54 protein-coding genes and 1 pseudogene (2 of these 55 running past the window's edge) are annotated in these 55,367 nt (G+C 71.7%); 22 read left to right on the forward strand and 33 right to left on the reverse strand.

Annotation, left to right across the window (positions count from 1 at the left end):
• Both ACFZBB_RS19575 and ACFZBB_RS19580 read right to left on the reverse strand, forming a co-directional pair.
• A protein-coding gene (locus ACFZBB_RS19575) for an AMP-binding protein (RefSeq protein ID WP_391123805.1) crosses the window boundary here: on the reverse strand, positions 1-1,699 show its 5' portion. The gene continues 212 nt to the left of window position 1, outside the view; only the first 1,699 of its 1,911 coding nucleotides appear in the window; the start codon lies at positions 1,697-1,699; its stop codon lies off the left edge, out of view.
• 96 nt (positions 1,700-1,795) lie between these two features.
• Complete coding sequence (locus ACFZBB_RS19580) at positions 1,796-3,076, reverse strand: acetyl-CoA C-acetyltransferase (RefSeq protein WP_391123806.1); 1,281 nt, start codon at positions 3,074-3,076, stop codon at positions 1,796-1,798.
• 167 nt (positions 3,077-3,243) lie between these two features.
• Here ACFZBB_RS19580 and ACFZBB_RS19585 point away from each other — a divergent pair, with 167 nt between their 5' ends.
• Positions 3,244-4,518: a 3-oxoacyl-ACP reductase gene (locus ACFZBB_RS19585; protein WP_391123808.1), complete on the forward strand. Its 1,275-nt coding sequence runs from the start codon at positions 3,244-3,246 to the stop codon at positions 4,516-4,518.
• Positions 4,519-4,529: 11 nt separating this feature from the next.
• Positions 4,530-5,336 (forward strand): MaoC/PaaZ C-terminal domain-containing protein, encoded by an 807-nt coding sequence (locus tag ACFZBB_RS19590; RefSeq protein ID WP_391123810.1) that lies wholly within the window; start codon positions 4,530-4,532, stop codon positions 5,334-5,336.
• Here ACFZBB_RS19590 and ACFZBB_RS19595 read toward each other — a convergent pair.
• From ACFZBB_RS19595 to ACFZBB_RS19620, 6 genes are all read right to left on the reverse strand, one after another.
• Positions 5,323-5,931 (reverse strand): TetR family transcriptional regulator, encoded by a 609-nt coding sequence (locus ACFZBB_RS19595; RefSeq protein ID WP_391123979.1) that lies wholly within the window; start codon positions 5,929-5,931, stop codon positions 5,323-5,325. The genes ACFZBB_RS19590 and ACFZBB_RS19595 overlap by 14 nt on opposite strands.
• A gap of 126 nt (positions 5,932-6,057) precedes the next feature.
• The gene (locus ACFZBB_RS19600; RefSeq protein WP_391123812.1) at positions 6,058-6,384 is read right to left on the reverse strand and encodes a DUF4229 domain-containing protein; all 327 of its coding nucleotides are present in this window, start codon (positions 6,382-6,384) and stop codon (positions 6,058-6,060) included.
• An 88-nt stretch (positions 6,385-6,472) separates the two neighbouring features.
• Positions 6,473-6,994 (reverse strand): GNAT family N-acetyltransferase, encoded by a 522-nt coding sequence (locus tag ACFZBB_RS19605; RefSeq protein WP_391123814.1) that lies wholly within the window; start codon positions 6,992-6,994, stop codon positions 6,473-6,475.
• Positions 6,995-7,143: 149 nt separating this feature from the next.
• Positions 7,144-8,307 carry an aminofutalosine synthase MqnE gene (mqnE, locus tag ACFZBB_RS19610; RefSeq protein WP_391123817.1) on the reverse strand — a complete coding sequence of 388 codons (1,164 nt, stop codon included), beginning with the start codon at positions 8,305-8,307 and terminating at the stop codon, positions 7,144-7,146.
• A gap of 68 nt (positions 8,308-8,375) precedes the next feature.
• Positions 8,376-8,831, reverse strand: a complete 456-nt coding sequence (locus ACFZBB_RS19615; RefSeq protein ID WP_188281655.1) for an Lrp/AsnC family transcriptional regulator — start codon at positions 8,829-8,831, stop codon at positions 8,376-8,378.
• Between the two features lie 153 nt (positions 8,832-8,984).
• Positions 8,985-9,674, reverse strand: a complete 690-nt coding sequence (locus ACFZBB_RS19620; protein WP_391123819.1) for a UbiX family flavin prenyltransferase — start codon at positions 9,672-9,674, stop codon at positions 8,985-8,987.
• A 214-nt stretch (positions 9,675-9,888) separates the two neighbouring features.
• Here ACFZBB_RS19620 and ACFZBB_RS19625 point away from each other — a divergent pair, with 214 nt between their 5' ends.
• Together ACFZBB_RS19625 and ACFZBB_RS19630 are read left to right on the forward strand one after the other, a co-directional pair.
• On the forward strand, positions 9,889-10,422 hold the full coding sequence (locus ACFZBB_RS19625) for a rhomboid family intramembrane serine protease (RefSeq protein WP_355340731.1): 534 nt from the start codon (positions 9,889-9,891) through the stop codon (positions 10,420-10,422).
• A 274-nt stretch (positions 10,423-10,696) separates the two neighbouring features.
• Entirely contained in the window at positions 10,697-11,782 is a 1,086-nt protein-coding gene (locus ACFZBB_RS19630; RefSeq protein ID WP_391123821.1) for a hypothetical protein, read from the forward strand.
• Positions 11,783-11,919: 137 nt separating this feature from the next.
• Here ACFZBB_RS19630 and mqnP read toward each other — a convergent pair whose 3' ends face one another.
• Positions 11,920-12,837, reverse strand: a complete 918-nt coding sequence (gene mqnP / locus ACFZBB_RS19635; RefSeq protein ID WP_355340734.1) for a menaquinone biosynthesis prenyltransferase MqnP — start codon at positions 12,835-12,837, stop codon at positions 11,920-11,922.
• A 14-nt stretch (positions 12,838-12,851) separates the two neighbouring features.
• On the reverse strand, positions 12,852-14,303 hold the full coding sequence (locus tag ACFZBB_RS19640; protein WP_355340524.1) for a menaquinone biosynthesis decarboxylase: 1,452 nt from the start codon (positions 14,301-14,303) through the stop codon (positions 12,852-12,854).
• 87 nt (positions 14,304-14,390) lie between these two features.
• Here ACFZBB_RS19640 and ACFZBB_RS19645 point away from each other — a divergent pair, with 87 nt between their 5' ends.
• The gene (locus ACFZBB_RS19645) at positions 14,391-14,813 is read left to right on the forward strand and encodes a PLDc N-terminal domain-containing protein (RefSeq protein ID WP_391123824.1); all 423 of its coding nucleotides are present in this window, start codon (positions 14,391-14,393) and stop codon (positions 14,811-14,813) included.
• 40 nt (positions 14,814-14,853) lie between these two features.
• On the opposite strand, the gene ccsB is transcribed toward ACFZBB_RS19645, so the two are convergent.
• The 7 genes from ccsB to hemL all read right to left on the reverse strand — a co-directional run bounded on the left by ccsB (position 14,854) and on the right by hemL (position 22,894).
• Positions 14,854-15,975 carry a c-type cytochrome biogenesis protein CcsB gene (ccsB, locus tag ACFZBB_RS19650; protein ID WP_391123826.1) on the reverse strand — a complete coding sequence of 374 codons (1,122 nt, stop codon included), beginning with the start codon at positions 15,973-15,975 and terminating at the stop codon, positions 14,854-14,856.
• Positions 15,972-17,888: a cytochrome c biogenesis protein ResB gene (locus tag ACFZBB_RS19655; protein WP_391123828.1), complete on the reverse strand. Its 1,917-nt coding sequence runs from the start codon at positions 17,886-17,888 to the stop codon at positions 15,972-15,974. Before ACFZBB_RS19655 ends, ccsB begins: the two co-directional genes overlap by 4 nt.
• A gap of 3 nt (positions 17,889-17,891) precedes the next feature.
• Positions 17,892-18,578, reverse strand: a complete 687-nt coding sequence (locus ACFZBB_RS19660) for a cytochrome c biogenesis protein CcdA (RefSeq protein ID WP_391123981.1) — start codon at positions 18,576-18,578, stop codon at positions 17,892-17,894.
• Between the two features lie 103 nt (positions 18,579-18,681).
• Positions 18,682-19,290 (reverse strand): redoxin domain-containing protein, encoded by a 609-nt coding sequence (locus ACFZBB_RS19665; RefSeq protein ID WP_391051954.1) that lies wholly within the window; start codon positions 19,288-19,290, stop codon positions 18,682-18,684.
• Positions 19,291-19,373: 83 nt separating this feature from the next.
• Positions 19,374-20,711 (reverse strand): hypothetical protein, encoded by a 1,338-nt coding sequence (locus tag ACFZBB_RS19670; protein WP_391123830.1) that lies wholly within the window; start codon positions 20,709-20,711, stop codon positions 19,374-19,376.
• Between the two features lie 249 nt (positions 20,712-20,960).
• Complete coding sequence (locus tag ACFZBB_RS19675; RefSeq protein ID WP_391123832.1) at positions 20,961-21,590, reverse strand: histidine phosphatase family protein; 630 nt, start codon at positions 21,588-21,590, stop codon at positions 20,961-20,963.
• Positions 21,587-22,894: a glutamate-1-semialdehyde 2,1-aminomutase gene (hemL, locus tag ACFZBB_RS19680; protein ID WP_391123834.1), complete on the reverse strand. Its 1,308-nt coding sequence runs from the start codon at positions 22,892-22,894 to the stop codon at positions 21,587-21,589. Before hemL ends, ACFZBB_RS19675 begins: the two co-directional genes overlap by 4 nt.
• 106 nt (positions 22,895-23,000) lie before the next feature.
• Here hemL and ACFZBB_RS19685 point away from each other — a divergent pair, with 106 nt between their 5' ends.
• Positions 23,001-23,591 carry a hypothetical protein gene (locus ACFZBB_RS19685; RefSeq protein ID WP_391123836.1) on the forward strand — a complete coding sequence of 197 codons (591 nt, stop codon included), beginning with the start codon at positions 23,001-23,003 and terminating at the stop codon, positions 23,589-23,591.
• Between the two features lie 209 nt (positions 23,592-23,800).
• Here the strand turns inward: ACFZBB_RS19685 and ACFZBB_RS19690 are convergent, their stop codons facing one another.
• The 4 genes from ACFZBB_RS19690 to ACFZBB_RS19705 form a co-directional block, all read right to left on the reverse strand.
• Complete coding sequence (locus ACFZBB_RS19690) at positions 23,801-24,277, reverse strand: cupin domain-containing protein (RefSeq protein WP_391123838.1); 477 nt, start codon at positions 24,275-24,277, stop codon at positions 23,801-23,803.
• A gap of 175 nt (positions 24,278-24,452) precedes the next feature.
• Entirely contained in the window at positions 24,453-24,806 is a 354-nt protein-coding gene (locus tag ACFZBB_RS19695; protein ID WP_391123840.1) for a DoxX family protein, read from the reverse strand.
• Positions 24,807-24,852: 46 nt separating this feature from the next.
• Positions 24,853-25,389 carry a hemerythrin domain-containing protein gene (locus ACFZBB_RS19700; RefSeq protein WP_391123841.1) on the reverse strand — a complete coding sequence of 179 codons (537 nt, stop codon included), beginning with the start codon at positions 25,387-25,389 and terminating at the stop codon, positions 24,853-24,855.
• Positions 25,386-26,321 carry an LLM class flavin-dependent oxidoreductase gene (locus ACFZBB_RS19705; protein WP_391123843.1) on the reverse strand — a complete coding sequence of 312 codons (936 nt, stop codon included), beginning with the start codon at positions 26,319-26,321 and terminating at the stop codon, positions 25,386-25,388. Before ACFZBB_RS19705 ends, ACFZBB_RS19700 begins: the two co-directional genes overlap by 4 nt.
• A 143-nt stretch (positions 26,322-26,464) precedes the next feature.
• Between ACFZBB_RS19705 and ACFZBB_RS19710 the strand changes: the two genes are divergently transcribed.
• Positions 26,465-27,406 (forward strand): LysR substrate-binding domain-containing protein, encoded by a 942-nt coding sequence (locus ACFZBB_RS19710; protein ID WP_391123845.1) that lies wholly within the window; start codon positions 26,465-26,467, stop codon positions 27,404-27,406.
• A gap of 461 nt (positions 27,407-27,867) precedes the next feature.
• Here the strand turns inward: ACFZBB_RS19710 and ACFZBB_RS19715 are convergent, their stop codons facing one another.
• Genes ACFZBB_RS19715 through ACFZBB_RS19735 form a run of 5 tightly spaced genes read right to left on the reverse strand, consistent with a single transcriptional unit; the run spans position 27,868 to position 34,118 of the window.
• Entirely contained in the window at positions 27,868-28,902 is a 1,035-nt protein-coding gene (locus ACFZBB_RS19715; protein WP_391123848.1) for a methyltransferase, read from the reverse strand.
• Between the two features lie 52 nt (positions 28,903-28,954).
• Positions 28,955-29,893 (reverse strand): prephenate dehydratase, encoded by a 939-nt coding sequence (gene pheA / locus ACFZBB_RS19720; RefSeq protein WP_391123849.1) that lies wholly within the window; start codon positions 29,891-29,893, stop codon positions 28,955-28,957.
• A gap of 13 nt (positions 29,894-29,906) precedes the next feature.
• Positions 29,907-30,308, reverse strand: coding sequence for a nuclear transport factor 2 family protein (locus ACFZBB_RS19725; RefSeq protein ID WP_391123851.1), 402 nt, complete (start codon positions 30,306-30,308; stop codon positions 29,907-29,909).
• Entirely contained in the window at positions 30,295-31,254 is a 960-nt protein-coding gene (locus ACFZBB_RS19730; RefSeq protein WP_391123853.1) for an NAD-dependent epimerase/dehydratase family protein, read from the reverse strand. The genes ACFZBB_RS19725 and ACFZBB_RS19730 overlap by 14 nt, the downstream gene beginning before the upstream one ends.
• On the reverse strand, positions 31,251-34,118 hold the full coding sequence (locus ACFZBB_RS19735; protein ID WP_391123854.1) for an alpha/beta fold hydrolase: 2,868 nt from the start codon (positions 34,116-34,118) through the stop codon (positions 31,251-31,253). Before ACFZBB_RS19735 ends, ACFZBB_RS19730 begins: the two co-directional genes overlap by 4 nt.
• Before the next feature lie 668 nt (positions 34,119-34,786).
• Here ACFZBB_RS19735 and ACFZBB_RS19740 point away from each other — a divergent pair.
• Both ACFZBB_RS19740 and ACFZBB_RS19745 read left to right on the forward strand, forming a co-directional pair.
• Complete coding sequence (locus ACFZBB_RS19740; RefSeq protein WP_391123856.1) at positions 34,787-35,557, forward strand: SDR family NAD(P)-dependent oxidoreductase; 771 nt, start codon at positions 34,787-34,789, stop codon at positions 35,555-35,557.
• Positions 35,554-36,408: a hypothetical protein gene (locus ACFZBB_RS19745; RefSeq protein ID WP_391123858.1), complete on the forward strand. Its 855-nt coding sequence runs from the start codon at positions 35,554-35,556 to the stop codon at positions 36,406-36,408. The genes ACFZBB_RS19740 and ACFZBB_RS19745 overlap by 4 nt, the downstream gene beginning before the upstream one ends.
• Here ACFZBB_RS19745 and ACFZBB_RS19750 read toward each other — a convergent pair.
• Entirely contained in the window at positions 36,386-37,327 is a 942-nt protein-coding gene (locus tag ACFZBB_RS19750) for an EamA family transporter (RefSeq protein WP_391123860.1), read from the reverse strand. The genes ACFZBB_RS19745 and ACFZBB_RS19750 overlap by 23 nt on opposite strands.
• A 40-nt stretch (positions 37,328-37,367) precedes the next feature.
• On the opposite strand from ACFZBB_RS19750, the gene ACFZBB_RS19755 reads away from it, so the two are divergent.
• A complete protein-coding gene (locus ACFZBB_RS19755) occupies positions 37,368-37,898 on the forward strand; it encodes a MarR family transcriptional regulator (protein ID WP_391123862.1) in 531 nt (176 codons plus the stop codon).
• A gap of 21 nt (positions 37,899-37,919) precedes the next feature.
• Here the strand turns inward: ACFZBB_RS19755 and ACFZBB_RS19760 are convergent, their stop codons facing one another.
• Positions 37,920-38,327, reverse strand: coding sequence for a nitroreductase/quinone reductase family protein (locus tag ACFZBB_RS19760; protein ID WP_391123864.1), 408 nt, complete (start codon positions 38,325-38,327; stop codon positions 37,920-37,922).
• Positions 38,328-39,015: 688 nt separating this feature from the next.
• Here ACFZBB_RS19760 and ACFZBB_RS19765 point away from each other — a divergent pair.
• The gene (locus ACFZBB_RS19765) at positions 39,016-39,786 is read left to right on the forward strand and encodes a GDSL-type esterase/lipase family protein (RefSeq protein WP_391123983.1); all 771 of its coding nucleotides are present in this window, start codon (positions 39,016-39,018) and stop codon (positions 39,784-39,786) included.
• A gap of 130 nt (positions 39,787-39,916) precedes the next feature.
• Here the strand turns inward: ACFZBB_RS19765 and ACFZBB_RS19770 are convergent.
• Positions 39,917-40,036: pseudogene (locus ACFZBB_RS19770) on the reverse strand (cysteine hydrolase); the annotation flags it as partial.
• 740 nt (positions 40,037-40,776) lie between these two features.
• Between ACFZBB_RS19770 and ACFZBB_RS19775 the strand changes: the two are divergent.
• Both ACFZBB_RS19775 and ACFZBB_RS19780 read left to right on the forward strand, forming a co-directional pair.
• Positions 40,777-41,061 (forward strand): methyltransferase, encoded by a 285-nt coding sequence (locus tag ACFZBB_RS19775; RefSeq protein WP_391123866.1) that lies wholly within the window; start codon positions 40,777-40,779, stop codon positions 41,059-41,061.
• Positions 41,058-41,282: a methyltransferase gene (locus ACFZBB_RS19780; RefSeq protein ID WP_391123868.1), complete on the forward strand. Its 225-nt coding sequence runs from the start codon at positions 41,058-41,060 to the stop codon at positions 41,280-41,282. The genes ACFZBB_RS19775 and ACFZBB_RS19780 overlap by 4 nt, the downstream gene beginning before the upstream one ends.
• Positions 41,283-41,407: 125 nt before the next feature.
• Here the strand turns inward: ACFZBB_RS19780 and ACFZBB_RS19785 are convergent, their stop codons facing one another.
• Positions 41,408-42,601, reverse strand: a complete 1,194-nt coding sequence (locus tag ACFZBB_RS19785; protein WP_391123870.1) for an RtcB family protein — start codon at positions 42,599-42,601, stop codon at positions 41,408-41,410.
• Positions 42,602-42,829: 228 nt separating this feature from the next.
• Here ACFZBB_RS19785 and ACFZBB_RS19790 point away from each other — a divergent pair, with 228 nt between their 5' ends.
• The 3 genes from ACFZBB_RS19790 (at position 42,830) to ACFZBB_RS19800 (ending at position 46,284) form a co-directional block, all read left to right on the forward strand.
• Entirely contained in the window at positions 42,830-43,681 is an 852-nt protein-coding gene (locus ACFZBB_RS19790) for a hypothetical protein (protein ID WP_391123872.1), read from the forward strand.
• Between the two features lie 37 nt (positions 43,682-43,718).
• Positions 43,719-44,426: a DUF3558 domain-containing protein gene (locus tag ACFZBB_RS19795; protein WP_391123874.1), complete on the forward strand. Its 708-nt coding sequence runs from the start codon at positions 43,719-43,721 to the stop codon at positions 44,424-44,426.
• A 163-nt stretch (positions 44,427-44,589) separates the two neighbouring features.
• Entirely contained in the window at positions 44,590-46,284 is a 1,695-nt protein-coding gene (locus ACFZBB_RS19800; protein WP_391123875.1) for a DUF2637 domain-containing protein, read from the forward strand.
• Between the two features lie 97 nt (positions 46,285-46,381).
• Here the strand turns inward: ACFZBB_RS19800 and lysS are convergent, their stop codons facing one another.
• Positions 46,382-48,109, reverse strand: coding sequence for a lysine--tRNA ligase (lysS, locus tag ACFZBB_RS19805; RefSeq protein ID WP_391123877.1), 1,728 nt, complete (start codon positions 48,107-48,109; stop codon positions 46,382-46,384).
• A 226-nt stretch (positions 48,110-48,335) separates the two neighbouring features.
• Here lysS and argS point away from each other — a divergent pair, with 226 nt between their 5' ends.
• Positions 48,336-50,120: an arginine--tRNA ligase gene (argS, locus tag ACFZBB_RS19810; protein WP_391123879.1), complete on the forward strand. Its 1,785-nt coding sequence runs from the start codon at positions 48,336-48,338 to the stop codon at positions 50,118-50,120.
• Here argS and ACFZBB_RS19815 read toward each other — a convergent pair.
• Both ACFZBB_RS19815 and ACFZBB_RS19820 read right to left on the reverse strand, forming a co-directional pair.
• Positions 50,117-51,001 (reverse strand): ANTAR domain-containing protein, encoded by an 885-nt coding sequence (locus tag ACFZBB_RS19815; RefSeq protein ID WP_391123881.1) that lies wholly within the window; start codon positions 50,999-51,001, stop codon positions 50,117-50,119. The two genes, argS and ACFZBB_RS19815, sit on opposite strands and share 4 nt — an antisense overlap.
• 5 nt (positions 51,002-51,006) lie before the next feature.
• Positions 51,007-51,723, reverse strand: a complete 717-nt coding sequence (locus ACFZBB_RS19820; RefSeq protein ID WP_391123883.1) for a GAF and ANTAR domain-containing protein — start codon at positions 51,721-51,723, stop codon at positions 51,007-51,009.
• A 287-nt stretch (positions 51,724-52,010) separates the two neighbouring features.
• On the opposite strand from ACFZBB_RS19820, the gene ACFZBB_RS19825 reads away from it, so the two are divergent.
• The 5 genes from ACFZBB_RS19825 to ACFZBB_RS19845 all read left to right on the forward strand — a co-directional run.
• Positions 52,011-52,721, forward strand: coding sequence for an SDR family oxidoreductase (locus tag ACFZBB_RS19825; protein WP_391123885.1), 711 nt, complete (start codon positions 52,011-52,013; stop codon positions 52,719-52,721).
• Complete coding sequence (locus ACFZBB_RS19830) at positions 52,715-53,263, forward strand: MarR family transcriptional regulator (protein ID WP_391123887.1); 549 nt, start codon at positions 52,715-52,717, stop codon at positions 53,261-53,263. Before ACFZBB_RS19825 ends, ACFZBB_RS19830 begins: the two co-directional genes overlap by 7 nt.
• Before the next feature lie 120 nt (positions 53,264-53,383).
• On the forward strand, positions 53,384-54,157 hold the full coding sequence (locus ACFZBB_RS19835) for a DUF899 family protein (RefSeq protein ID WP_391123889.1): 774 nt from the start codon (positions 53,384-53,386) through the stop codon (positions 54,155-54,157).
• A gap of 145 nt (positions 54,158-54,302) precedes the next feature.
• On the forward strand, positions 54,303-54,743 hold the full coding sequence (locus tag ACFZBB_RS19840; RefSeq protein ID WP_391123891.1) for a MarR family transcriptional regulator: 441 nt from the start codon (positions 54,303-54,305) through the stop codon (positions 54,741-54,743).
• A 60-nt stretch (positions 54,744-54,803) separates the two neighbouring features.
• Positions 54,804-55,367: the 5' end (the start) of an MFS transporter gene (locus ACFZBB_RS19845; RefSeq protein ID WP_391123893.1), read on the forward strand. The gene runs 1,158 nt beyond the window's last position; only the first 564 of its 1,722 coding nucleotides appear in the window; the start codon lies at positions 54,804-54,806; its stop codon lies beyond the right edge, outside the window.

Genomic DNA, 55,367 nt, shown 5'->3' on the forward strand with positions numbered 1-55,367 from the left:
CGTCGACGAGCTGGGCGGGCCGCAGCCCCTCCTTGTGGTGCATCCGCTGCCAGTGCCCGAGGCCGTCCGCCTCCAGGGTCAGCAGCGCCGCCACGAAGGACCGGTTGTCGCCGACGACCATGCACTGGCCGACCAGCGGATGCGCCCGCAGCCGGTCCTCCAGCGGTGCCGGGGCGACGTTCTTGCCACCCGCCGTGATCAGGATCTCCTTCTTCCGGCCGGTGATCGTCAGATAACCGGCCTCGTCCAGCGCCCCGATGTCCCCGGTAGGGAACCAGCCGTCCCCGGAGTCCTGTCCGGGAGGTGCCACGGCCACCCCCGGTACGCCGCCGGGCGCGTTCCAGTACCCGGCGAAGATCTGGCCGCCGCGCAGCAGCACCTCGCCGTCCGGCGCGATCCGTACCGCCGTACCGGGCAGCGGCCAGCCGACCGTGCCGAGCCGGGGGCGCAGCGGCGGTGTCACGGTGGCCGCCGCGGTCGTCTCCGTCAGGCCGTACCCCTCGAAGACCATCACGCCCGCGCCCGCGTAGAAGGCGGCGAGCCGCTTGCCCAGCGGTGAGCCGCCGCAGATCGCGTACCGCACCTTGCCGCCGAGCGCGGCGCGGATGCGCCGGTAGACCAGCGGGTCGTACAGCGCGTGCGCCAGCCGCAGTCCGAGCGAGGGGCCGCCGCCCGCACCGGCCTGCTGGGCGACGACGGCCTCCCCGTACCGCTGCGCGATCCCGGCGGCCCGGTCGAAGGACGCCGCCCGGCCGATCTTCTCCGCGGTGGCGCGGCCGGTGTTGTAGACCTTCTCCAGGACGTACGGGATCGCCAGCAGGAACGTCGGACGGAACCCGGCCAGGTCGGCGAGCAGGTCCTCGGTCGCGATGCTCGGCGCGTGTCCGAGGCGTACCCGGGCGCGCAGGCAGCCGATCGCGACCATCCGCCCGAAGACGTGCGAGAGCGGCAGGAACAGCAGCGTCGAGGCAGGCTCCTCGCTCACCGACCTGAACACCGGGTGCAGCAGCTCGATCGCGTTGTCGACCTCGGCGAAGAAGTTGCCGTGCGTCAGGACGCAGCCCTTCGGGCGGCCGGTGGTGCCCGAGGTGTAGATCAGGGTCGCCACCGACCCGGGCGTCAGGGTCGCCCGCCGCCCCTCCACCAGCGCGTCCGGCAGCGTCCGGCCCTCCGCCGTGAGCTGCGCCAGCCCGCCCGCGTCGAGCTGCCACAGATGCAGCAGGTCCGGCAGCCCGCGCCGCTCCCCGCTCACCAGGCGGCTCTGCTCCACGTTCTCCACGACGCACGCCGCCGCGCCCGAGTCCGCCAGAATCCATGCCGTCTGGGACGCGGACGACGTCGGATAGATCGGCACCGTGATCAGGCCCGCCGCCCAGGCAGCGAAGTCCGTCAACGTCCACTCGTACGTCGTCCGCGCCATGATCGCCAGCCGGTCGCCCGGCTTCAGCCCCGCCGCGATCAGGCCCTTCGCGACGGCCACCACCTCGTCCCTGAACTCCCGTGCCGTGACGTCGTGCCACTGGGCCCGGACGTCCTTCCTGCTCAGCACGGGGTCGTGCGGGGCCTCCGCCGCGTTCGTGAACGGGATGTCCGCCAGGCTCCCCTTCTCCGGGGGCGGGACGAGGGGCGGGACCCCGGCCTGGACGACTCGGTCGCCGTCCTTGAGGGTTTCGGGTTCCCCGCTGGTACGTATCGGCATGCTGCGGCTCCAGACGTGGTGAGGGTTTCCCCCTGCCGGGGGGGGGTGAGCAAGACGCTGTGGCGGCGGAACCGTCTTCCGTCAGCGGACCGCGGCTCAGGGGCGCTCCAGGACGGCCGTCACGCCCTGGCCGCCGGCGGCGCAGATGGAGATGAGGCCGCGGCCCGTCCCCCCGCGCTCCGCGAGGAGCCCGGCGAGGGTGGCGACGATCCGGGCGCCGGTGGCGGCGAAGGGGTGCCCGGTGGCGAGGGAGGACCCGGCGACGTTGAGGCGGGCGCGGTCGACGGCGCCGAGGGGGCCGTCGAGTCCGAGCCGCTCCGCGCAGTAGGCCTTGTCCTCCCAGGCGGCGAGCGTGGCGAGGACCTGGGAGGCGAAGGCCTCGTGGATCTCGTAGAAGTCGAAGTCGGCGAGGCCGAGCCCGGCGCGGGCGAGCATGCGGGGCACGGCGTAGGCGGGGGCCATCAGCAGCCCCTCCTCGCCGCCGACGTAATCGACGGCCGCGGTCTCGTACGCGGTGAGGTAGGCGAGCGGTTCGAGCCCGCGCTCGCGCGCCCACTCCTCGGTGGCGAGCAGGACGACGGCCGCGCCGTCGGTGAGGGGCGTGGAGTTGCCCGCGGTCATGGTGCCGTCCGGGCCGCCGTACACCGGGCGGAGCCTGGCCAGTTTCTCGACGGTGGAGTCGGGCCTGAGGTTCTGGTCGCGGTCCAGCCCGCGGTACGGGGTGACGTACGGATCGAGGAAGCCGCGGTCGTACGCGGCGGCGAGGTTGCGGTGGCTGGCGGCGGCCAGTTCGTCCTGCGCCTGGCGGGTGATGCCCCAGCGCTCGGCGGTGAGCGCGGCGTGGTCGCCCATGGACAGGCCGGTGCGGGGTTCGGCGTTGCGCGGGACGTCGGGCGCGAGGTGCCGGGGCCGTACGGCGGTCAGCGCACGGGCCCTGGCGCCGGTGGACTTGGCGCGGCGGGCGGCGAGCAGGATGCGGCGCAGGTCGTCGTTGACGCCGAGCGGCGCGTCGCTGGTGGTGTCGGCGCCGCCCGCGATGCCGGAGTCGACGACGCCGAGGGCGATCTTGGCCGCGACCGCGAAGACGGCCTGGAGGCCGGTGCCGCACGCCTGCTGGATGTCGTACGCGGGGGTCGTCGGGTCGAGGACGCTGCCGAGCACGGTCTCGCGCGCGAGGTTGAAGTCGCGGCTGTGCTTGAGGACGGCGCCCGCGGCGAACTCGCCGACGCGTTCGCCGCGCAGGCCGGTGCGGTCGGCGAGGCCGTCGAGGGCGGCCGTGAGCATGTCCTGGTTGGAGGCGGTGGCGTACGGGCCGTCTGAGCGCGCGAAGGGGACGCGGTTGCCCGCGACGACGGCGACACGGCGGAGGGTCTGCATGCGATCTCCCAGGGCTCCCCGAGGGCGGCTCGGGGCTCTTTGCCGAAGCCCCGGGCTCCTTGCCGGAACCCAGGGCTCTGTGCTGGACCTCAGAACTCTTTGCTGGAACGGTGACTCACCAGTAGCCTTACCGCCGGTAAACTTACTCCAGAGTAAGGAGAAGGCCAATGGCCGATCGCTACCTTCGTCTGACCGGCACGGCCCCCGGCCGCTTCCTCACCCGCCGCCTCGGCCTGCCACAGCCGACCCCGCTGCTGCGCTGGTCCGCCGAGCACCCCCGACTCGACGGTCCCGTGCTGCGGTTGACGGCGGGCGAGGCCGTACCCGCTCCGGCTCCCGCGTCCGACGCTCCGTACGCCGCCGTCGTCCTCGACGCCACCGGGATCGCCGAGCCGGCCGGGCTCGGCGCCGTGCACGCCGCCCTGCACCCGCTCGTACGGTCGCTCGCCGCCTGCGGTCGGATCGTCGTACTCGGCGCGCGTATCGACCCCGCCGACCCGCACCAGGCCGCCGCCCAGCAGGCGCTCGAAGGCTTCACCCGCTCCCTCGGCAAGGAGGTCGGCCGCGGCAGGACCGTACAGCTCGTACGACTGGCGCCCGGTGCCGACGCCGAGGCCGCGCTGGGGTTCCTGCTGTCGCCGAAGTCGGCGTACGTCAGCGGGCAGGTCATCGAGGTCGGCCCGGCGGCGTCCGGGACGCAGGCCGCTCCGCGCGAGGGCGCGCGCGTCGCGCTCGTCACCGGCGCGGCCCGCGGCATCGGGGAACAGGTCGCCGCGACGCTGGCCAGGGACGGCGCGCACGTCGTCTGCCTCGACGTACCGCAGGCCGCGGACGCGCTGGCCGCCGTCGCCGCCCGGCTCGGCGGCAGCGCGCTGCCGCTGGACATCACGGCGCCGGACGCGGGCGAACGGATCGCCGCCGCGGCCCCCGACGGCCTCGACGTACTCGTCCACAACGCGGGCATCACCCGTGACCGCAAGCTCGCCAACATGGGCGCCGACCGCTGGGACCCGGTCCTGGACGTCAACCTCGGCAGCGTGCTGCGCACCACCGACCACCTGCTGAAGTCCGGCGCGCTCAACGCCCACGGCCGGATCGTCGCCACCGCCTCCATCAGCGGCATCGCGGGCAACGCGGGCCAGACCAACTACGCCGCGTCCAAGGCGGGCGTCATCGGCTTCGTCCGCGCCCTGGCCGCCGTCCCCGAGGTGCGCGAGCGCGGCATCACCGTCAACGCCGTCGCCCCCGGCTTCATCGAGACGCGGATGACCGCCGCCGTTCCCCTCGTCATCCGCGAGGCGGGCCGCCGGATGAACTCCCTCGGCCAGGGCGGCCTCCCCGTGGACGTCGCCGAGACCGTCGCCTGGCTCTCGGCCGCGGCCTCCGGGGGGATCACCGGGCAGGTCGTCCGCGTCTGCGGGCAGTCCCTGCTGGGGGCCTGACCATGGCCCTCATGCTGACCCTCGGCCGCGGCGTGGTGACCGGCATCGGCAAGCGGCCCTCCGCGACCGCCGCCGTGCCGCCGGTCCGGCTCACCGCCCCGGCCGTACGCATCGACCCGGCGCGGCTCGCCGCCTACGCCTCGGTCTGCGGCTTCCCCGCCTCCGGCGCGGGCCCGCTCCCGCTCACGTACCCGCACGTCCTCGGCTTTCCGCTGGCCGCGCGGATCATGGCCTCCCGCGCCTTTCCGCTGCCGATGCTGGGCCTCGTCCACACCTCGATCTCGCTGGTCTCCCGCGCGCCGCTGACCGCCGCCGACCGGCCCGACATCACGGCCTACGCGGCCGGGCTGCGCGGGCACCGGCGGGGTACGGAGGTGGAGCTGGTGACGGAGGCGCGGGTGGACGGGGAGGTGGTGTGGGAGGACCGCAGCACGTATTTGGCCCGGCACGGGGGTGGGGCGGGGGGCGGTTCGGCTTCCGGGGGCGGGGGCGGCGATCGGGCGCCGTTGCCCGTGGTGGGTGAGTGGCGGTTGGCCGCCGATCTTGGGCGGCGGCACGCCAGGGTGTCGCGGGACTACAACCCGATTCACCTTTATCCGCTGACGGCGCGGATGCTGGGGTTTCCGCGGGCTATCGCGCATGGCATGTGGACGGTTGCGCGGTGTGCTGCCGAGGTTCCGGAGGCGGGGGGGCTTGAGGCCGTCTTTCACTCTCCGGTGCTGTTGCCCACGACTGTCACGTACGGAGCTGCCGCCGGGGCCTTCGAGCTCCGCTCGCCTGGGCGTCTCCATCTCACCGGGACCGTCACTGGCCCGTAGGGCCAGGAACCCAGCGCCGCCCAGCCATGAGATTGGACAGCCCGGCCCAGGCGAAATTCATCAGCGTGGCAGCGGACTCCTTACCCGAGGCACCACCCCGATGCGCCGCACCCCACCCCGCCAACGACTCGGCCGCGCCGACCAGCGCGTGCGCCAGACCCGCGACCTCCCGGTCGGCAAGAGCCTCGTCACAGGACGCCCCACCGTCCCGCGCCGCGGCAGCGATCAGCTCGGTGACGAAGGCGACGATCTCCGCCCGCATGACGGCCACTTCGGCCGCGAAGGGCTCACCGACCGTACGGGCCTGGCTGTAGAGGACGGTCCAGCCGTCCGGATGGGCCTCGGTGTGCTCGAAGAAACCGAGCAGACCGCTCCAGAGCTGCCGGTCGGCGGCGGCGCCGGGCTCCACGGCGGCGCGCACGGCCGCCTTCAGGGCCTCGGCCTCGCGGCGGATGCAGGCCGTGAAGAGGTCGTCCTTGGAGTTGAGGTAGAGGTACACGAGCGGCTTGCTGACCCCGGCCGCCTCGGCGATCTCGTCCATGGACGCGGCGCGGTATCCGCGCCGCGCGAAGGTCGCCACCGCCGCGTCCAGCATCTGCTGCTCGCGTACGGCTCGCGGCACCCTCTTGCCCCGCACAGCCACCGGCCCCACCTCTCCCCTTTGACTCCCCCCGGGGGGACACCCCGAGGGCCACCCCGGGGCAAGCCTAAGGGGCAGGCGTCAGGCGGTGTGCGGCTCGGCGTCGCGGGCGGTCTCGCGGGTGGAGTCACGCGCGGCGTCGTCCGCCTCGTCCTCCATGGTGATGTTCGCGGCGAGGTTCAGCCGCGTGCGCTCCACCCGGTCGGACACCTGACGGGCCGCCTGCTCGCGGGCTCCGCGCAGGAGCACCCAGCTCAGGGGCGCCGACACGATCAGCGCGAGCAGGACCACCCACAGGTAGTTCGAGTCCCCCAGCCCCGCTGGCAGGACATGCAGCCGGACCAGCCCCCAGATGACGCCGAAGGAGGCGACCATGAGGCCGAAGCGCAGTGCGGTGTAACGGAACATGCCTTCAGTGAAGCACGCCGCCTCCGCGCCGGAGGAAGAGGGTGTGCGACCCGGAACACCGGCCGCCCCTCGGAGCGTCGCGCCGACGTCACAGCGTCAGGAGCATCACGATGTCGTCGCGGTCGTCACCGGGAGCGACCCGGATGGCGGCGGGAATGCGGCCGACCTCCTTGTAGCCGCAGGCGGCGTAGAAGTGGTCGACGCCGGTGCCGCCGCGGCAGGTGAGGCGGACGGCCTCGATGCCGTGGAAGCCGCGGGCCGCTTCCTCGACGGCGGCCATGAGCGTACGGCCGTGGCCGCGGCCCTGGTGGGAGGGGTGGACCATGAGCGTGTAGAGCCAGATCCAGTGCGTCATGAGCCGGTGGCTGTTGTACGCGAGGAAGGCGGTGGCGGCGACGCGACCGTCCTCGTCGCGGCCGACGAGCAGGCGGCGTTCGCCGGAGCGGACGGCGGCCAGTGACCGGTCCATGTCGGGACGGACGTCGTCCGGGGTGACGGGAGGCACGAAACCGACGGCACCCCCCGCGTTGGACACATCGGTCCACAGGGCGAGGATGCCGTCGGTCAGTTCGTCGTCAATGAGCGGATCAAGCTCACAGGTAAGACCCATAAGGGCAGCGTAGCCATTACCGGCGCGGGACGCTGTCACCGGCGTCACACCCGGCCCAAAGCGCCGCGCCCGCCGGCCGTGCGCCGCCGGGCACCCGCGTCCACCAGCCGCGGGGCCGACAGGCACCCGCGCCCGTCGGCCCCGCGGCGTCACACCCGCATCGGCTGCGGCGACTCCCGGCGCGACTCGTCGGGGCCCGGGTACTCCCGGATGATCTCGTAGCGGGTGTTCCGCTCGACCGGCCGGAACCCCGCGTCGCGGATGAGGTCCAGGATGTCGTCCCGCGTGAGCTTGTTGGGCGTGCCGTAGTCGTCGGCGTCGTGCGTGATCTTGTACTCGACGACGGAGCCGTCCATGTCGTCCGCGCCGTGGTTGAGGGCGAGCTGCGCGGTGGACAGGCCGTGCATGACCCAGAAGACCTTGACGTGCGGCACGTTGTCGAAGAGCAGCCGGGAGACCGCGAAGGTCTTGAGCGCTTCCGCGCCGGAGGCCATCGTCGTACGGGCCTGGAGGGTGTTGCGGACCTTGCCGTCCTTCATGTCCACGAAGTCGTGCTGGTAGCGCAGCGGGATGAAGACCTGGAAGCCGCCGGTCTCGTCCTGGAGTTCACGCAGCCGCAGGACGTGGTCGACGCGGTGCTTCGGCTCCTCGATGTGGCCGTAGAGCATGGTCGAGGGGGTCTTGAGGCCCTTGGAGTGCGCGAGGCGGTGGATCCGGGACCAGTCCTCCCAGTGGGTGCGGTGGTCCACGATGTGCTGGCGGATCTCCCAGTCGAAGATCTCGGCGCCGCCGCCGGTCAGCGACTCCAGGCCCGCGTCGATGAGCTCGTCCAGGATGTCGGAGGCCGACATGCCGGAGATCGTCTCGAAGTGGTGGATCTCCGTCGCGGTGAACGCCTTGAGCGACACCTGCGGCAGCGCTTCCTTGAGCGCCTTCAGCGAGCGCGGGTAGTAGCGCCACGGCAGCGACGGGTGCAGGCCGTTGACGATGTGCAGCTCGGTGAGGTTGTCGCCCTCCATCGCCTTGGCGAGCTTGACCGCCTCCTCGATCCGCATCGTGTACGCGTCCTTCTCCCCCGGCTTGCGCTGGAAGGAGCAGTACGCGCACGACGCGGTGCACACGTTCGTCATGTTGAGGTGCCGGTTGACGTTGAAGTGGACGACGTCACCGTTCTTCCGCGTGCGCACGTGGTGGGCGAGGCCGCCCAGCCACGCGAGGTCGTCGGACGCGTAGAGCGCGATGCCGTCCTCGCGGGTCAGCCGCTCACCGGCGTAGACCTTCTCCTCCAGCTCGCGCTTGAGCCCAGCGTCCATCTGCTCCTCCTACCAAGTCGACCTCACCGAGGCTACTCCCCCGGCCATCGGCCGGAAGGCACCCCCGTTCACGCCTCTTCGGGAAGCGCCCCGACGCGGTTCTCCCACTTGGTGGACAGCACGATCGTGGTACGCGTCCTGGCCACGCCCTTGGTGCCGGACAGCCGCCGGATGGTGCGCTCCAGGCCGTCGACGTCGCCGACCCTGACCTTGAGCATGTACGAGTCGTCGCCCGCGATGAACCAGCAGTCCTCGATCTCGTCCAGGTCGCGCAGCCGCGTGGCGACCTCTTCGTGGTCGGCGGCGTCACTCAACTGGAGGCCGACGAGCGCGGTCACGCCGAGGCCGAGCGCGGTGGGCGCGACGGTGGCGCGGTAGCCGGTGATCACCCCTGCCTGTTCGAGGCGGTTGATGCGGTCGGTGACGCTCGGACCGGAGAGACCCACGAGTCGGCCCAGCTCCGCGTACGACGCCCGGCCGTTCTCGCGCAACGCCTGGATGAGCTGCCTGTCCACCGCGTCCATCAGAATGGACCCTCCCGTTCGTGCCGCGACTGCGCTGTCCGGACAAGAATCTAAGGCATCAACGGGTGCGCGCCCTGCGCATCTGCTCTTCCGATGCCCGAATCACCCAGGTCCGGACCATCTGGCCCGCAGGAATCGCGCGCGCCGCGCGGCTCAGCCGCCCGATCCCTCGCTCAGGCCCCCGCCCAGCTCGCCGCGCCAGCGGCGGTACAGCTTGTGCGGCACCCCCGCCGCGTCCAGCGCCCGCCCCGCCACGAAGTCCACCAGGTCCTGGATGTGCGTGGCGCCCGCGTAGAAGGCGGGCGAGGCCGGGAGCACCACGGCTCCCGCGTCGTCCAGCGCCACCAGGTGACGGAGCGTCTGGCCGCCGAGCGGCGTCTCGCGGACGGCGACCACCAGCGGACGCCGCTCCTTGAGCGTGACGCTCGCCGCGCGCTGGAGCAGGTCCTTGGAAAGACCGAGCGCCACCCCGGCCACGCACGCGGTGCTCGCGGGCACGATCAGCATCCCCTTGGCCGGGTACGAGCCGGAGGAGGGACCGGCCGCCAGGTCGCCCGCGGGCCAGTACCGTACGGCCGACAGGTCCGCGACGCCGGTGTCGCGGGTGATGTCGGTGGTGCCGTCGGCGCCGCGGGCCAGCCAGCGGGCCAGGTCCTCGCGCCAGTGCGCGTCCCTGAACGGCTCGCCGGTCTCGTCCAGCAGCGTCAGCCGGGCGGCCCGGCTGACCACCAGGTCCACCGCCTCGCCCGCCGACAGCAGCGCGCGCAGCACGGCCGCGGCGTACGGCGTCCCGGAGGCCCCGGACACGCCCACCACCCACGGCCTGCGCTCGGTGTCGTCCATACGGCCGACCCTAACGACCTCGCGATCGACCCGCGCGAGCGGGAACCCGGGAGGCGTGCGCGGACGTTGTGCACACTGGAGAGCACTGGACCTGAGGGGGGCTTCGGTGACGTACGGACAGACCGCGGGACGATCAGCCGGTACGGGAGGGCGCGCCGACTCGCTGCTCGCGCCGCTGCGCGCGGGCGGCCGGGTGACGGCCGCCGGCGTCCTCATGCTGGGCTGGGTCGGGCTGCTGTGGGTGATCGAGGCGGTCGACGTGATCGCCGGGCACCGTCTCGACTCGCTCGGCATCGTGCCCCGCAAGCCCGCCGAGCTGATCGATGTCGTCCCGTCCGCCTTCATCCACTTCGGCTTCGGGCACGTGGCCTCCAACAGCCTGCCGCTGCTCGTCCTGGGCTTCATCGCCGCGCTGCGCGGCATCGGCCGCTATCTGGCCGTCGCCTTCACCGTCATCGTGATCGGCGGCCTCGGCGTGTGGCTGATAGCCCCGGCCCACACCAACACCGCAGGCGCCTCCGGGCTGGTCTTCGGGCTGTTCAGCTATCTGCTGGTGCGCGGCTTCGTGGACCGCAGGGCGCTGGACATCGTGGTCGGCGTCGTCGTCGGCGCGGTCTACGGCTCGATCCTGTGGGGGGTGCTGCCGACCGCGAGCGGAGTCTCCTGGCAGGGGCACCTGTTCGGGCTGATCGGCGGCGTGGTGGCCGCGTTCCTGTTCCGCGAACGGACGGTGGCCGTCACGGCGTGACGTCCACGGGGCACGACGGCCGCGTCGGGACGGGACGGTGTCACACCGTCACACCGTCAGACCGCGTCACTGGGTCACTGGGTCACTGGGTCACTGGGTCACTGCGACACCGTGACACCCGCGACCCCGTGGCCGCGACCACGCGCTGAAGTGCGCCGATCCCCCGCCAACAGCCCCGTGCCGGGCGGAAACTCCCGCGAGTCACAGCCTCCGCACAGTTATCCTTCTAGTCACACTTTCTTCCGTCACGTCCAAGGAGTCCGTCATCATCACCATGCGCAAGGGCCTTGCCGCCGCCGGAGTCGTGGCCATGATCGCCGCCGGTTCCGCAGCCTGCGGGACGGCCGCGGCCTCCAGCCCGGACACGAAGGTCAAGAACGCTTTCGAGAAGCTCAACGGCGAGAAGTCGCTGACCCTCGGGGTGCGCTTCGACGCCTCGGCGGACCAGATCTACACCGCGCTCCAGGGTGAGGAGGACTTCACCAAGGAGACGGCCAAGACGCTGGCCGACCTGCGGGTCGCCGTCGCCCTCAGCGCCGACAAGGCGTTCAAGGACCTCAAGGACGGCGACAAGAGCTCCTTCGCCTTCCAGCTCGGCGCCGACGGCTCCGGCAAGAAGAGCCTGGTCGACGTCCGGGCCGTGAACGACAAGGTGTACCTGCGCCTGGACCTCAAGGGCTTCGAGACGCTGATCGGCTCCTCCAGCAAGGACGCCACGCAGCTCAACGAGTTCCTCGGCATGGCCGACGAACTGCCCGCCTCGCTCGCCTCGGTGAAGTCCGCCCTCAAGGGCGACTGGATCAGTCTGGACCTGAAGTCCTTCGAGTCCTTCGCCAAGTCCATGTCGAAGGACGGCGACTCGCCGCTCGGCGCGCTCCCCGACACCAGCAAGGGCCTGGACGCCAAGACGCAGCAGCAGGTCGTGGACGCGCTGCGCAAGGCGCTGGTGAACAACGCCAAGTTCAAGGAGCTGGGCAACCACGACGGCGCCGACCACGTCGAGGTCACCGTGCCCGCGCGGCAGCTCGCCAAGGAGCTGGAAGGCAGCCTCGGTTCGCTGACCAAGCAGATCCCCGACTTCAAGCCGTCGGACCTGGAGAAGGTGCCGAACAAGACGGTGGCCGTGGACGTCGCCGTCAAGGGCGGCAAGCTCGCCGGGATCAGCCTGGACGTCGCCCAGTTCGACACCAAGGCCAAGGGCAAGCTGCCCCTGGTGGTCGACATCAACAGCGGCGCCGACCCGGTCAGCGCCCCCTCCGGCGCCAAGGTCCTCAACCCGCAGGACCTGATGGGCCTGTTCATGTTCGCCTTCGGCCACGGCGACGACAGCTCGGCGGACGACTCCGGCCTGGAGTCGTAAGCACCCGCGCGGAGCCGTGAACACCCGCGCGGAGCCGTAAGCACGGGCCCCGAGCCGTAAGCACCGGCCCGGGGCCGTACGACCTGCGGCCCCGGGAATCGCCTCACGTGCGCGGCCCGGTCACCAGGACGGCGGTTCTACAAACCGAGGCCGCGCACGCTCAGGTCGAGCAGCGCGCACACGAAGAGCGCGATTCCGATGAAACCGTTCACCTGGAAGAACGCCCGGTTGAGGCGGCTCAGGTCGTGCGGCCGGACGATCGAGTGCTCGTAGAGGAACGCCGCGCCGACGACCGCCAGGCCGATCCACCAGAAGACGCCCGCGTGGGTGGCGAGTCCGTACCAGACCAGCAGGCCCGTGGTCACGGCGTGGCAGACGCGCGCGCCGTACAGCGCGGCCGGGATGCCGAAGCGGGCGGGGACGGACTTCACGCCCTCGGCGCGGTCGGCCGCCACGTCCTGGCAGCCGAAGATCAGGTCGAAGCCGCCGATCCAGACGCCCACCGCGAGCCCCAGGATCACCGCGTCCCACGACCAGGCGCCGGTCACCGCGAGCCAGGCGCCGATCGGACCCATCGCCTGCGCGACACCCAGGATGGCGTGCGGGAAGTTGGTGAACCGTTTCCCGTACGGGTAGACCACCATCGGCACCACCGCGATCGGCGCGAGCGCCAGGCACAGCGGGTTGAGCAGCGCGGCGGCGCCGAGGAAGACCGCGACGGCGATCAGCGCGCCGGTCCACGCGGACCGTACGGAGACCGCGCCGGTGACCAGTTCGCGCCCGGCGGTCCGCGGATTGCGCGCGTCGATCTCGCGGTCGATGATCCGGTTGCACGCCATGGCGAAGGTCCGCAGGCCCACCATCGCGACGGTGACCAGCAGCAGCTCCAGCCAGTGCACCGAGCCGTCGTCGAGGAACATCGCGGTCAGCGCCGCGGTGTAGGCGAAGGGCAGCGCGAAGACCGAGTGCTCGATCATCACCAGCCGCAGGAAGGCCCGCACCGGTTCGCCGCCGCTCGCGCGGGGAGGCCCGGCCTTCGCGCTGCCTCCGTCCAGGATCGCCTCGCCGCTCACAGCCCGTACTCCTTCCAGCGCTTGGTCACCCGTTCCGCGGTCTCCGGGTCGGAGAGCACCATTTCCGGCCAGCCGCCGTCCCGGGTGTAGCCCTCCTCCGGCAGCTTACGGGTCGCGTCGATACCCGCCTTGCCGCCCCAGAACTGCTGGTACGAGGAGTGGTCGAGGTGGTCGACCGGGCCCTCGACGACGGTGAGGTCACGGGCGTAGTCGGTGTTGCCGAGCGCCCGCCAGGCGACTTCGTGCAGGTCGTGGACGTCACAGTCGGCGTCCACGACGATCACGAGCTTGGTGAGGGACATCATGTGCGCGCCCCACACGGCGTGCATCGTCTTCTGCGCGTGCTTCGGGTACTTCTTGTCGATCGAGACGATCGCGCAGTTGTGGAAGCCGCCCGCCTCCGGCAGGTGGTAGTCCACGATGTCCGGAATGATGACCTTCAGCAGCGGCAGGAAGAACCGCTCGGTGGCGCGGCCCAGCGGTCCGTCCTCGGTCGGCGGACGGCCGACGACGATGGACTGGAACAGCGGGCGCTTGCGCATGGTGACGCAGTCGACGGTCAGCGCGGGGAACGGTTCCTGCGGGGTGTAGAAGCCGGTGTGGTCGCCGAACGGCCCCTCCGGCAGCGTCTTCCCCGGCTCCAGCCAGCCCTCCAGCACGACCTCGGCGTGCGCGGGCACCTGGAGCGGAACCGTCTTGCAGTCGACCATCTCCACCCGCTTGTTCTGCACGAAGCCCGCGAACAGGTACTCGTCGATGTCGCCGGGGAGCGGCGCGGTGGAGGCGTACGTGACGGCGGGCGGGCAGCCGAAGGCGATGGCGACCGGGAGGCGTTCGCCGCGGCGCTGGGCGACCTGGTAGTGGTTGCGGCTGTCCTTGTGGATCTGCCAGTGCATGCCGATGGTGCGCCGGTCGTGCCGCTGGAGCCGGTAGAGGCCGAGGTTGCGGACGCCGGACTCGGGGTCCTTGGTGTGCGTCAGGCCGAGGTTGAAGAAGGAGCCGCCGTCCTGCGGCCAGGTGAACAGGGCGGGCAGCGCGTCGAGGTCGACGTCGTCGCCGGTGAGGACGACTTCCTGTACGGGGCCGTCCTTGATCTTCTTCGGCGGCACGTGCGTCATCCCGGCGAGCTTGCCGAACGCCTCCCGCATCCCGACGAAGCCCTGCGGCAGTTCCGGCTTGAGCAGCCCGGCGATCTTGTCGCTGATGTCGGAGTACGCGCTCAGGCCGAGCGCCTTCAGCAGCCGCCGGTCGGTGCCGTACACGTTCATCGCCAGCGGGGCGACCGAGCCGCGGACGTTCTCGAAGAGCAGCGCCGGACCGCCCGCCTTGTTGACCCGGTCGGTGATCTCGCCGACCTCCAGATACGGGTCGACCTCGGCCTTGATCCGCCGGAGGTCGCCGTCCTTCTCCAGGGCCCGCAGGAACGAGCGGAGATCGTCGTAAGCCATGGGCCCCAGTCTTCCATCCCGCTCCGGCGTCGGACGCGCCGCCTCGTTAGGCTGGGCGTCCTGAGCAATGTTCCGTGGGGGGCCTCTGTGCTGAAGTACCTGCCGTACCTGATGGTGATCGCGCTGTGGATCTATGCCTTCGTGGACTGCCTCGGCACTCCCGAGCGGGAGGTGCGCGGGCTGCCGAAGCTGGTGTGGGTGCTGATCATCCTGTTCTTCGGCGAGGTGCTGATCGGACCGGTGGCCTGGCTGCTGATCGGCCGGCGGCGGGGCCCGGTCCGGGTGCGCACCTCCGAGGGCGCCACGCCCTCGGAGTGGCACCGGGACCACGAAGGGACCCGCGGGCGGCACGAGGACCCGCGCGAGGTCGACGAGCCGCGGCCGCGTACCCGCCAGGTGTGGGTCGCCCCGGACGACAATCCGGAGTTCCTGCGCTCGCTCAGCGAACTGAACAAGCAGAACAGAGAAGGCAAGGACGGCGGCGCGGCCCCGTCCGAGGGCGACCAGTAGGACTCCGCGGGCGACCGGTGAGGAATCCGGCCCCGGGGAATCAGACCCCGGCGTACGAGTGCTTGCCGGTGACGAAGATGTTCACGCCGTAGTAGTTGAACAGGAAGCACGCGAAGGCGATCAGCGCCAGATACGCGGCCTTGCGGCCCTTCCACCCGGCGGTGGCGCGCGCGTGCAGGTAGCAGGCGTACGCGACCCAGGTGATGAACGCCCAGGTCTCCTTCGGGTCCCAGCCCCAGTAGCGGCCCCAGGCGGCCTGCGCCCAGATCGCGCCCGCGATGATGGTGAACGTCCACAGCGGGAAGACCAGCGCGTTCATGCGGTACGCGAACTTGTCGAGGCTCGCCGCCGCTGGCAGCCGGGACATGACGTCGGCCCAGCGGCTGTTCTGCGTGCGGTTGGCGGCCAGCGCCGTCTCGTAGCGGTCGCGGAACAGGTAGAGCAGCGTGCCGACCGCGGCGAGGTAGAAGATCGCGCCGGAGATGATCGCGCACGACACGTGGATCCACAGCCAGTACGAGTGCAGCGCGGGCACGAGCTGGTCGCTGGAGGTGTAGAGCACCGACAGGGCCAGGCCCAGGTCGAGCAGGACCGTCGTGGTGAGGAACAGACCGATCCAGCGGACGTTCTTCTTCAGCACGAGCAGCAGCAGGTACGCGCCGACGGCGACCATGCCGAAGGTGGTGGAGAACTCGTACATATTGCCCCACGGGGGGCGCTGTACGGAGATGGCGCGGAAGAGGACGCCGCCGAAGTGCAGCAGCCAGGCGAGGGCGGTGAAGGCCACCGCGATCCGCCCGTAGAGGTCGCCCTTCTCGTCCTCGCCCGCGGCGCCGGGGCCGTCGGCGATGCCGCGGTCGCTGGCGGAGGCGCGGGTGATGACCTTGGGGACGGTCCGCGGGCGCGGGCGCTCCAGGGTGGTGGTGGCGCCGCCGCGCTGGGCGACCTTGACGGTGACCGCGGGGGCCGCCGCCTTGGCCGCCTCGGCCTCGCGCGTCTCCGCGGCGAGGGCCGCGGACTGCACGGCGACCTTGCTGCGGCTGCCGAAGACCCACTCCGCGAGGTGCGCGAGGAAGGCCAGCGCGTACACGAACATCGCCGAGCGAATCAGGTAGTTGCTGTAGTTCGCGAAGTTCTCGTTGACCGCGGACGCGATATTCACGCGCGGGCTCCTTCGTCGTCTGTCCGGGGGGTTGACTCTACGGTGACCGGATTGTCCGGTTGATCGGTGCCCTCGCCGGGGCTCTCGACCGTGTTCTCAGCGACCTCGGCGGTCTCGGCGGTCTCAGCGGTCTCGGCGGTCTCGGCGGTCAGGTCAGAACTCCCGACCGGGTCCTCGTCCTCGTCCTCGTCCTCGTCCTCGTCCGGGAGGGCCGGGGCCTCCGGCTGGAGCTGGAGCGCGATGTCGCCGATCTCCTCGGCGATCCGCACCGACTCGCTGCGGCCGAGGCCGCCCATCTCGACCACGGTGGTGCCGTCGGGGCCCGGCACGGCGCGCACCCAGATCCTGCGGCGCTGGATGAACAGCGAGCCCATCAGGCCGAGGATCGCGGCGACACCGCTGATCAGCGCGGTCTCGTTGCCCGACTGGTGGGAGACCTGGAAGCTGGCCCAGGTCTTGACCCCGGTGAAGGTGAGGCTGCCCGCGCCGTCCGGCAGGGTGATGGCCTCGCCGGGCTTGAGCGCGACGGCGTTGATGCCGGGCGTCGAGGTCTCCAGCTTGAACTGCTTCATCTTCGTCGTGTCGAGCTGGTAGACGTTCTTGGAGACGCCCCCGTCGATGCCGAGGTCGCCGTGGTAGGCGTTGAGGAACAGCAGCGGGCTCTCCAGGCCGGGGAAGAACGAGCGCGGGCCCTGGCCCGCGTCACCGGTCGGCGTGAAGTAGCCGGTGAAGGCGAGCTGCTGCGGCTTGCCGTCCTTGCCGACCGCGTCGGGCACCTTGATCGTGCCGGTGGACGTGATGTTGCTGTCCTGCGGCAGGAACGGCACCGGGCCCCGGAAGGCCACATTGCCCTTGGCGTCCTTGACGGTGACGATCGGCGCGTAGCCGTGGCCGATCAGATAGACCTTCTCGCCGCCGATGCTCAGCGGGTGGTTGGTGTCGATCGTGCCCTTGACGGGCTTGCCGTCGGCGCCGTCCCAGTAGTGGATGTTGGCCTTGAAGACCCGCGGGCTGCCGATGTCGGGGCCGCTGGTCTCGTACGCGGAGTCGAAGCTGTCGAGCTTGAAGCCGAACGGCTTGAGATCGTCCGCGGTGTAGAGGGTGGACGGCGAGAAGTCGTCGTACTGCGTGAGGTTGTTGGTGAAGCCGTCGCCCTCGACGATCAGCTTGCCGCCCTCGGCCTTGTTCAGCGAGGTGACGGCGAAGGAGATCAGCAGGCCGAAGAGCGCGATGTGGAAGAGCAGATTGCCGGTCTCGCGCAGGTAGCCCTTCTCCGCGGCGACCGAACCGCCGCCGCCCTTGCCGTCCTTGCCGGTGCCGTCGCTCAGCGCGGTACGGAACCGGCGTCCGCGCAGCGCCTTGTGCGCGGCGTGCAGCACCTGCTCGGGCTCGGCGTCGGTGCGCCAGGTCGAGTACGCGGGCAGCCGCGTGAGGTGGCGCGGCGCGGCCGGCGGCCGGGCCCGGAGCTGGCCGACGAACTGCCAGGTGCGCGGGACGATGCAGCCCGCGAGGGAGACGAACAGCAGGATGTAGATCGCCGCGAACCACGGCGAGCTGTAGACGTGGAACATCCCGAGCCGGTCGTACAGCGGGCTGATGCCGGGGTGGGTCTTCTTGAACGCCTCGACCTTGAGCGCGTCGGAGTGCTGCGGGATCAGCGAGCCGGGGATGGCGGCCAGCGACAGCAGGAAGAGCAGGACCAGGGCGATCCGCATCGAGGTGAGCTGCCGCCACATCCAGCGCAGCAGGGCGAGGGTGCCGATCGCGGGCGCGCTGCGCAGGGTGTCGACGGGCTGGGTGCTGAGCTGCGCGCCCGCGGCGCCCAGCCCCTCGCGCTCCTGAGGCGCTTCGCCGCCCGTGCCCTTGTCGTTGCCCTCGCGCGGCTCGCGCTCGGTTTTCTCCGTGACGCTCATGGGTCAGACCCCTGGGGTGAAGCTGCTCGACCAGATCTGCATCTGGTAGGTGATGTGGTCCCAGACGCCGGTGACGAGGAGGACGCCGACCGCGACGAGCATCGCGCCGCCGGCGCGCATCACCCACACGTAGTGGCGTTTGACCCACGCGAACGCGCCGAGCGTACGACGGAAAGCTAGGGCGGCCACGATGAACGGCACACCGAGGCCCGCGCAGTAGAACGCCATCAGCAGCGCCCCGCGGCCCGCGCTGGCGTCGTTGAAGGCCAGCGCGTTGACGGCGCCGAGGGTGGGGCCGACGCAGGGCGCCCAGCCGAGGCCGAAGAGCAGGCCGAGCACCGGCGCCCCGGCCAGGCCCAGCGCGGGCCGGTAGTGGAAGCGGAATTCGCGCTGGGTCAGGCCGCCGACGATGCCCATGAAGGCCAGGCCGAGGACGATGGTGAGGCCGCCGAAGATCTTGGAGAGGATCTGCCGGTGCACGAGCAGTTCCGCGCCGAAGTTGCCGAACAGGGCGCCGCCGGAGACGAACAGGGCGCTGAAGCCGAGCACGAACAGCGACGAGCCCAGCAGCATCCGGCCCCGCTTGGCCTCGGCGAGGTCGGTGCCGGTGACGCCGGTCACGTACGACAGATAGCCGGGGACCAGCGGCAGGACGCAGGGCGAGAAGAAGGAGATCAGCCCGGCGAACATGGCGATCGGGATGGCGGCCAGCAGCGCCCCGGTGAGCACCGTCTGGTTGGGGTCGGTCGCGGCGCTCAGGGTGACGACCGCGGCGGCGGCGCTTGCCTGCACGTCACTTCTCCGCGATGAGCGGGTCGATGATCCGGTGCAGGTCCTCGACGCTGAGCGGCTTCAGCGCGCGGACGGCGAGCTTGCCCTGCCGGTCGATGACGAGCGTGGCGGGCAGGCTCTGCGGGTTGAGGCTGCCCTTGGGGAAGCGCAGGATCAGCGAGCCGTAGGGGTCGTACAGGCTGGGGTACGGGATCTCGAAGCGCTTGTCGAAGCGTTCGGCGTTGGAGACGTCCAGGTCCCGGGTGTTGATGCCGAGGAACTGCACGCCCTTGTCCTTGTCGGCGTTGGCGACCTCGGCGAGGTTCGGCGCCTCCGCGCGGCAGGGCGCGCACCACGAGCCCCAGATGTTGACGACGACGACCTTGCCCTTGTACGCGGCCAGGCTGTCCGTGCCGCCGGTGACCGTCTTGCCCGAGATGTCGGGGGCGGGTTTGCGGTCGGCGGCCTTGAGGACGTTGATCTCGCCGGTGCCGCCCATGAAGTTGGTGTTGTCGGTCCCCGAGGTCGAGGTCGACGAGCAGGCGGCCGTCGTCATCGCGAGCGCGGCGGCCCCGACGAGTGCCGCGGCACTGCGGGGAAAGCGGCGTCGGAGGGCGCGCGTAGGACTCATGTGAAAAGTTTCGCATGGGCCTTCGCGCGATCTTCCACGCCCCCGACGCCAACCCCAAAAACGGCAATTGCCCCAAGTAAGGATCAGGTAGTCGCGGTTCCGGCGCCGACCGGCGCCTTGCCCGAACTGCTGGTCCCGCCGCTGCTCACGGCGGGGGCGGCGAGGAATTCCCGCCAGCCGCCGGCGGGCGACTGCCCGACCTCCAGCGTCCTGAGCTTGTCCAGGACGGCCGGGTCCTGCGCGTCCAGCCAGTCCACGTACTGCCGGAAGGACACCATGCGGATGTCGCCGTTGTTCGCCTTGTCGCGGGCCGCGGCGACGTGCTTGAACGCTTCTTCAACGGCGTCCATGTAGATCCCGCCGTTCCACTGCTCGAAGTGGTTGCCGATGTAGAACGGCGCGCGGTTGGTCGAGTACGCCCGCTCGAAGCCCGCGATGTACGAGGCGGTGGCCTGCCGGCGCCAGCCCGGGTAGTTGGCCGGGTCGGACTTGGTGGCCGCGTGCGACTGGTTGGCGAGCATGTTGTAGTCCATGGACAGCACCTCGAAGGAGTGTCCGGGGAACGGGATGAGCTGGAGCGGCAGGTCCCACAGGCCGCCGCGCTTGGAGGGCCACACCTGGTTGCCGCCCGGCGAGCTGGCGTCGTACCGCCAGCCGAGCGCCTTCGCGGTCGGCAGCAGATTGTCCTGGCCGAGCAGGCACGGGGTCCGGCCGCCGACCAGCTCCTTCTCGTAGTCGAAGGGCAGCGGGTCCTGGTCGTGCCAGCCCGTGCTGGTCTTCCAGCTCTTCACGAACGACTTGGCCTGATCGATCTCGCTCTTCCAGTCGGTCGACGTCCAGCGGCCGACGGTGCCGCTGCCGCCGCAGAAGTGACCGTTGAAGTGCGTGCCGATCTCGTGGCCGTCCAGCCACGCCTGCCGGATGTTGTCCAGCGTCATCCGGACGTGCTGGTCGGTGAGGTAGCCGATGTCCGAGGCGCCCTGCCGGTTGTTCGGCGGCGCGTACTGGAGCTTCTTGCCCTCCGGCAGCAGGTAGAGCCCGGACAGGAAGAAGGTCATGGACGCGCCGTGGTTCTCGGCGAGCTTGCGGAAGCGGGGGAAGAGGCCGTTGCCGACCTCGCCCGCGCCGTCCCACGAGAAGATCACGAACTGCGGCGGCGCCTGGCCGGGCTCCAGCCGCTCGGGCCTGGGCTGGTTGGGCTGCGCCCCGGTGTACGCCGTCGATCCGTCGCCGATGAGGGTCACGGTCTTCTTCGGGGCCTGGCGGCCGCTCGCCCCCGACTTCTCGCCGGTCTTGCTCGCCACCGGCGTCGCTCCGCCACCGCTCACCCCCTTCCCCGTACCGCAGCCGGCGACGCCGAGCCCGGCCGCCGCCGCCCCGGCGCTAGTGGTCAACAGGGTCCTGCGGCTCATGGCGCACATCGTGGAACGGTCCCGTCTCTCGGCTTCTCCGGCCTGACGGCCGAGTGGGCAGAAAAGTGGTCACCCACCATGACGTTCACAAGTTCCTCGCGGTTACCTGGCATGCGGCAAAACTTGCCGAGGTTCCCTCGGGTGGCTCCTACATATCACTGAGGCGGTGGAGGCGCACTGACGCGCGGCCAGGCTCTTCGGGGTGCCGCTAGAGGAGCCGGGTGGGGACCAGGTCACGCGCGGCTCTTCGGGGTGCCGCTAGAGGAGCCGGGTGGGGACCAGGTCACGCGCGGGCTCGCTGTAGCCGACGGAGACGATGCGGTCACCGTCGTAGGTGAAGGAGGTCAGGGACGCCAGCGTGCACTGACGGCGGCGCGGGTCGTGCCACAGGCGGCGCCGCTCGGCGTAGCTGCGGGCGATCCAGATGGGGAGCTGGTGGGAGACGCAGACAGCCTCGTGCCCACGGGCGGCGTCGCGGGCGGCGGCCAGCGCGGCCGTCATCCGGACGACCTGGTCGACGTACGGCTCGCCCCAGCTCGGCCGGAAGGGATTGGTGAGGTACTTCCAGTTCGCGGGCTTGCGCAGCGCCCCGTCGCCGACGCCGAAGGTCTTCCCCGCGAAGACGTTCGCCGCCTCGATCAGCCGCTCGTCGGTGCCGACCTCCAGCTCGTGGGCGGCGGCGATGGGCGCGGCGGTCTCCTGGGCGCGCTCCAGCGGGGAGGCCACGACGTAGGTGATGTCGCGCGAGGCCAGGTGCTCGGCGACCCGGTCGGCCATCTTGCGGCCCAGCTCGGACAGGTGGAAGCCGGGGGCGCGCCCGTACAGGATGCCGTCGGGGTTGTGCACCTCGCCGTGCCGCATCACGTGGACAACGGTCATCTCGCTCATGCGTGGGCCTCCGCGGCGGCGCGTGCGGCGGCGGGCAGCGCGGCGGCGATCCGCTCCACTGCCCGCTCGTCGTGGGTGGTCGACACGAACCAGGACTCGAAGGCGGAGGGCGGCAGATAGACGCCCTGCGCCAGCATCGAGTGGAAGAAGCCGGTGAAGCGGAAGGCTTCCTGCTTCTTCGCGTCCTCGAAGTCACGGACCTCGTCGTCCGTGAAGAAGACGGAGAACATGCTGCCCGCGGTCTGCACGCGGTGCGCGACCCCCTCCTTGGTCAGCGCGGCGCCGACCAGCTCCCGGATCTCCACCGACACCGCGTCGACGCGCGCGTACGCCGCCTCGTCGAGCAGCCTGAGCTGCGCGAGGCCCGCGGCGGTCGCGACCGGGTTCCCGGAGAGCGTGCCCGCCTGGTAGACGGGGCCCGCGGGCGCGAGGCGGCTCATCACGTCGGCCCGGCCGCCGAAGGCCGCGGCCGGGAAGCCGCCGCCCATGACCTTGCCGAAGGTCATCAGGTCGGGGCGCACCCCGTCGAGCCCGTACCAGCCGGAGCGGCTGACGCGGAAGCCGGTCATCACCTCGTCGGAGATGTAGAGCGCGCCGTCGTCGGCGCAGAGCTGCTTGAGTCCGGCGTTGAAGCCGGGCAGCGGCGGGACGACGCCCATGTTGCCGGGCGACGCCTCGGTGATCACGCAGGCGATCTCGCCGGGGTGCGCGGCGAAGGCGGCGCGTACGGCGTCCAGGTCGTTGTACGGCAGCACGATGGTGTCCCCGGCCTGCGCGCCGGTCACCCCGGGGGTGTCGGGCAGGCCGAAGGTGGCCACGCCGGATCCCGCGGCGGCCAGCAGCGCGTCCACATGGCCGTGGTAGCAGCCCGCGAATTTGACGATCTTCGCCCGGCCGGTGAAGCCGCGCGCGAGCCGGATCGCCGACATCGTGGCCTCGGTGCCGGACGACACCAGCCGTACCTGCTCCAACGGTTCGACCCGCGCGACCATCTCCTCGCCGAGCGCGACCTCGCCCTCACCGGGTGTGCCGAAGGACGTACCGCGCGTGACCGCGGCCTGTACGGCGGCGATCACCTCGGGGTGCGCGTGGCCGAGAATCATCGGTCCCCACGAGCAGACGAGGTCGACGTACTCGCGGCCGTCGGCGTCGGTGAGATAGGGGCCCGTGCCGGACACCATGAACCGGGGCGTGCCGCCCACGGCGCGGAAGGCCCGCACCGGGGAGTTCACACCGCCTGGTGTCACGGCCGCCGCGCGGTCGAAGAGTTCCTGGGACACTGGTGCTTCGTACGGATAGCTCACATGCACATGCTCTCAAATGCCTGGCGTTGCGCGGCAACGTCTCAACCCTGCATCTGAGACGATGATCGGGTTGCGTGGTTGGGTCTGCGGATGGTCGGGTAGTGGAATGCAGCAGGGCGGTGGCGGACCGAGCGAAGGACCGGGCGAGCACGAGCCCGAACGCGCCCGTCCCACCGGCAGGCGACGCCGTCCCGCGAACCCCGCCGACCGTGTACCGGAAAACCGTTCAACCGCGAGCGAGGGCAGGAGCAGGGGTGGCCGAGTGGGGGTGACCTACAAGTACTTCGGTGCGCCCGACGGCGCCACCGCCGCACGCGTCCCGATCTCCATGCGCCCCGAGGAACTCGGCGGCGACGAACTCGGCCACGGCATGTACACCAAGGTCAAGCCGGAGACGATGGCCGCGATGGTCCTCACCGGCATCGAGGGCATACCCCCCGCCAAGGTCCCGCCGCTCGAACTGGTGGTGCTGCACCCGGACTACGCGGTGGTACGGCTGCCGCACTCGGTCGTCGAGCCGCTGCGCACCGCCAACGAGGAATCGCTGGGCGCCGCCGCCTTCATATGGTCCACCGTGCCGGACCGACGCGGTCCGAGAGACGCGTTCGTGATCTACCAGATGCTCCATGAATGGCAGGATTTCGCCCGCCGCTGCGAGGAGTCCGGTCACCAGCTCTACTGTCTCGTCTGGCCCTGACCGGCCGCCCCTTCCTCTCGCGTCTTCCTCGTTCTTCCCCGCCTTCGCGGACCTACGCCGCACACTCGCGCCCGACCGCGCGCCACCGCGCGCCTTCTCCGGGCCGCCCGGATTGCGCGTTTCCGGCCAACTGGTGACTGGCGGATCACCGCAACGGCCTGCATGCGCCAAATACCCCCCGCAATACGGGATATCGCACCCTCAAGCGCTCAATTTCCCGCGCGCGCCACCGACTCCTCGTACAGCTCGATGTCGGCGAGGCCCGAGCCGGGCGTCACCAGACAGCTCACGAGAACCTCGTGCTTCTGCGCGGGCTCGGCGCACTGCCAGGTGCCCGCGGGGACGAGCATCTGGAGATGGGTGACGGGATAGTCATGTCCCGGCCCCAGCAAGGTCGTTGAAGCCTTCGCCGAGCCGTTCTCCACCGGGGCCCCGCCGGTGCCGCCCTGCCGCAGCCGGAGCTGGCCGCCACGCCGCCACAGCCACAGCTCGTCCGAGCTCACCCGGTGCCAGGACGACCGCTCACCCGGGCTGAGCAGGTAGTGGATCAGCACGGCGGTCGGCCGGACACCGTCGAGACCCGGCACGGGCACCTCGACCGGTGAGGTGTAGACCCGGCCGTACCAGCCGCCTCCGGGATGGGGCTCAAGGCTCAGTTCATGCGCGGTACGCGGACGTAGACCCATATGACACCTCCTGCGCCACTACGGCTGCGCCCGCGGAGGCGGACGCCGTACCGTCGCGGCGACCGTACCCCGCGGGGGCGGCGGCACCGTAATCAGGCCGTCTTCAGCGCCTTGATCACGCCGTCTTCGGCCACGCCGTCTCCGGCCACGCCGTCTCCGGCCACGCCGTCTCCGGTCACGCCGTCTTGAGGCGAAGGATCAGGGTGATCACCGACAGCACCGCGAGGAAGGCGGGGAAGGCGGCGACCTGTGCCGGGTCGTGGACCTTGAGGTGGGTGCCGGTGGCGCCGATCAGCAGCAGGACGGCGCCGGCCGCGGCGGCGACGCCGAGCGGGGCCCAGGCCAGACCGATCAACAGGCCACCGCAGGCGGCGATTTCGAGCAGGCCGATGGCGCGGGAGAGGGACGGGGACAGGCCCAGGTGCTCCGCGGTCTCGGCCGCCTTCGGGTGGTTGATCACCTTGAAGGTGCCGAGCGCGGCGAAGACCAGCGCCAGGACGAGGGACAGCACGACGGTGACGGCGAACATCGGGGCTCCGGGGTAAGGGGAAGGCTTACGGGGACGCGTACGGCCGTCAGATCCAGCTCGACAGCCGGCCGAGCTGGGGGATGATGTGCGCTTCCTCGAGGTCCAGGTGGGCCGCGAGGTGGTCGGCGAGCGCCTGGACGGCGTCCTGCGCCGTGGCCCAGTCGGCGTCGGGCAGCGCGCCGACCGACGTGATCATCGCGTCGAGCAGCGAGCCGAGCGCCAGGTGGTCCGCGGTGAGCCTGTCGACCACCGGGCGCAGTTCGGGGGCGATGCGCAGCACGGCGGGGAAGATCCGGAAGTCCTCGATGGAGTGGTGCGCGTGCACCGTCTGGCAGTACATGTCGCAGAACGACTTGAGCTGCCAGGCCGCTTGACGCAGCGTCAGGTCGTCCATGCGGGCGTGGACTTCGCCGAGCGCGGCCGGGTCCTTCGCGGCGAGCAGCCGCAGGGCCTGGCCGAGCGAGTCCAGGTCGCGGCGCAGGGCGGCGTGCGCGCCGAGCAGCGTACTGACCATGGCGCGGCCCGCGGGCGTGGTGGCCGTACCGCCGCCGCTGCCCGTCGCCGGGGTCTGGGGCGTGCTCATCGGTTCGCGCCTTCCTTGCTCACCGCTTCGCGGACCGCCGGGACGACCTCGGCGTGGAAGGTCTCGATCTGCCGGGCGTGGTCGGCCATCGGGGTCAGGACGAAGGCGCTGACGCCGCCGTCGAGGACCAGTTCGGTGAGCCGTTCCGTCCACGCGGCGCTGCCCTCGTTGAAGGGCGCGCCGCCGTTTCCGTCGATCCGGCCGATGATGTTGTAGAGCCGCCGGACGTCGGACGGGGCGCGGCCCGCGGCCGAAGCGGCCTCGTCCATGCGGTGGTTGAGCGCGATGACCGCGGCCGGGTCGAGGTAGGGGAAGCTCGGCAGCCAGCCGTCGCCGAGCCGCGCGGTGACCTCCAGCATCCGGGGCCGGTACGCGCCGAGCCAGATGCCGATCGGGTGGGCGGGCGCGGGTCCGGGGACGACGCCCTCCAGGCGGTAGTGCTCGCCTTCGTACGCGGCGGGGGCGTCCCCGGCCGCCCACACCCGGCGGATGACCGCGACGGCCTCCTCCAGGGCGTCGATGGCGACCTTGGGCGAGCGGCGCGGGCCGCCCATGCCGCCTCCGCCGTGGTCGGCCGCGGCTCCGGCGCCGAGGCCGAGTTCCACCCGGCCGCCGCTGATCAGGTCGAGCGAGGCGGCGGCCTTGGCGAGCATGGCCGGCGGGCGCAGCGGGAGGTTCGCCACGTCGGGGAAGAGCCGGATGCGCTCGGTGCGGGCGGCGAGCACGGACAGCAGCGTCCACGCCTCCAGGGCGGCGCCCATGTAGGGGTGGTCCATGAGGCCGAGTAATTCGAAGCCGCGGCTGTCGGCGAGTTCGGCGAGCCGGATCAGTTCGTCGATCCGGGCGGCCTCCGGGTTCAGCGCGATGCCGAATTCCAGCGGGTGGACGCGCTCGGCAGTCGTGGGGGCGGGTGCGGTCACGGGCTCGGACATGAGTGGTCTCTCCGGGAGTTCGGCGTGAAGTCGTTGTCATTAAAGCCGTCGGCCGCGGGCCCCCGCTGTACCGTTGGCGTGACGGTAATTGACGCTGGGCGTCAGGAAAACTGACGGTGCCCCGGGGCGGGAGGGACTGCGGCGTGCTGGACGTACGGAAACTGCTGCTGCTGCGCGAGGTGGAGGCCCGGGGCTCGATCGCCGGGGCCGCGCAGGCGCTCAACTACACGCGGTCGGCGGTCTCCCAGCACCTGTCGGCGCTCGAAGCGGAGACCGGGGTGCCGCTGCTCGACCGGACGAACGGCAAGGCGACGCTGACCGCCGTCGGCCGGTTGCTGGTCAGGCACGGCGAGGACATCCTGTCCCAACTGGAGACCGCCGAATCGGAGTTGCTGGAATTCAGCGGACAGGTCTACGGCGACCTGCGGGTCGGGATGCCCTTCCACGAGGGCCCGGCGCTGCTCGTGCCGGTGCTGGCCGGGCTGCGGCGCGACCATCCCAACCTCCGGATCACCTTGCACGACGTCCGCAGGAGCGAGGCCCGGCAGGCCGTGCGGCTCAATCAGCTCGACCTGGTCGTCGCCTCCCGCTACGACCAGATCCCCGAGCCGGACGTGCCGGGGCTGACCGAGGAGCCGGTCGCGGGTGACCGCATCCGGCTCGCGGTGCCGCCGGGCCACCCGCTCGCGGAAGAGGGCGGGGCCGGGAAGCCTCTGCCGCTGGCCGACTTCGCCCGCGACCCCTGGATCTACGACGAGGGCTCGGCGCTCGGCCGGCTGACCCTGCACGCCTGCCACGGCGCCGGGTTCGCCCCGGACGCCGTGGCCGAGACCGACGACATGCAGGCCGTCCTCGGCCTGGTCTCCCACGGCTGGGGCGTCGCCCTCGTCCCCGACCTGGTCCCCGACCGCCCCGGCTTCCCCGTCGTCCGCGTCACCCCCGCCGCCCTCACCCTCACCCGCCACGTCACCCTCGTGGCCCGCACCGGCACGATCGCCTGCCCCTCGATCTCCGCCGTCCTCACTGCCGTGAGGTCCCTGGTCAACACCCGCCCCCCGACCCCCGCAGCCCCCACCCCCCACTGACCGCGGCCCCCGGCCGGCGAGACCGAGCCCGGCGCCTCGACGCGCCCCGCAGGCCGCACGTGCCCGGCACGGTCGGTCGTGCGCGCCGAGGCCGGACTGGCCGGGGCGGGCCCAACGCGTCGCCCTCCCGGGGAAAACCCGGGCCGGCGCCTCAGCGCACTCCCGCTGACCGCAAGGCCCACGCGACCGTGGGACCGGCGCGGTCGACCGAGCCGTGTCGGCCTGGCCGCCGCACCGGCACTGCCTGCCGCGCCTCGGCCGAGGTCCCGCTGGCCGCCGCGCGCCGACGCATCGGCGAACGCTCCCGGCCGGGGCGGCCGGGGCGGCCAGCGAGGCCGGTGCCTCGGCGCACCCGCACGAGCGGCGCGGCCCGCAGGGGCCCGCTGAGACCGGACGCGGGCCGCGCGCGGCGCGGGGGGCGATTCGGCTGCGGGCCAGGAATCGTAGACCCGCCCGGAGGGCTATTTGTGGCCGGTTACCAGGGCGACGGGGCCGTCGAGGGGTTGGGCGGAGCAGGAGGTGAAGCCGGTTTCTTCCAGCCAGCGGACGCAGTCGGCGCCGGTGTAGTCGAAGCCGCCGGGGCTTTCGAGGAGCATGTGGAGGCTGGTGAGGAGGCCGAAGGCGTTGACGCGGCGGTCGTCGTCGATCATCGACTCGTAGACGACGACGGAGCCGCCGTCCGGCAGGGCCTCGTACGCCTTCTTCAGGAGCATCCGCTTGGTGTCGAGGTCCCAGTCGTGCAGGACGCGGCCGAAGACGACGACGTCGGCGGTGGGCAGGGCGTCGGTGAGGAAGCTGCCGGGCTCGAAGCGGAGCCGGTCGCCGAGCCCGGCGCGCCGTACCGTCTCGTGGAAGGTGGGCGCGACGGCCGGGAGGTCGAAACCGGTGCCGCGCAGGTGCGGGTGCGCGGTCAGTACGGTGTTGAGCAGGATGCCCTCGGAACAGCCGATGTCGACGACGCTCGTGACGTCCGCCCAGGCGAAGGCGGCGGCCAGCGCCTGCGAGGCGGCGAGCGAACCGCCGGTCATCGCCTTCTGGAAGCGGCTGGTCAACTCCGGGTCGGCGTACAGGACATCGAAGGGATTGCCGTCCGCTCCCCCGACGTTGTTCTGCGGCTCACCGGTCCGCAGCGCCTCGGTCAAGTGCCCCCAGGACTGGTACCACTGCTCCTGCGCCATCTCCAACAGGCCCCCGATGTACGTGTCCTGGGCGCGGTCGAGGAAGGCCGCCGTGTCGGGCGTGTTCGCGTACACCCCGTCCGTCCGCTCCAGCAGGCCGAGCGCGACCTGGCTGTCGAAGAAGTCGCGGGCGCCGCGCGGGTGCAGACCGAGGCGGGCGGCGAGCGCGAAGGCGTCGGCCGGGCCGTGGGCGGCGAGGTCCGAGTACACCCCCAGCTCCACGGCGGTCAGCAGCACCTTGGACTGCCAGAATCCGAGGCCGAGTTGGACCAGTCGGTCCTGGGCGTTGCCGACGGGCGGGCGGGACGCAGTGCTCACGGCGTGTCCTTCCTGGGGTGGGGTACGGGGCGCGGGCGGGTGGGTCACGGGGTCACAGCACGACGGCGGGGAAGGGCGGTGACGGCAGCGGCACCCGGCGTCTGAAGACCGTGGCAGCCGTGGCGGCCGTGGCGCGAGCCCCCGCGCGCGGGTAGCTGCCGAGGAAGCTGGCTCGCGCCCCGACGTCGGACAGCGCGGCGACGGCGTGGCGGACCCGCTGGTCGTCGATGTGGCCCTCGACGTCCACGAAGAAGCGGTAGTCGCCCAGGCGCAGCCCGGTCGGCCACGCCTGGACCCACGCGAGGCTGACGCGTCCCGCCGTGAAGACGGACAGGATCCCGGGCAGCGCGGCCGGTGTGCCGTCGCCGGCCGACACCAGCAGGGACGTACGGTCCCTGCCGGTGCGGGCGGGCGGCACCCCGGCGCGGCGGACCATGACGAAGCGGGTCACGGCGTTCTCGCGCTCGCCGATGTCGGTGGCGAGCACGCGCAGCCCGTACCGCTCGGCGACGGCCGGCGCCGCGACGGCCGCGTCGCGCGGGTCACCGGACCCGGCCAGGTCGCGGGCGGCGCCCGCCGTCGAACCGGCGGCCTCCGTCACGGCGTTCGGGAGCTTCAGACCGAGCCAGCGCCCGCACTGGGCGAGCGCGTGCGGGTGGCTGCGGACCCGCTCGACGCCGTCGAGGGTGGCGCCGGGCAGGCCCAACAGCGCGAAGCTGACGCGCAGTTCGGTCTCGCCGACGATGTGCAGGTCGTCGGTGGCGGCGGCGAAGCCGTCGAGGGTGGCGGGGACCACGCCCTTCAGGGAGTTCTCCACCGGCACCATCGCGGCGGCGCAGTGGCCGCGCCGTACGGCCTCCAGGGCGTCGGCGACGGTCGGGTACGGCTCGCACACCGGCGCCGACCCCGGCCCCGGCACCCGCGTGCCGAGCGCGGAGCGCAGCGCCGTCTCCGTGAAGGTGCCCTCGGGCCCCAGATAGGCGTACCTCATGAGGGCCGCTCCCTCAGCTCTCGATGAGGCGGTGGAAGAGGACGGTGTCGAAGATGTCCTCCATGGCGGTGGCCCGGCCGTCGCGCATCGTCCAGGAGTGGACGAACTGAAGGGTCTCGGTGTGCCCCGTCAGCGAGGTGACCTGCCGGATGCCGAAGACCACGATCCGGTCGCCGGACTCGATGACCTCCAGCGGTTCCAGGCGCATTCCGCCCAGCACGGTGGGGACGTGGGCGAGGAACTCCTTCACGCCCGCGTGCCCCTTCTTCGTACCGCCGAGCCCGTAGGTGTCCATCCCGTCCGGGTGCACCCAGTCGACGTCCGGGTGCAGGGTCGCCAGCAGCCCTTCGACGTCGCGTTCCGCGAAGGCGCGGTAAGCGGCCCGGACCGCCTCGGAGTTGCTACGCCCGGACACCGGCGCCCACCTCCCCGGCGCTGTGCTCGCGCAGGTGCCCGGGGTACATCGCGGCCAGGGTGCGGCGGATGCCGTCGCGCCAGCCGACCTCGCAGGGGCCGGTCAGCTCGCGGCGCAGCGCCGGGTCGAACTGGTAGGTCTCGCGGGTGACTTCGGACGGTACGAGCGTGGCGGTGACCCCGGTCAGCTCCTCCAGGTACCGCACGCAGTCGGTGATGCCGACCGCTTCGTCGCCGCCCCAGTTGACGAGCGTGGTGGGGACGGCGGCGGCCTCCCACAGGCGCGGGACCTGGCGTACGAGGTCGTCGGTGTAGAGGAGCGAGCACCAGTTCTGGCCCTCGACGGGCACGGGGATCGGCTCACCGGCCAGCATCCGCTTGAAGTAGAGCATCGGGACGCCGCCGTAACCGCCGGGTCCGTAGGCGATGTTGAGCCGCGCGATGGTGGTCGGCAGGCCGAGCACCTGGCCGAAGGCGCGGACGGTGCCCTCGGCGGCGATCTTCCCGACCGGGTACGCGGGCAGCCAGTCGGCCTTGCCGTCCACGGGGTCGGTCTCGGTGTAGCGGTGGTCGAGGGTCTGGCGGGCGTAGAGCGCGCCGGTCGACACGTACAGGAACGCGTCGGCGCCGCGGCAGTGGGTCATCAACCGCCCGGCGGCGATGGAGTTGACGGCGACGGCCGCGTTGAAGTCGCCGTCCTCGCCGCGCCGGACGGCGCAGTGGACGACGTGGGTGAAGTCGTCGGGGAGGCCCTTGAGGGTGTCGGGGCCGAGGTCGTCCATGTCCCAGCGGAAGGTGGTGATGCCGCTCGCGGTGAGTTCGGCGGCGACGCCGGGGGTCCCGAAGCGGCCGAGACACCAGACGTCGTTGTCGGCTGCGAGCGCTTCGGCGACGGGCCTGGCGACCTGCCCCGTGCCGCCGGTGACCAGGATCTTCTTGCCCTTCACGGTGTCACGTCCCCGGTGTCGGTGTCTGCGTCTGCGTCTGCGTCGCCCATGGCGCGGTCCAACTCCCTGCGCAGGATGGCCTGGAAGGCGGCGACGTGCTGCGGGCCCATCAGCGTGTAGTGCTCGCCCGGTACGTCGATGTAGTCGTTGGGCCCGGTGGTGTAGTCGTCCCAGCGGCGCAGTTCGTTCTCCAGCCAGTCCTGCTTGGTGCCGCGCAGCGGGACGGCGTAGAAGACCTTCATCGAGCGGACGGTGCCGCTCGGCTGGTAACCGCGGCCCAGGTCCGTGAGGCCGTCGGCGAGTTCGGCCCAGGCGGCGAACTTCTCGGCCGTCAGGTCGAGTTCGGCGAGCCGGTCGGCGGGGGCGATGTCGATGAAGTGCTGGAGCTGCCGTTCGCGGGGCAGCCCGCGCAGGGTGCCGGGGATCTCCAGCGACTGCTTCTTGTTGATCAGGGCCAGGAAGAAGGCGAGGTTGGCGGCGGTCTCGACGAAGTCCAGTTCCTCCATGCGGTACTTGATGTGCGGCGGGAGGTTGAAGCTGCCGACGAAGTCGACGCGTTCGCCCTGCGCCTCAAGGACCTTGGCGATCTCGAAGGCGACCGCGCCGCCGTAGGAGTAGCCCGCGACCGCGTACGGCCCGTGCGGCTGCTTGGCGCGGATCGCGTCCACGTAGGCGGCGACCATCTCCGCGAAGGTGGCGAAGGGCTTCTCGCCGCGGTTGAAGCCGCGGGCGCGCAGCGCGTAGAAGGGCCGGTCGGCCACGAAGTACTTGGCGAGGTTGACGAAGACGAGGACTTCGCCGACGCCGGGGTGCACGCAGAACAGCGGGGTCTTGCCGCCGCTGAGCTGCATGGGGACGATCGGGTCGTACGGCCGCTCGCCGGTCGTGGTGTCCCCGGCCGCGAGGTCGGCGGTGATCCTGGCGGCCAGGTCGCGGACGGTGGGGGCGGTCAGCACGGTGATGATCTGGAGGTCGGCGACGCCGAGGCGCCGGGCGACGCTGAGCCGCAGCCGCAGGATGTCGAGCGAGGTGCCGCCGAGGTCGAAGAAGCTGGCGGTGGCGCTGATCCGGTCGGCGGTGGTGTCGAACATCTCGGCGTAGATCGCGGCCAGTAGCCACTCGGTCTCGCCCTCGGGGGCGGTGTAGCCGCCGAGTTGACGCGAGGTCAGTTCCTGTACGGCCGCGGTGGCGGCGGCGAAGTCGCCGTTCTCCAGGCGCTTGCGCAGCAGGGAGCGCTGGATCTTGCCGAGGCTGGTCTTGGGGAAGGCGCTCTCGGGCAGCGGCAGCAGCAGCGCGGGGCGGAAGCCCCAGTGCATGACGACGGTGGAGCGGACGGCGGTGAGCAGCCGGAAGAGTCCGGCTTCGTCGGCCGCGGGGATCTCGGGGTGGAAGGCGACGACGAGCTGTTCGGTGTCGGCGCCGGGCACGCGGGTGGGGAAGGCGGCGACGAACGAGCGGGCGACGCCGTCCAGTTGCTCCAGGGCGGTCTCGATGTCGTGGCTGTAGTAGTTGACGCCGTTGACGATGACGCTGTCCTTGCTGCGGCCCACCAGGGTGAGCCGTCCGCCGTCGATCCGGCCGAGGTCGCCGCTGCGGAACCAGCCGTCGGCGGTGAACGCGTCGGCGGTGGCCTGGCCGTTGTTGTAGTAGCCGCCGGTGATCATCGGCCCGCGGAGCTGGAGTTCACCGACCTGCCCCTCCGCCAGCGGCCGGTGGCTCTCCTCGTCCGCCACCCGGATGGCCAGGCCCTCCACGGGCAGCCCGAGGTTGGCGAACTCCTGCCCGGCGTCCAGTTCGGGGAAGCCGGTGGAGTAGACGCTGCCCGCGCACGTCTCGGTCATCCCGAAGGCGGGCCACAGCGCGAAGGACGACAGGCCGTACGGGGCCAGCTCGTCGAGGAAGGTACGGCCGGTGGCGCACACGATGGCCTCGCCGCCGCTGATGATGTGGCGCAGGCGGGACAGGTCGAGCGGCTCGCCGCCGCTCGCGGCCTCGGTGACCGAGGACGCCCCGCTCACGGCCGCGTTGACCAGGCCCAGCAGGAAGTTGGGCGTGAAGGTCATGGTGACGCGGTGGCGGGAGAGCAGCCGCAGGAAGTCCAGCGGCTCCTTGAGCACCACCTGCGGCTCGACGTGGAGTTGGAGCGCCCCCGCGTACAGCGGCAGCAGGTGGCACTCCAGCAGCGCCGCGACATGGTCGAAGGACACCCAGTTCAGCGAGGTGTCGGCGGGGGTGAGGCGGTGGAAGCCGTTCTTGCCCGCCATCGACGCCAGCAGATTGGCGTGGGTGAGCATCACGGCCTTGGAGTTGCCGGTCGAGCCCGAGGTCAGCACCAGCAGCGCCAGCTCACCGGGCTCGGCGTCGTACAGCTCTGCGGCGGGCTCGTGCCCGCGCAGCCCTTCCAGCGGTACGGCCGACAGGCCCGGCACCCGCGGGAGTTCGGCGGCCAGCGCCTCGTCGGCGATCAGCAGCGGCTTGTCGAGCAACTGGTCGACGTGCGCCAGTTGGGCCGCCCAGCGCTCCGGGTCGCCGCGCAGCGGCACCAGCGGGCAGGGCACGAGGCCGCCCAGCAGGCAGGCCCAGAAGACGGTGAGGAATTCGTGCGGGCGCTCCACCAGCAGCGCGACCTTGTCGCCCGCGCGCAGTCCGTGTGCGCGCAGCCCGGTGAGCAACCGGCGCGCGTCGTCCACTAATTGCGGGTACGTCTGGAGCCGGGTGGATTCACCGGCCATTCCGTGACAGTAGCGGATGCCCGAGTCCTGGTGCTTTTCCGCGGCGCGCAGCAGCAGGTGCGCGATATTGCGGACGTTCTCGTCGGCGGCGGGGTTTTCCGAAGCCTCGCGTAATCGCGGCGCATTGGACATGACTGTGCCGGGTCCTTTCGTCGCACTGTCCGGTTCACCGAGGGAATCCGTGTCAGCAAGCAAGTCCCTGAGCAGCACAGTTGACCGGCGAAGGCGTGACGCCGACACCGTACCGATGTAGCACAGGGGTAACGAAGGAGGTACCTCAGGCAAACTGCCGGAAACACTCGACATTGAGAGAACCGGCCAGCGCGGATTATTTCCGGAAACGCTGGGTGAGGTCGATGGTTGAACTTTAGGAGGTCGCTCGCCGCGCATTCAAGGCGGCCGGGACGACATGGCTCAAAGCAGCCTGACATGACTGCCGCGAAGCATGAATTCCGCAGTTGGCGGCGCTCCACGTGAGATGAGCCACAACGCGGCGGCGCTGGCCGAAAACACGTGACGTACCCGCCCGGCCGCACAGCGCCACCCGCCACGCCCCGCAGTCCCGGCCCGATCCGACCCGCCGCCACCCGCCACGCCCCGCAGTCCCGGCCCGATCCGACCCGCCGCCACCCGCCACGCCCCGGCGCGCGGCGCCGCCGAGCCGCGCCGCCCGGTACCGGACAACCGGCCGCTTATGCTGCTGCTGCCCAGGGAAAACACCCAGCAGGGCTCTGGTCACAGCAGAGCCCGGGGCCCCGGAGCAGAACCGAGCAGGCACCGTCCGTGGAAGGCAGCACGACATGAGCCCCCGTACCGCAGTGGTCACCGGCGCGAGCAGCGGCATCGGAGCCGCCACCGCGCGCAAGCTCGCCGAGGCGGGCTTCCATGTCGTGCTCACCGCGCGCCGCGCGGACCGGCTGGAGGCGCTGGCCAAGGAGCTGACGGAGCAGGGGAGTTCGGCGTCGGTGTACGGGCTGGACGTCACCGACCGGGCGGCCGTGGACGCGTTCGCGACGGCCCTGGACCAGTACCCGCCGGTGCACGTCCTGGTGAACAACGCGGGCGGCGCCGTCGGCACCGAGCCGGTGGCCACCGCGGACCCCGCCGACTGGCGGGCGATGTTCGAGGTCAACGTGCTGGGCGTGCTCAACGTGACGCAGGCGCTGCTGCCCGCGCTGACCGCCTCCGGTGACGGCACCGTCGTCGTGCTGTCCTCGACCGCCGGCCTGGCCACGTACGAGGGCGGCGGCGGTTACGTGGCCGCCAAGCACGGCGCGCACGTGATCGCCGAGACGCTGCGCCTGGAGCTGAACGGCAAGCCGGTGCGCGTCATCGAGATCGCGCCCGGCATGGTGCGTACCGACGAGTTCGCCCTGACCCGCTTCCGCGGTGACGCCGACCGCGCCGCCGCCGTCTACGCGGGCGTCGCCGAGCCGCTGACCGCCGACGACGTGGCCGACACCGTTACCTGGGCGGTGACCCGGCCCGCGCACGTGAACGTCGACCTCCTGGTGCTGCGCCCGCGCGCGCAGGCCAGCAACTACAAGGTGCACCGCGAGGAGCCGCAGTGATATCCGAGCCGGAGCTGACGGGCGGCGACCCCCACGAGCGCGGCGAGCCGGACTGCGGGGTGCTCGGCACGCCCGACGCCGCCGATACGGCCGACGGTCCCGGCTCCTCGGATCACACGGCTGACCTCGTCGTGGACTTCGAGGGCGGGCCGCCCCCGCCTCCGGCCGCCGCCTCCCGCGTACGACCGCCGTGGGTGTGGGTGCTCGGCGCGGCCGTCGTCACCTCCGCGCTGTGGGCGGGCGGCCTGTTCGTGTACGACCGGGGCCACAGCGACCTGCCGGACCTGCACGGGTACCACATCGCCGACAGCCCCTGCGAGGGCCCGACCCTCCAGCCGCTGACCGCCGCCGTCCGGGCCAACAGCCCGGGGAAGCTCTCGGTGGAGACGCCCGAGGCGTCGTCGCCCGCGATGCAGCACCTCGGCCCCGCCCTCGACCAGGTCGCCTGCGACTTCTCCACCCAGGCGCCGTACGCGCGGGGCGCCACGATGTCCTACATCGTCGCCGTCGCCGTCGACCTGCACAAAAAGACCGATCCCCGCGTCGAGTTCGAGGACCAGGTGCGGATGATGACCGGCAGCCTCCAGGCCGCGAGCGAGGTCTCGTCGGTGCCGGGACTCGGCGACCAGGCGTACTTCCTCACGCGCAGCGACGAGGGCCAGGAGCTGAAGATCCTGCACGGCGGCGCTGTCATCTCGCTCACCCTCAACGCCTACAGCGACGTCAACGTTTCCGAGGACACCATCAACGGCCTCGACGGGGGCGGCTATCCGCTCTCCCCCGACCTCGTCCAGTACCAGCCCGCGCTGATCGAGACGGCGCGGAACGTCATGGGCGTGCTCCGGAAGTAGCCGCAGGCCGCGTGTCGCCCTCATGACGTTCCCTGCGGGCACGGCCTACGCGGCCCGCGAGCCGTACCGCCCGCGCCGTCACCGGCTGCCCGATCAGGACACCGGCCAGGACGAGCGCCAGGCCGCCCCACTGCTGCGCGCCCAGCGTCTCGGCCGCGACCAGCGTCCCGAGCAGGACGCCGGTGACCGGGTTGAGCAGGCCGATCAGCCCGACCCCGGCCGCCGTGAGGTGCCGCAGCCCGGTGAACCAGGCGGCGAAGGCGACGGCCGTACCGACCGTGGTGACGTAGCCGAAGCCGAGCAGCGCGCGGCCGTCCAGGGCGGGCGGCGCGCCCTCGGCCGCGGCGGCGACCGGCAGCAGGACGAGCGCGCCCGCGACGAGCTGCCAGGCCGTGGAGGACAGGACGTCCACGGCGCCGCCCCAGCGCTTGGCCAGGATGTAGCCGATCGACGACATCGTCATGGCGGCGACGGACGCGAGCAGGCCGAGCGGGTCGATGCCGTCCGAGCCGTCGAGCACCATCAGGCACACGCCCGCGATGCCGACGCAGGCGCCGAGCAGCGGCAGCGCGCGCGGGCGCTCGGACAGCAGCGGCCAGGCGAGCAGCGTCATCACGACGGGCGAGGTGGCCATGACGGTGGACGCGATGCTGGTCGGCAGGAGCTGCGCGGCGACGTACACGAGCGCGAAGAACGCGCCCATGTTGAGCGTGCCGAGCACCAGCGACTTCCACCACCACGCGCCGTGCGGCGCCCGCCTGCGGACCGCCAGCAGGAGCAGCCCGGCGGGCAGGGCGCGCAGCACCGCGCCGTACAGCGGGTAGTCGGCGGGCAGCGCCTCGCGGGTGACGTAGTACGTCGTGCCCCAGGCGACCGGGGCGACGGCGGTGACGAGGGACCACCGCACATTAGCTTCCATGGAAGCTAATGTAGCTTCCTCGGAAGGTATTGTGGAGGGCATGAGCGCACACAGATCGCCGGACTCGCCCGAACCGCTCGATCACGTCGCCCGGATCCAGCGGGAGTGGGCCCGCGAACGGCCCGACGTGGACGTACGGCCGCAGGGCGTCATCGGCCGGCTGCACCGGCTCGCGGGCCGCCTCACCGAGGAGCTGTGCGTCGTCTACCGCGAACACGGCCTCGGCGAGGGCGACTTCGATGTCCTGGCCGCGCTGCGCCGCGCGGGCGCCCCCTTCGAGCGGGCGCCCTCGGAGCTGGCCGAGCACACCATGGTCACGACCGGCGCGATGACCAAACGGATCGACCGCCTGGAGCGCGCGGGTCTGGCGACCCGGCGCCCCAGCGAACTCGACGGCCGAGGCCGGGTGGTCGCGCTCACCGCGCACGGCCGCGAGGTCATCGACCGCGCCTTCACGGCCCACATGGCCAACGAGCGCCGCCTGCTGGGTGCCTTGACCGGCGACGAGGCCGCGCAGCTCGAAGCCCTGCTGACGAAGTGGCTGGCCCGGGTCGAACCGCCCGGCGAGTGACCCGGCCGGTCAGTGGCGGACTCAGTCCTCCGGGTCGAGGTCGACGCGCATCGTGAGCAGGTTGGTCCCGAACGCCCGGACCGCCGCGCTGTTGAACTTCGGCAGCCGCTTCAGCCGCTCACGCGGGTCGTCGTCGTCCACGAGGGTGGCCGTACCGGCGTGCCACTTGCCCTTGATCTGTACGCGTACGCGCGGGTCCGCCTCGATGTTCCGCACGTACTGCGACTGCCGGCCGAATTCGCTGACCCACCAGAAGGTGGCCCCCTCCAGCGCACCCCCCACCGGCGTCCGCCGCGGCTTCCCGGACACCCGCCCGGTCGTCTCCACCACCGCCGCCCCCGGCGTGAACGCCGCCGTCCGTCGCGCCACCGGATTCACCACCCACCGCTGCCCCCAGACCACCAGCCCACGACCTGCCACACCCACCACTCCCTCATCCACCCGCACCAACCCAACACCCCCACTTCTACCCCCCACCCACCCCAACCCCCCGCCGACCCCCTCGGCAACCCGCCGCCTTCGGCGGGGGCCGGGTTGCCCAGGGCGGGCGCGGGCGCCCCGCCCGACAAGCCACCGCCGACCCCTCGACACCCCGCGCCTCCGGCGAACACCCCACGCGCGGCAGCAAGTTCCCACCCGCCCGGCGCGGGCCCGCCCAGCGGAAGCCCGCCGACCCCCTCGGCAACCCCCCGCCTTCGGCGGACGCCCCCCGCCGAGGGCGGGATCGCACAGGGTGGACACGGAACCGTCGCCGGATGGCGGGATGGTGCTGATGTGGTGTGGGTTGACGTGAGCATGTTTGGCGGAGCCACATCATTGGGGATGATTCCCGCGGCGTTCTTCGCGCGTAGATCCTTACGACAGCAGGGCCGTTGACGCTGGAGCCGCTTGATGCCACACCCTGTGCAGCCAGAGATCAGAGCATTACCCCGTCCCCCCACTCACCCCCACACCCCCCACCCTCACCCCCCCACCGTCACCGCCATCGCGGTCTACCGCTCAGAGCCATCTTGACATGCCCACCTCAGCGCACTCCGGCGCAACTCGTTGCTGAAGTGATCGCTGAAGCGATCGTCCCGCCGATGGAGGTTCCGTGAACCGCACCAAGTCCCTCTCCATGCTGGCCACGTTGGTCATGGGCGCCGCCCTGGCCCTCGTGGGCGTCAGCCCGGCCCACGCCGCAGGCCCCGCCTATGTCGCCCTGGGCGACTCGTACTCGGCCGGAAACGGCGCGGGAAACTACGACAGCGCCAGCGGCGACTGTCACCGCAGCTTCAGCGCCTACCCGTACCTGTGGAAGAACGCGCACGCCCCGTCCTCCTTCGCCGACACCGCCTGTTCCGGCGCGGTGACCTCGGACGTGCTGAACAACCAGCTCGGCCCGCTCAACTCCTCCACCGGCCTGGTCACCATCACCATCGGCGGCAATGACGCGGGCTTCTCCGACGTCATGACCGCCTGCGTGACCGGCTCCGACAGCGACTGCGTCAACCGGGTGAACACGGCGGAGAACTTCGTCAGGAACACGCTGCCCGCCCGCCTCGACGCGGTCTACAACGCGATCCACGCCAAGGCCCCCTCGGCGCACGTCGTCGTCCTGGGCTACCCCGACATGTACACCCTGAACACCTTCTGCGTCGGCCTCAGCGCCACCAAGCACGCCAAGATCGACGAGGCCGCCGACGTGCTCGACACCACCACCGCAGCCCGCGCCGCCGCGCACGGCTTCTCCTTCGGTGACGTCCGCTCGACGTTCAAGGGCCACGAGCTGTGCTCGGGCGACGCCTACCTCCACTCGCTGGTCATCTCGCCGAGCTGGGAGTCGTACCACCCGACTGCGACCGGTCACTCCAGCGGCTACCTGCCGGTGCTCAACGCCAACGACTGACACCGACGACTGACGCCCGCGACTGACAGCACCGGCTGACAGCCGCCCCGACCCGGCCGAAGGCCCCCCGCCCGCTCAACCCCCCACCGGGCAGGGGGCCTTCGCGTACGCGCGGACTGCGGCGGCGGCCTCAGAATTCGACGTCCTTCGTCGCGACCGTCCCCGCCGTGCGGCCGGGGGCCGCCTTAAAGCTCCAGTAGAGATTGGTGTGGGCGATCACCTGGGCCGGGGGCGGCGCGCCCCACCCGGACCCGCTGGTGCTGCGCGGTCTGCACGCGGCCTTCGGGCAGTACGGCCGACGCCCGGCGGCGGCTACAACCCGCACGAGAGCGGCACGGTGTTCTGCTTCGCCGCGCCCGCCGAGGCCAAGGCCGGTTACGGGCAGGTGGAGTTGTACGTGCCGGGCGACCACCGCGACCTGCTCGACGCGCACATGGAGGCGCACCGGGCGCGGCAGCCCGCTCAAGCCTTGCTGCGGCTGCTGACCGGCGCGTGGACGACGCAGGCGCTGGCCGCGTTCGCGCGGCTGGGGGCGGCGGACGCGATGGACGGGGAGCGGGCCGTCGGCCTGGCCGAACTGGCCCGCACGGTCGGCGCGTTGGCGCCCAACCTGGCCACCTTGCTGCGGTACCTCACCATGCTCGGCGTGGTGAGCGAGGACCGCGACGGCTTCCGGCTCACGGACACCGGCGGGCTGCTGCGGGCGGACGCCGAGGGGTCGATGCAGTCGCCGGCGCTGATGTACGGGGGGCCGTTCTACGCGTCCTTCGCCAGGCTCGACCACACCGTGCGCACCGGACAGGTCGCCTTCGAACGGCACTTCGGCGAGAACCACTTCGAGCACGTCGCCCGCGATCCCGAACTCGCCGGGCCGTTCGACCAGTCGATGGCCGTCGGCGCCCGGATGCTCGACCCGCTGCCCGACCACCCGGTCCTCGTCGCGGCGGCCGACGCGACCACCGAAGGGGGAAAGGAGCCGAAGGGGCCACCGTGGTCGGCATCGCGGGCGGCAACGGCGAACTGCTCGGCCGAATCCTTTCCGCACACCCCCGCCTGCGCGGTGTCCTGCTGGAGCGCCCGCACACCGTCGAGACCGCCCGCCGCCTGCTCGGCGCGGCCGGTCACACCGAGCGGTGCGCCTTCCTCCCGGGCTCCTTCGCCGACGTGCCCGCGGGCGGCGACGTCTATATTCCGTCCCGCGTCCCGCATCCCGCCTCCCGCACGACTGGGACGACGACCGCTGCCGCGAGATCCTGCGCCACTGCGCCCGCGTGATGTCCGAGGCCGCCGAACTGCTCGTCGTGGAACGCGTCCTGCCCGACGACGGCTCCGCCTCCCTCGGCACCGCCTGGGATCTGCACATGATGTGCAACATCGGCGGTCGCGAACGCCGCGCCGACCACTACGCCCGCCTGTTCGCCGACGCGGGCCTCACCCTTCTCGGCCGCTCGCCCCTCGCCCTGGACGGCACCGTCCTGCACGCCCGCAGGGCCTGAGCCGCGCCCCCGCACACGAAGCCGTAGCCGTAGCCGAAGTCGTAGCCGTAGCCGTAGCCGCAGCCATAGCCATAGGAAGGAACCCGCCACCGGCGCACGGCTCCAGGAGCCGTGCGCCCGACGCGTCAGCCCTTGACGCAGACGACCTGCTTCAGCTTGGCCACCACCTCGACCAGGTCGCGCTGTTGGTCGATGACCTGGTCGATGGGCTTGTAGGCGGCCGGGATCTCATCGACGACGCCGGAGTCCTTGCGGCATTCGACGCCGCGGGTCTGGTCCTCCAGATCGCGGGTGGTGAAGCGGCGCTTGGCCGCATTCCGGCTCATGCGACGGCCGGCGCCGTGGGAGGCGGAGTTGAACGCGGCGGAGTTGCCGAGGCCGCGGACGATGTAGGAACCGGTCCCCATGGAGCCGGGGATGATGCCGTGGTCACCGGAGCCCGCGCGGATGGCGCCCTTGCGGGTGACCAGGAGGTCCATGCCGTCGTAGCGCTCCTCCGAGACGTAGTTGTGGTGGCAGGAGATGACCTCGTCGAAGGTCGGCCGGGCCTTCTTGAACTCCTTGCGGATGACGTCCTGGAGGAGCGCCATCATGATGGCGCGGTTCTTCTTGGCGTACTCCTGCGCCCAGAACAGGTCGTTGCGGTACGCGGCCATCTGCGGGGTGTCCGAGACGAAGACCGCGAGGTCGCGGTCGACCAGGCCCTGGTTGTGCGGCAGCTTCTGCGCCTGGCCGATGTGGAACTCGGCCAGCTCCTTGCCGATGTTGCGGGAGCCGGAGTGCAGCATCAGCCATACGGCGCCGGACTCGTCGAGGCAGACCTCCACGAAGTGGTTGCCGCCGCCGAGCGTGCCCATCTGCTTGGTGGCGCGGTCGGCGCGGAACTTGACGGCCTCCGCGAGCCCGTCGAAACGGTCCCAGAAGGAGTCCCAGCCGGAGGTCGCCATGCCGTGGAAGCGGTCGGGCGCGACCGGGTCGTCGTGCATGCCGCGTCCGACCGGAATCGCCTGCTCCACCTTGGAGCGCAGCCGGGAGAGGTCGCCGGGCAGGTCGTTCGCCGTCAGGGAGGTCTTGACCGCGCTCATACCGCACCCGATGTCGACGCCGACCGCCGCGGGGCAGACCGCGCCGTGCATCGCGATGACGGAACCGACCGTGGCGCCCTTGCCGTAGTGGACATCCGGCATGACGGCCAGGCCCTTGATCCACGGCAGCGAGGAGACATTGCGGAGCTGCTGCATCGCGACGTCCTCGACCGTGGTCGGGTCCGTCCACATCCGGATCGGCACCCGGACACCCGGCACCTCGGTATAAGACATGACAATCCCCCGTAAACGGCAAAATCAAGGATGCCTCACGCGATAAAACCGCCCCAAGAGGTGGTTTGGGTGAAGCTTGCGGTAGACATTGTGTCCACGGCGCACCCGCTCACGCCAAAGGTTTAGCGCGCGGGAGCGGCAGAACCTGAGGGGAAGGGGGCCCGCCCAGTGCGGTCCACGCGAAGGGTCCCGGCGGCGCGAGGTGCCCAGGCGACGCGACGTGCTCCGGTGGCACGCGGCCTCCCGGTGGCCGTCGGCACGGCCGTGACCGCGGTGGCGCTGGCGCTGGCCACGCTCGGCGCGTGCACCGGCGGCGGGGACTCGGCGGGTTCCGCCTCGGACCAGAAGGCGCAGCTCGCGGGCGGCGGCAGTACGAGCACGGTCTCGCCCGCGCCCCCCGGCAAGTACCAGACGCTGCCCGCGCCCTGCACGGCCGTCGACCAGGATCTGCTCAAGTCCCTGGTCCCCGCCGTCCCCGACGTCGCGGGCTCGGAGTCGCTCACGTACGACACGGACCGCCGGGTCGGCTGCTCCTGGCGCGGCACCCAGGCCGACGGCACGTCGAACACCCTGAAGATCGACCTCGAACGCGTCGTGTCGTACGACCCGGCCGTCAGCGACGAGGTCCAGGCCGACCTCGACTTCTCCAACAAGGCGGCCGACGCCTCGATCCCGCCGCTGTCGTCCTCCGCCACCCCGAGCGGCCAGCAGACGACCGCCACGCCGACCGGCGGTACGACGAACGGCACCGGCTCCACCACCGGCAGCGGTACGAGCGGCGGCAGCGGCACGAGCACGGGGTCCGCGACGAGTTCCGGCACGGCCGGTGGCGGCGGCACCGATCTCCTCCCCCGCCGCCTCACCGATGTGGGAAACGCCGCATTTATCAATGACGTCCTCAAGCCCCACGCACAGCCTCCCCGCCGCGACGTGACACTGGTTTTCCGCACTGCCAACGTCCTGGTGACCGTCACTTACGCGGAGTCGTCACCCCGTGGCAGTACGCCACCGGACAGCGCTGACCTGCAAAAAGGCGCCCAGCAGGTCGCGGAGCAGCTCGTGAGGAAAGTCAAGGACTGACCGGGGGCCGACAGCGCGGCCCTTTAGGGTGACCCCCATGGAACGACGACACACCGCCTCCCGCCTCGCTCTGCTGCTCGCCTGTGCGGCCGTCCCCGCGATGGCTCTCGCGGGATGCTCGTCCGGTTCGGGATCGTCCGACGCGAAGTCCTCGGCGTCCTCGTCGACGGGTTCCGGCCCGTCCGGCGGCTCGGCCACCCCGACCCTCGCGCCCGCGAAGTTCGCCGCGCTCCCGGCGTCCTGCAAGGCGGTCACGCAGGCCACCGTGAACGCGCTGGTGCCCAAGGCCAAGACGCCCGGCGGCACCCCGGTGAAGTCCGACGACATCACCTCGCGCGCCGGCTGCTCCTGGACGGGCAACGGCAAGGACGGCTACCAGTACCGCTGGCTGTCGGTCACCCTTCAGCGCTTCACGTCCTCCACCGCGCTCGGCACGGCCGAGGACCAGGCGAAGAAGCGGTACACCGAGCAGGTCGGCACGTTGAACCAGGTCCCCGGCGCGGCCGCCGCGACCCTCACCGGCCTCGGCGACCAGGCGGCCTCGGTGGTCAGCAAGGCCACCGTCGCGAAGGTCACCTCGCAGAACGACTCGGTGGTCGTCCGGAGCGGCAATGTCGTGATCCTGGTGGAGTTCAACGGCGCGGGCCTCGAGGGCAAGAAGAACCCGTCGGCCGACGACGTACAGAGCGGTGCGCAACGGGCGGCGAAGGAGGCCGTCGCGGCGGTCGCGGCGGCGAACGCGTAACAACTCCCGCTCCCCTCGCCCCGGTATTCGCGCGTTTGTACGGCGTTCGTTCGTCAACGCCGCGCCTCTCCTTCTCACCCGTATGGCAGTCTGGGGCCCGCCGGAGCCGGTACGGCTCCGGTCCGCCAGTGAGGCTGGAGCCAAGGGGTAGGAGGGGTCGCGGGTGGCCGCGATACGTTTGACCCGGACGCACCGCATATTGATCGGCGTGGTCGTCACCGGAGCGGTGGTGATCGCGGGGATCGGCTTCGCCGGTTCGTACGCGGCCGTGCGCTCGCTCGCCCTGGACAAGGGCTTCGGCTGGTTCGCGAACGTCTTCCCGATCGGCGTGGACGCGGGCATCGTCGTCCTGCTCGCGCTCGACCTGCTGCTGACCTGGCTGCGCATCCCGTTCCCGCTGCTGCGGCAGACCGCGTGGCTGCTGACGGCCGCGACGATCGCCTTCAACGGCGCCGCCGCCTGGCCCGACCCGCTCGGCGTCGGCATGCACGCGATCATCCCGGTGCTGTTCGTGGTCTCGGTGGAGGCCGCCCGGCACGCGATCGGGCGGATCGCCGACATCACCGCCGACAAGCACATGGAGTCGGTGCGCATCACGCGCTGGATCCTCGCCCCCATCCCCACCTTCCGGCTGTGGCGCCGGATGAAGCTGTGGGAACTGCGGTCGTACGAGGAAACGATCCGGCGCGAGCAGGACCGCCTGGTCTACCGGGCGCGGCTGCGGGCGCGGTACGGCGTCGCATGGCGCCGCAAGGCCCCGGTCGAGGCGATCATGCCGCTGCGGCTGGCGAAGTACGGGGTGCCGCTGGCGGAGACGGCCGACGCCGGACTCGAAGCGGCGGGCATCGAGATCACGCGCCCCGCCAAGGAGTTGACGGCCGGGCCCGAGTCGGCCGCGCCGATCGCGGCGGAGGCCGCGGAGCCGGTGACGGCGGCGCCGTCGAAGGCCGCCGTGAACGGGACGGTCAACGGAGCCGTGAACGGGACGGTGAACGGCCATGTGAACGGCCACGCCCTCCCGAACGGCGTTCCCGACCTCGCGGCCGAGGCGGCTGCGGCCTTCGCGGAGGCGGCCCGGCAGCAACAAAGCGCCCAGCAGAACGCCCAGCAGAACGGCCAGCGGAACGGACAACCGGGCGGACCGCAGGCGGGGCAGCCGGAGGGGCAGCAGTTCCAGCCGCAGTCGGAGTTCGAGCACCAACAGGCGTACGAGCAGCGGCAGTTCGAACAGTTCCAGCAGTATCAGCAGTACAACCAGCAGCCGTACCCGCAGCAGTGGCCCCAGCAGGACATGCCGGGCGCGCACGACAGCCCGTGGTTCGCCGCCGCCCAGCTCCAGGCCCAGCGCGAGCAGCAGGCGTTCATGGCGCAGCAGATGCAACAGGCCCAGCAGCAGGGGCAGCAAGGGCAGCAGGGCCAACAGATCCAGCAGGAGCCGGAGCCGGAGCAGCCGCAGATCATGGTCCCGGCCGGCCCCAACCGGTCGCGCCCGCTGGGCGGTTCCGGACTGAACGGCAGCGCCGCCGCCGCGCAGCAGCGGTTCCAGCAGGGCCCCGAGCCGCAGTACGCCGCTCCGGAGCCGGAACCGGTGCCCGCACCCGAGCCGGAGCAGCCTCCGGCGCCGGAATTCGTCTCGGGCCTCGAATTCCCCGACGGCGTCTCGCAGGACGAGGCGTTCTTCGGCGCCTACCGCCGCTACGTCCGCGAATTCGGCACCTTCCCCAACGCCCGGCAGTTCGCCCGCTACCTCTCCGACATGTACACCGGTACGCCGCCGGAGGAGCGCGAGCTGGTCCCGTCCCTGCGCGACCTGCGCTACCGCTTCCAGTCCGAGTCGGACACCGAGCACATCCCGTAGACCGGGGGCCGTGAACCAGAGGCCGTAGGCCGGGGGCCACGCGTACGACGGGGGCGGGACCGCGGTCGCGGTCCCGCCCCCGGTGCCGTACGAGCCCTTACGCGCCCGCGCCCAGCAGCGTGCGGACGCGGTCGGCGCCCACCGCCAGGAGCAGCGTCGGAAGGCGCGGACCGGTGTCGCGGCCGACCAGCAGCTCGTAGAGCAGGGCGAAGAACGACCGCTGGGCGACCTTCAGCTCAGGAGTCGGCTTGGCGTCCGGCTCAAGACCGGCCAGCACCTTGGGCACGGCGTAGACGAGGGTCGTCAGACCGTCCAGCGACCAGTGCGAGTCGAGGCCGTCCACCAGGAGCTTGAGCCCGGCGCGCTCGCTGTCGCCGAGGGCGGCGAGGCGGGCGGTGTCGGGCTCGGCGCGCACCACGGTGCGCTGCTCGGCGGGCACCTGGGTGGTGATCCAGGACTCGGCCCGGTCGAGCCGGGGCCGCACCTCGTCCAGCGAGCCGATCGGCCGGGCCGGGTCCAGCTCGGTCAGGATGCGCAGCGTCTGGGCCTCGGCGCCCGCGGTGATGTCGGCGACGGACGCCAGCGTGCGGTACGGCAGCGGCCGTGCGGTACGCGGCAGCTCACCGGCGGCGGTGCGGGCGGCCCTGCTGTGCGCGGCGACGTCGGCCGGGAGCGCGGTGCCCTCGGCGACCTTCCGCTCCAGCGCGTCCCACTCGTCGTAGAGCCGCTGGATCTCCTGGTCGAAGGCGATCTTGAAGGACTGGTTGGGGCGGCGGCGGGCGTAGAGCCAGCGCAGGATCTGCGGCTCCATGATCCGCAGCGCGTCGGCGGGGACCGGCACACCGCCCTTGGACGACGACATCTTGGCCATGCCGGAGATGCCGACGAAGGCGTACATCGGGCCGATCGGCTGCTTCCCGCCGAAGATCGGGCCGACGATCTGCCCGCCGACCTGGAACGAGGAGCCCGGCGAGGAGTGGTCGACGCCCGACGGCTCGAAGATCACGCCCTCGTACGCCCAGCGCATCGGCCAGTCGACCTTCCACACCAGCTTGCCGCGGTCGAACTCCTCCAGCCGGACCGTCTCCCCGTGCCCGCAGGCGCAGGTGTACGTCAGCTCGGTCGTCTCGTCGTCGTACGCGGTGACCGTGGTGAGGTCCTTGCCGCAGACCGCGCAGTACGGCTTGTACGGGAAGTAACCCACGCCGGAGCCGCTGCCGTCGTCCTCGCCCGCCGCGCCCGAGCCCTCGGCGGCCTCCAGCTCGGCCGCGTCCACCGGCTTCTGCGACTGCTGCTTGGCCGGGGCCTTCTTCGTCCGGTACTGGTCGAGGATCGCGTCGATGTCGGCGCGGTGCCGCACCGCGTGCAGGATCTGCGCGCGGTAGGCGCCCGCCTGATACTGGGCGGTCTGGCTGATGCCGTCGTACTCCACGCCCAGCTCGGCCAGCGACGCGGCCATCTGCGCCTTGAAGTGCTCCGCCCAGTTCGGATACGGGGACCCGGCGGGCGCGGGCACCGAGGTCAGCGGCTTGCCGATGTGCTCGGCCCACGACTCGTCGACCCCGGGGATGCCGACCGGGACCTTGCGGTACCGGTCGTAGTCGTCCCAGGAGATCAGGTGCCTGACCTCGTGCCCGCGCCTGCGCACCTCGTCGGCGACCAGGTGCGGGGTCATGACCTCGCGCAGATTCCCGAGGTGGATCGGGCCCGAGGGGCTGAGCCCGGACGCGACGACAACGGGTTTCCCGGGTGCGCGGCGCTCCGACTCGGCGATGACGTCGTCCGCGAAACGGGAGACCCAGTCGGCCTCGTTGCTCTCAGCCACGGTCCTCTTCTTCCTGAGGGTTCGATGGGGGTGTTCCGACGGCTCCGATTCTCCCAGACATCCGGCCCCCGATCGCCAGCGGATAACCCGGCCTGTGGATAACTCGCCCGCTCCGTCCCCACCTGTGGATAACCGGCTCGGCCCATCGGGGCCCGCGTGGGACACTGGGACCTCGCCTCACCGCGAGGCGAAGTCCGCTATCCACGACACACGGAACGGCACACCCATGGCCTCGGTCACCTCCCTGTCCGCTTCACTCCAGCAGCGTGTCTCGGCCGCCCTCGCGGCCGCCGTGCCGTCGGCCGACGGCGCCGACCCGCTGCTGCGCCGAAGCGACCGGGCCGACTTCCAGGCCAACGGCGTGCTGGGCCTCGCCAAGAAGGCGAAGGCCAATCCCCGGGAGCTGGCCGCCGCCGTGCTGGCCGGGCTGCCCGCGGACGGCCCCGAGGGCCTGATCGGCGAGATCGAGGTGTCAGGACCCGGCTTCCTCAACATCTCGGTCACGGACACCGCGATCACCGCCAACCTCGCGCTGCGAGCCGCGGACGACCGGCTCGGCGTACCCCTGGCCGAGCACCCCGGCACCACCGTCATCGACTACGCGCAGCCGAATGTCGCCAAGGAGATGCACGTCGGGCACCTGCGGTCCTCCGTCATCGGCGACGCGATCGTGCGGATTCTGCGGTTCAGCGGCGAGACGGTGATCCCGCGGCACCACATCGGCGACTGGGGCACCCAGTTCGGCATGCTCGTCCAGTACCTGATGGAGCACCCAGACGAGCTGGAGAGCACGCAGACCACCGCGGACTCCGCGGTGGCCGGTGAGGCGTCGATGTCCCGGCTCGACCGGCTCTACAAGTCGTCGCGGACGCTCTTCGACTCCGACGAGGCGTTCAAGGACCGGTCCCGCAAGCGGCTGGTCGAGCTCCAGTCGGGCGACGCGGAGACGCTGAAGATCTGGCAGTGGCTGGTCGACGAGTCGCTGATCTACTTCCACTCCGTCTACGACAAGCTCGACATCGCGATCCAGGACGAGGACATCGTCGGCGAGTCCGGGTACAACGACATGCTGGTGGAGACCAGCGACCTGCTGGAGAAGTCCGGTGTCGCGGTCCGGTCCGACGGCGCGCTGTGCGTGTTCTTCGACGACATCAAGGGCAAGGACGGCGAGCCGGTCCCGCTCATCGTCCGCAAGTCCGACGGCGGCTTCGGCTACCCGGCCACCGACCTGTCCGCGGTGCGGGACCGGACGCAGAATCTGCACGCCACCACCTTGCTGTACGTGGTGGACGCCCGGCAGGCCCTGCACTTCCGGATGGTCTTCGAGACCGCCCGGCGGGCGGGCTGGCTGACCGACGAGGTCACCGTCAAGCACATCCCGTTCGGCACGGTGCTCGGCAAGGACGGCAAGCCGTTCAAGACCCGGGCGGGCGAGAGCGTCAAGCTGGAGGACCTGCTGGACGAGGCGGTGGAGCGGGCGACGGCCGTCGTCAAGGAGAAGGACACCAAGGGCGAGCTGTCGGACGCGGAGGTCGCCGAGCGCGGCGCCGAGGTCGGCATCGGCGCGGTGAAGTACGCGGACCTGTCCACGTCCCTGGGCCGGGACTACGTCTTCGACCTGGACCGGATGGTGTCGCTCAACGGCGACACGAGCGTGTACATCCAGTACGCGTACGCCCGGATCCAGTCGATCATCCGGCGCTCGGGCGAGGCGCGGCCCGCGGCCCACCCCGAGCTGCCGCTGGCACCCGCCGAGCGGGCGCTGGGGCTGCTGCTCGACGAGTTCGGCGAGGCGCTGGCCTCGACGGCGGAGACGTACGAGCCGCACAAGCTCGCCGCGTATCTCTTCTCGGTGGCCTCGGCGTTCGCGACGTTCTACGAGCAGTGCCCGGTCCTCAAGGCGGACAGCCCCGCCGTGGTGGAGAACCGGCTCTTCCTCTGCGACGTCACCGCCCGCACCCTGCGGCAGGGTCTGACGCTGCTCGGTATCCGTACCCCCGAGCGCCTCTAGGGCCCCTCGGGCCCCTCGGGCCCCTCGGGCCCCTCGGGCCCGGCGGACCCGGTCGAAGGCCCGTCCGCCGGGCCGACGGCCCGCTCACCCGCCGGGCCACCTGGCCGCCCACCTGCCCGGCCACCCGTGGGCCCGGCCTCCGGCGCGCTCTCCGGCTCGCGGAAGATCGCCGCTGTGTCGAAGTCCCCCTGGACGACGTCGTAGGCGAGCGCCGCGAGCCGCAGGTGGTGCGCGCGGGCGTAGCGGCGGAAGGCGTCGAAGGCGTCGTCCACCGACAGACCCCAGCGCTCGGCCAGCACGCCCTTGGCCTGCTCGATCACGATCCGGTTGGTCAGCGCGGTCTGGAGTTGCACGCGCTCGACCTGGCTGCGTTCCAGGGTCCGCTGCTGGAGGATCGCGATCGTGGCGACGTCCGCCAGCGCCTGCGCCAGCAGCCGGTCCTCCTCGCTGATCGGCGTCGACTCGCGCTGGAAGAGGCTGAGCGCGCCCACCACCCGCTGGCGCAGCCGCATCGGGAAGGCGTGGGTGCGGACGAATCCGGCCTCGGTGGCCCGCGTGGTGAAGTGCGGCCAGCGGGTCCGGGTGATCGGCGCGGTCAGGTCCACGTCGATGCGGGCGTCGCCGGTGCGGAAGCACTCCACGCACGGGCCCTGGTCGTGCTGGGACGCGAAGAGTTCCAGCAGCCGGGTGCTCTCGTCGGACGCGGCCAGCGGGTGCAGCGTGCCGTGCTCGTCCACGAGCAGGATGCCGACCGTCGCGATGTCCAGCAGTTCCGCGCAGCGCTGGGCGAGCCGCTGGAGGAAGTCGATGATGTCGAAGTCGTCGGTGAGCGAGTCGGCGACCTCCACGAAGACTTCGGTGAGGCGTTGCACACGCGTCATGGGGATCAGTCCTTGTCTGCTGCGGTGGAGGGGAGGGTGCCGTCGCCGTTGACCTCGAGGCGCAGCCGTCGGGCCACCACATCATGTGCCACGACGCGGATGGGCCGCCCGCTCCTGAAGGCGTGCGCCCGCAGGCGCAGGAGCGCGTCCGCGAGCGGGAGGCCGAGTTGCACGCTCGCCATGCCCGCCGCCTGGTGGACGACGGCGCTGTACAGCGTGCCGGGCAGTTCGGCGCCGCCCTCGTCCCCCAGGTAGCGGGCGGCCAGCGCGTCGGCGAGGACGAGGGCGTCGCCGGTCTGTTCGGTGCCGAGCGCCCCGGCCGTGGCGCGTACGGCGGTCAGCACACCGATCCGGATGGCGCCGAGCGCGATCGGGAAGCAGAACACCGCGCGGACCGGCAGCCGTTCGGCCTCCGGCACCAGCGCGGGCCAGCGGTCGGCGCGCACGCGGCGCAGGTCGGGTGCCAGGACGGCGTGGCCGGTACGTATGGCGTCGGCGGCCGGGCCCTCGCCGACCGTGTACTGCAAGTCCTCGAAGGCACGGCTCAACGGGCCGGAGCACCAGAGCACTTCGGCTGCCTCCCGGCTCCCCGCCGGGGTCTTCCCCGGCGAGGTGTCCCCCGCCAGAGCCGTCGACACGCCGTCCACCCCGAGCGCCACGGCCGCGAGATGCGCCCGCTGCGGCCACTCGCCCCGGCGCAGCGACACCAGCGCTTCCGCCATCGCGTCACTGATCACGGCTCAGCGCCCAACAGCCCTTGTCCTGCGGCTGATCTGTCCGAGCGGCCACCCGCATGGTGTCCCCTCAGCCGGGTGTTGTACGGACGACGGACGCCGTGCGCCCGCCGACCTTATCCCCTGCGTGCGCGATCACCCCGTTTTCCGGAGGTTACGGGCGCACGCCACGTTGACGGTGTACGTCGTCGGGGCCGCGCGCCCCGCAAAACCCCCGGCTCGGGGAGCCCCGGCTGCGTTTGACGCGGATAGTTATATGGCCCACAATCATTGTTATGACTACAACCAATTCGCCATCCGGCAAGCGCGTCCTGCTCATCGGCGCCTCCCGCGGCCTCGGCCTCGCCCTCGCGCGGGAGTGGCAGCGCGAGGGGTGGCACGTCGTCGCGACCGTGCGCGGCACCCGGCGGACGGAGCTGCACGACCTCGCAGAGGCGCACCCGGACAGCGTCGAGATCGAGACGGTGGACGTGACGGTCCCCGAGCAGGTCACGGCGGTGCGCGAGCGGCTGGAGGGGCGCGTCTTCGACCTCCTCTTCGTGAACGCGGGCGTCACGAACGAGCCCGGGGGGACGGTGGCGGAGACGTCGACCGAGGAATTCGTGCGGGTCATGGTGACCAACGCGCTGAGCCCGCTGCGGGTCGTCGAAACGCTCTCGGACCTCGTGACCGGGACCGGCACCATCGGGGTCATGTCCTCGGGCCAGGGCAGCGTGGCCAACAACGTGCGCGGCGGGCACGAGGTGTACCGGGGCAGCAAGGCCGCGCTGAACACCTTCATGCGCAGTTACGCGGCGCGGCACGAGGGCGAGTCCCGGCCGCTGGTGCTGATGGCGCCCGGCTGGGTGCGGATCGGCGTCGGCGGACCCGGCGGGCGGCTGACCGTCGAGGAGAGCATTCCGAACGTCGTCAGGACGCTCGACTCCCTCCGGGACAGCCCCGGCCTGCACTACGTCGACTACCTCGGCAAAACCGTCGCATGGTGACCCCGCCCCCGCCCCCGCCCCCGGACCCGACGTCGGCCCCGAACCCGGCCCCGAACCCGGCCCCGGACCCGGGCCCCGCCGTCCCGTCCGCCTCCGCCTCCGCCTCCGCCGAGACGGTCTGGGCCCTCATGCACGGCTTCGTCGAGGCCAACAACCGCCACGGCGAACTGGCCGAAGCCCTCGGCTTCCGGCTCGGCGCCGGACGCGGCAAGGCCCTCTCCCTCCTGCGCGACGCGCCCCTGACCCTCACCCAACTCGCCGCGTCCATCGGCGCCGACGCCCCCTACACCACCCTCATCGTGGACAAACTCGAATCCCACGGCCTGGTCGAACGCCTCCCCCACCCCGCCGACCGCCGCCGCAAGCTCGTCACCCTCACCCCGGCGGGCCACGACGCCATCGCCACCGCCGACGCGATCCTCCACCGCCCCCCGCCGGCCCTCTCCGCCCTCTCCCGGAAAGACCTCGCCCACCTCACCGCCCTCCTGACCCGCCTCACCTCAGCAACCGAGCCCGCCGACCCCGCCGATCCGCCGCGATGAGTTCCGGGCCCGCCCCGAGTCTCCTGTAGTGACCGCCGCCGGAACCCCGGCGCCGGACACGGCCGAAAGCACGGCCGAAGACACGGCCGAGAACACGGCCGACAGAGCGCGGAGGACATCGTGACGAGCACGCAGGGCGAAGCGGGCGGCGGACGGCCGCCGGTGGTGGACATGGAGACGTGGCAGGCGGCGCGGGACGAGCTGCTGGTCAGGGAGAAGGCCCATACGCGCGAGGGGGACGCCATCGCGGCGGCGCGGCGCCGGTTGCCGATGGTGGAGTTCGACGGGTCGGTGGAGGTGACGGGCGCGGAGGGCCCGGTGCCGTTCAGGGACCTGTTCCAGGGGCGGAACGAGTTGCTGGTCTACAAGCACATGTGGCACGACGGGGCGCCGCACCAGGGCCAGTGCGAGGGGTGCACGGTCACGGCGTGGCACATGAAGGACGCCGCGTATCTGAACGCGCGCGGCATCTCGTGGGCCGTGCTGACGACGGGACGCTGGGAGGAGGTCCCGCCGTTCGTGGAGTTCATGGGCTACACCGAGCCCTGGTACTCGGTGCGCGACGTGGCCGCGCCGGTCGGCGGGGCGATGGGCCATCTGACCTCCTACCTGCGCGACGGCGACCGTACGTTCCTCACGTACGACACGACGGGCCGCGGCACCGAGGCGGCCAGCGGGAGCTTCGCACTGCTGGACATGACGCCGTACGGGCGCGGCGAGGCGTGGCAGGACACGCCGGAGGGCTGGCCCGAGGGGAACGGCCCGTGCTGGTACTGGCGCGCGGACGTGGACGGGAACGCGACCTGGGGCCCGACCGGCCGGCCCGTACCGCAGTGGACGCGTCCCGGCGTGACCGCCGAGCAGACCCTGGGCCGCAGCGGCGAACACCACTGACGCGCCGCGGACGCCGTTGACGCACCCCGCCGCACGCCCACCCCGGCCCCCACTCCCGCCCCACCCGCACGCCCACCCCGGCCCCCACCCGCACTTCCGTGAGACGAAAAACAGGTAAGGCAGGTTGATAAGGTAGCCTTAGCATATGAACGAGGACCTGGACCCCGCAGCCGTCGCCGCCTCCCTCCTGACCGGCGTCGGCGCACTGGTGCGCCGCGCCCGGCAGGTGCCCACCGGCGGGGGCCTCACCATGCCCGAGCGGACGGCGTTGTCGCTCCTGAACCGCTCGGGCCCCACGACCTCCTCCGCCCTGGCCCGGCAGGTGCAGATCACCGCCCAGGCCATGGGCGCCACCCTCGCCGGACTACGGGACCGCGGCCTGGTCGACCGCGGCCAGGACCCGGACGACGGCAGGCGCGTGGTGCTGACGGTGACCGAGACGGGCCGGCGGGCGCTGGAGGACAAGCGCAACGCGCGCACCGAGCAGATCACCCGAGCCCTGACCAGCGGCGCGTTCACCCCGGCCGAACTGGAACAGCTCGCGGCGGCGGCCCCCCTGCTCGACCGGCTGGCCCAGGCCATCTGACGCGACGGACCCCGCCCGAGGACACGTCGGGAAGCCCCGGGCGCGACAGGAAGCGAGCCGATGTCCCCTCCCTCCCAGGCGCTGGGCGACCGGTACAAGTGGACGGCGCTGACCAACACCACCGCCGCCGTCTTCATGTCCGCGCTCGACGGCTCGATCGTCCTGATCGCGCTCCCCGCCATCTTCCGCGGCATCCACCTGGACCCGCTCGCGCCGGGCAACATCGCGTACCTGCTGTGGATGATCATGGGATACCGGCTGGTCCAGGCCGTCCTCGTCGTCACCGTCGGCCGCCTCGGCGACATGTACGGCCGGGTCCGTATCTACAACTCCGGTTTCGCCGTCTTCACCTTCGCCTCGATCCTGCTCTCCTTCGACCCGTACGACGGCGGCCACGGCGCGATGTGGCTGATCGGCTGGCGGGTGCTGCAAGCAGTGGGCGGCTCGATGCTGACGGCCAACTCCGCCGCGATCCTGGTCGACGCCTTCCCCAAGGAGCAGCGCGGCTTCGCGCTCGGGATCAACCAGGTCGCGGCCCTGGCCGGGATGTTCATCGGCCTGGTCGCGGGCGGCCTGCTCGCCGCGTGGGACTGGCGCGCGGTGTTCTGGGTGAACGTGCCGGTC

This window comes from Streptomyces sp. NPDC008139, assembly GCF_042957025.1.
Classification (GTDB): domain Bacteria; phylum Actinomycetota; class Actinomycetes; order Streptomycetales; family Streptomycetaceae; genus Actinacidiphila.

Coding starts and splice junctions, on each gene's coding strand:
- ACFZBB_RS19580 (WP_391123806.1), bottom strand. CDS start 3,076: ATGCAGACCCTCCGCCGTGTCGCCGTCGTCGCGGGCAACCGCGTCCCC.
- ACFZBB_RS19585 (WP_391123808.1), top strand. CDS start 3,244: ATGGCCGATCGCTACCTTCGTCTGACCGGCACGGCCCCCGGCCGCTTC.
- ACFZBB_RS19590 (WP_391123810.1), top strand. CDS start 4,530: ATGCTGACCCTCGGCCGCGGCGTGGTGACCGGCATCGGCAAGCGGCCC.
- ACFZBB_RS19595 (WP_391123979.1), bottom strand. CDS start 5,931: ATGCTGGACGCGGCGGTGGCGACCTTCGCGCGGCGCGGATACCGCGCC.
- ACFZBB_RS19600 (WP_391123812.1), bottom strand. CDS start 6,384: ATGTTCCGTTACACCGCACTGCGCTTCGGCCTCATGGTCGCCTCCTTC.
- ACFZBB_RS19605 (WP_391123814.1), bottom strand. CDS start 6,994: ATGGGTCTTACCTGTGAGCTTGATCCGCTCATTGACGACGAACTGACC.
- mqnE (WP_391123817.1), bottom strand. CDS start 8,307: ATGGACGCTGGGCTCAAGCGCGAGCTGGAGGAGAAGGTCTACGCCGGT.
- ACFZBB_RS19615 (WP_188281655.1), bottom strand. CDS start 8,831: ATGGACGCGGTGGACAGGCAGCTCATCCAGGCGTTGCGCGAGAACGGC.
- ACFZBB_RS19620 (WP_391123819.1), bottom strand. CDS start 9,674: ATGGACGACACCGAGCGCAGGCCGTGGGTGGTGGGCGTGTCCGGGGCC.
- ACFZBB_RS19625 (WP_355340731.1), top strand. CDS start 9,889: ATGCTGGGCTGGGTCGGGCTGCTGTGGGTGATCGAGGCGGTCGACGTG.
- ACFZBB_RS19630 (WP_391123821.1), top strand. CDS start 10,697: ATGCGCAAGGGCCTTGCCGCCGCCGGAGTCGTGGCCATGATCGCCGCC.
- ACFZBB_RS19640 (WP_355340524.1), bottom strand. CDS start 14,303: ATGGCTTACGACGATCTCCGCTCGTTCCTGCGGGCCCTGGAGAAGGAC.
- ACFZBB_RS19655 (WP_391123828.1), bottom strand. CDS start 17,888: ATGAGCGTCACGGAGAAAACCGAGCGCGAGCCGCGCGAGGGCAACGAC.
- ACFZBB_RS19660 (WP_391123981.1), bottom strand. CDS start 18,578: ATGTTCGCCGGGCTGATCTCCTTCTTCTCGCCCTGCGTCCTGCCGCTG.
- ACFZBB_RS19665 (WP_391051954.1), bottom strand. CDS start 19,290: ATGAGTCCTACGCGCGCCCTCCGACGCCGCTTTCCCCGCAGTGCCGCG.
- ACFZBB_RS19670 (WP_391123830.1), bottom strand. CDS start 20,711: ATGTGCGCCATGAGCCGCAGGACCCTGTTGACCACTAGCGCCGGGGCG.
- ACFZBB_RS19675 (WP_391123832.1), bottom strand. CDS start 21,590: ATGAGCGAGATGACCGTTGTCCACGTGATGCGGCACGGCGAGGTGCAC.
- ACFZBB_RS19685 (WP_391123836.1), top strand. CDS start 23,001: ATGCAGCAGGGCGGTGGCGGACCGAGCGAAGGACCGGGCGAGCACGAG.
- ACFZBB_RS19690 (WP_391123838.1), bottom strand. CDS start 24,277: ATGGGTCTACGTCCGCGTACCGCGCATGAACTGAGCCTTGAGCCCCAT.
- ACFZBB_RS19695 (WP_391123840.1), bottom strand. CDS start 24,806: ATGTTCGCCGTCACCGTCGTGCTGTCCCTCGTCCTGGCGCTGGTCTTC.
- ACFZBB_RS19700 (WP_391123841.1), bottom strand. CDS start 25,389: ATGAGCACGCCCCAGACCCCGGCGACGGGCAGCGGCGGCGGTACGGCC.
- ACFZBB_RS19705 (WP_391123843.1), bottom strand. CDS start 26,321: ATGTCCGAGCCCGTGACCGCACCCGCCCCCACGACTGCCGAGCGCGTC.
- pheA (WP_391123849.1), bottom strand. CDS start 29,893: ATGAGGTACGCCTATCTGGGGCCCGAGGGCACCTTCACGGAGACGGCG.
- ACFZBB_RS19735 (WP_391123854.1), bottom strand. CDS start 34,118: ATGTCCAATGCGCCGCGATTACGCGAGGCTTCGGAAAACCCCGCCGCC.
- ACFZBB_RS19740 (WP_391123856.1), top strand. CDS start 34,787: ATGAGCCCCCGTACCGCAGTGGTCACCGGCGCGAGCAGCGGCATCGGA.
- ACFZBB_RS19750 (WP_391123860.1), bottom strand. CDS start 37,327: ATGGAAGCTAATGTGCGGTGGTCCCTCGTCACCGCCGTCGCCCCGGTC.
- ACFZBB_RS19755 (WP_391123862.1), top strand. CDS start 37,368: ATGAGCGCACACAGATCGCCGGACTCGCCCGAACCGCTCGATCACGTC.
- ACFZBB_RS19765 (WP_391123983.1), top strand. CDS start 39,016: ATGCTGGCCACGTTGGTCATGGGCGCCGCCCTGGCCCTCGTGGGCGTC.
- ACFZBB_RS19785 (WP_391123870.1), bottom strand. CDS start 42,601: ATGTCTTATACCGAGGTGCCGGGTGTCCGGGTGCCGATCCGGATGTGG.
- ACFZBB_RS19795 (WP_391123874.1), top strand. CDS start 43,719: ATGGAACGACGACACACCGCCTCCCGCCTCGCTCTGCTGCTCGCCTGT.
- argS (WP_391123879.1), top strand. CDS start 48,336: ATGGCCTCGGTCACCTCCCTGTCCGCTTCACTCCAGCAGCGTGTCTCG.
- ACFZBB_RS19815 (WP_391123881.1), bottom strand. CDS start 51,001: ATGACGCGTGTGCAACGCCTCACCGAAGTCTTCGTGGAGGTCGCCGAC.
- ACFZBB_RS19820 (WP_391123883.1), bottom strand. CDS start 51,723: ATGGCGGAAGCGCTGGTGTCGCTGCGCCGGGGCGAGTGGCCGCAGCGG.
- ACFZBB_RS19825 (WP_391123885.1), top strand. CDS start 52,011: ATGACTACAACCAATTCGCCATCCGGCAAGCGCGTCCTGCTCATCGGC.
- ACFZBB_RS19830 (WP_391123887.1), top strand. CDS start 52,715: ATGGTGACCCCGCCCCCGCCCCCGCCCCCGGACCCGACGTCGGCCCCG.
- ACFZBB_RS19840 (WP_391123891.1), top strand. CDS start 54,303: ATGAACGAGGACCTGGACCCCGCAGCCGTCGCCGCCTCCCTCCTGACC.